Raw genomic sequence first — 57671 nt, 5'->3', positions numbered from 1 at the left:
GCCGCCGCCGTCATCGGTGGTGACCGACACGGAGGCCGACGCGGGGGAGGTGTTCCCGGCGGCGTCGGTGGCCCTGACGGTGAACGTGTAAGCGGTCTTGGCGGACAGCCCGTTGACGGTCGCGCTCGTACCGGTCGTGGAGACGGCCTTGCTGGAGCCGTTGTAGACGTCGTAGCCCTTCACGCCGACGTTGTCGGTCGAAGCGTTCCAGGACAGCGTCACGCTGGTGGCGGTCTTGCCGGTGGCGGTGAGGCCGGACGGGGCGCTCGGGGCCTCGGTGTCGTCGCCGGGGCCGCCCGTCCCATCGCAGGATGCGCCGTTGACCGTGCAGTTGGCGAACCACCCGGAGCCGCTGCCGCCGAACCCGAAGCTCGTGCTCGCGCCGGCCGCGATCGTGCCGTTCCAGCCCGCGTTGGCGAAGGTGTAGTGGTTCCCGGAGACGGTCTTCGTCGCGTTCCACACGTTGCCGATGGACGTCCCGGAGGGCAGGTCCGCCTCCAGCCTCCAGCCGTTGACGGCCGCGCCGGTGCCGTTGGTGATGGTGCAGGTCCCGTCGAAGCCGGTGCCCCAGTCGGAACCCTTCGTGCAGGTGGCGGTGACGGTCCCCGCCGACGACGCCGGGGGCGCCGTGAGCAGGGCGGTGGCCACCGCGAGTGTCGCTGCGCCGGCGAGCGCGATCGCCCGCCGTCCGCCCGGTCGTGACATGATTCTCCGTTCGGTCCGGCCCCCGAATCAAACAGGAATCCCCGCTCACTCTTAGGAAACTTTCCTAAGAATTGGGAGGATGTTAACCGGGCGGAAGGGTGCGTTCAAGGGCCTGCGGCGACCCCCTCCGCCCCGCCGCGGGTGGTCTAAGCGACTGCCTGGACACGTACGGTCCGCACGCGGAGAAAAGTTCAGGACGCCCCGAACCAGCCGGGCATGTCCAGCCGCCAGAGGTCGGCGGGCGTCATCCGGCGCAGGTCGTGCTCCAGGGCCCGGACGCGGTCCGCGCCGAGCGTCCGCACCCACTCGGCCCGGATCCGCGCGAAGGCCAGTGCGGAGCGGTCGAGCGAGTCGATGCCGCGCGCGGTCAGCCGGACGATCTTGCGCCGGGCGTCCCGGGGGTCGGTGCCGCGCTCCAGGTATCCGGCGCGTTCCAGGGACGTGACCATCTTGCCCGCGGCCTGCTTGGACACCCCGAGCCGGTGGCCGAGCTCCACGGCCGTCGTGCCGTCCGGGCCGATGGCCTGGAAGACGAAGCCGTGCATCGGGCGCAGTTCGGGATGGCCCGCGCGCGCCAGTTCGGCGTGCACCTCGTCGACGATCACGCGGAAGGCCAGGAAGAGCCGCAGCGGAAGCTCGAAGCCGGGCCCGTCCAAGGGCTCGCCGCCTGGAGCGGGGGCGTCGGAGGGGGTGCCGTCGCTTGACATGAAAGACAACCTCGTTGACTATATGGACAACCGTGTTGTCTAAACCTAGGGGATCGGGACCCATGACGCTCATCAGCACCGCCGACGGACGCCGCACCGAGACGCCGAACGGCACCATGACCACGTTCGCGACGCCCACCCAGGGCGGTACCGAGGGCCTTGCCGTCTGGCGCGTCGACATGCTGCCCGGGAGGACCGGCCCGCGGCACGCCTTCGACACCGAGCAGGTGTGGACGTTCCTGGACGGCGCCGCGACCATCGACCTCGACGGCCGCACGCTGGTGGCCGGGCCGGGCGACACCGTCGTCCTCCCGCCGCGCGCGCCCCGCCAGATGACGACCGGCGACACCGGGTTCACCGCGGTCGTCGCCGCGCACGCCGGCTGCCTCGCCTACGACCCCGACGAGCTGGTCGACGACACCCGCTGCGCGATCGCCCCCCAGGGCACCGAGCGGCTCGTCCCGCCGTGGGCCCGGTAGCCCCCAACGGCCAGGGGCGTCGGTTCAGGCGCCCAGGTAGGCGAGGACGGCCAGCACCCGCCGGTTGTCGTCCTCCGACTGCGGCAGCCCGAGCTTGCCGAAGATGCTGTTGGTGTGCTTGCTGATCGCCTTCTCGGTGACGAACAGCTTCGCGGCGATGGCGGCGTTCGACCGCCCCTCCGCCATCAGCCCGAGCACCTCGCGCTCGCGGGGGGTCAGCCGCTGGAGCGGCTCCTCGCGGGCGTGCCGGGTGAGCAGCTGGGCCACCACGTCCGGGTCGAGCGCGGTGCCGCCCTCCGCGACCCGGCGCACCGCCTCCACGAACACCTTCACGTCCGACACGCGGTCCTTCAGCAGGTAGCCGATGCCGCCGCTGCTGTCGGACAGCAGCTCCCGCGCGTACAGCTGCTCCACGTGCTGGGACAGCACCAGCACCGGCAGGCCGGGGATCTCCTTGCGGGCCTCCAGCGCCGCCCGCAGCCCCTCGTCGGTGAACGTCGGCGGGAGCCGGACGTCCACCACCGCGACGTCCGGCCGGTGCGCGGTGAGCGCCCGCAGCAGCGAGGGCCCGTTGTCGACCGCCTCGACGACCTCGCATCCGAACGCCTCGAGGATGCGGATCAGTCCGTCCCGGAGGAGGGCGAGATCTTCGGCGATGACAACGCGCACGGCAGCTCCATGGTGACGATGGTCGGCCCACCGGACGGGCTCGTCACGGCCATCGTGCCATCGAAGGCCGCGAGCCTGCGCTCGATCCCGCGCATCCCGCTGCCGGCGGCCGGGTCCGCGCCGCCCGTCCCGTCGTCCCCGACGATCATCAGCAGCCGGCCGCCGGAGTGCTCGACCTGCACCCAGGCCCGCCGCGCCCCGCTGTGCTTGACGACGTTGGCGAGCATCTCCGCGACCGCGAAGTACGCCGCCGACTCGACCGGCGCCTCGGCCCGCCCCGGCAGGTCGACGTGCACGTCCACGGGCAGCGGCAGGCTCAGCGCCAGCGCGCGCACCGCGCCGTCCAGCCCGCGCTCGGCCAGCACCGGCGGGTGGATGCCGCGCACCAGGTCGCGCAGCTCCGTCAGCGCCGTCCCGCTCGCCTCCCGCGCCTCGGCGAGGAGCTGCTGCGCGGTCTCCGGGTCGTGCTTCATCATCTCCTCGGCGAGCCCGATGTTCATGCTCAGCGCGACGAGCCGGGCCTGCGCGCCGTCGTGCAGGTCACGTTCGATGCGGCGCAGCTCCGCGGCGGAGGAGTCGACGGTCTGCGCGCGCGTCTCGGTCAGCCGGTGCACGCGCTCGGCCAGCGCGCTCCGCGTCGGCGCCAGCAGCAACCGGTTGAACAGCGCGTGCCCTTTCAGGATCGCCCCGGCGGCCGGAACAGAGATCAGCAGCAGCAGGGCGCCGCCCACGATCGTGCCCACGTAGCCGACGGCGCCGAAGTCGTCGATCATCCAGAACGGGCCCCAGCCGTAGCCGGACAGCAGCGCGACCCACCACGCCACGAACAGGCCCTCCAGCCCGTACACGATCATGCCGCCGGCCAGCACCCCGAGGACGAGCGCGACCGGCACGTTCAGCAGCGACCACAGCAGGTCGCGCCAGGACGCCGGGTCGCCGAGCACCCACTTCAGGCGTCCGATCGGGCCGGACGCCCCGGCCGGTTCCGGCCGGTACGGCTCCGGGATCGACACCCCGTGCCAGTTCGCCGCCAGGCTCCGCTGCAGGTTCGCCACCGCCCGGATGGCCAGCAGGACCGAGGGCGCCAGCACGATCCCGACGCCCAGCGGGATGAAGGCGATCGACAGCACGGCGAGGATGAACAGCGGAAGGTTCACCGCGTAGGCCAGGACGATCTGCGCCACCGAGCGGAGGACGTTGAGGAGGCTCTCGCGGGCGAGCGCGCCCAGCCGGTCGATGAGGCGATTCCTGCCGTCCACCCGTCCTCCAGGAGATCCGATGTTCCAGGGGGAGCACGCCGCGGCGGCTCCCGGTCCCACCATTGTGTCGCCGGACGCCCGGCCGCCCAGTGGGGCTAAGCCCCCGAACAGGGGCGGATCATGGGGGAGTTAGACCTACCCTCGGGGCGGGGCGAGCGGGACGGCCGGCCGCTCATTCGGGCGGCGACAAGACAACCGGCCCCGTTCCCTGGACAATGCACAGGCGACACCCAGGGGAGAAAGCGAATCCAAGCTGTGACAGCGACCATCAGCCAGACGTCCACCGGCCCGACCACGCCGTCCATCACCCAGCGCATCGCCGAGGAGATCGGCGTCCGCGAGGGGCAGGTGCGGGTCGCGGTGGACCTGCTCGACGGCGGGGCGACCGTCCCGTTCATCGCCCGGTACCGCAAGGAGGCCACCGGAACGCTCGACGACGCGCAGCTCCGCGCCGTGGAGGAACGGCTGCGCTACCTGCGCGAGCTGGACGAGCGGCGCGCCGCCATCCTCGAGTCGGTCGAGTCGCAGGGCAAGCTCACCGACGAGCTCCGCGCCCAGATCATGGCCGCCGAGTCCAAGGCGCGCCTGGAGGACATCTACCTCCCGTACAAGCCCAAGCGGCGCACCAAGGCGCAGATCGCCCGCGAGGCCGGGCTCGAACCGCTCGCCGAACTGCTGCTGGGCGACCCGTCCCGCGACCCGCGCGCCGAGGCCGCCGCCTACGTCGACGCCGAGAAGGGCGTCGCGGACGAGGCCGCCGCGCTGGAGGGCGCCCGCGCCATCCTCGTCGAGCGCTTCGCTGAGGACGCCGACCTCATCGGCGCGCTGCGCGAGCGCATGTGGAACCAGGGCCGGATGGTCTCCCGCGTCCGGGAGGGCAAGGAGGAGAGCGGCGCCAAGTTCTCCGACTACTTCGACTTCGCCGAGCCGTTCGCCAAGCTGCCCTCGCACCGCGTCCTCGCGCTGTTCCGCGGCGAGAAGGAGGAGGTCCTCGACCTCGACCTGGAGCCCGAGGAGGCCGACGACTCCGCGGCGCGCAGCTCCTACGAGGCGGAGATCGCGCGCCGGTTCGAGATCTCCGACCGGGGCCGCCCGGGGGACGCGTGGCTGGCCGACGCCGTCCGCTGGGCCTGGCGCACCCGGATCCTCGTCCACCTCGGCATCGACCTGCGCACCCGGCTGCGGCAGGAGGCCGAGGACGAGGCGGTCCGGGTGTTCGCCGCGAACCTGCGCGACCTGCTCCTCGCCGCGCCCGCCGGCACCCGCACCACCATGGGCCTGGACCCGGGCCTGCGCACCGGCGTGAAGGTCGCCGTCGTGGACGCCACCGGCAAGGTCGTCGCGACCGACACGATCTACCCGCACGAGCCGCGCCGCAAGTGGGACGAGTCGATCGAGACGCTCGCCGGGCTGGCCCGCGAGCACAGGGTCGACCTCGTCTCGATCGGCAACGGCACCGCGTCGCGGGAGACCGACAAGCTCGCCGCCGAGCTGATCGCCCGGCACCCCGACCTCAAGCTCACCAAGATCATGGTGTCGGAGGCGGGCGCGTCGGTGTACTCGGCGTCGGAGTACGCGGGCCGCGAGCTGCCCGGCATGGACGTCTCGCTGCGCGGCGCGGTGTCCATCGCCCGCCGCTTGCAGGACCCGCTCGCCGAGCTGGTCAAGATCGACCCCAAGTCGATCGGCGTCGGCCAGTACCAGCACGACGTCTCCGAGGTGAAGCTGTCCCGCTCGCTGGACGCCGTCGTCGAGGACTGCGTGAACGCCGTCGGCGTGGACGTCAACACCGCGTCCGCGCCGCTGCTCACCCGCGTGTCCGGCATCGGCGAGGGCCTCGCGGAGAACATCGTCGCGCACCGCGACGCGCACGGCCCGTTCCGCAGCCGCGCCGGGCTGAAGGAGGTGCCGCGCCTCGGGCCGAAGGCGTTCGAGCAGTGCGCCGGGTTCCTGCGCATCCCGGGCGGCGACGACCCGCTGGACGCCTCCAGCGTGCACCCGGAGGCGTACCCGGTCGTCCGCCGGATCCTGGACGCCGCCGGCGGCGACATCAAGGGCCTCATCGGCAACACCGCCGTGCTGCGCTCGCTGCGGCCCGCCGACTTCGTCGACGGCGCCTTCGGGCTGCCGACCGTCACCGACATCCTCGCCGAGCTGGAGAAGCCGGGACGCGACCCGCGCCCGGCGTTCAAGACGGCCGCGTTCAAGGAGGGCGTCGACAAGATCTCCGACCTCGAGCCCGGGATGCTGCTGGAGGGCGTCGTCACCAACGTCGCCGCCTTCGGCGCGTTCGTCGACGTCGGCGTCCACCAGGACGGGCTCGTCCACATCTCCGCGATGTCCGACAAGTTCGTGGAGGACCCGCGCGACGTCGCCAAGCCCGGCGACATCGTCCGCGTGAAGGTCCTGGACGTCGACCTGCAGCGCAAGCGCATCTCGCTCACCCTGCGCCTGGACGACGAGCCCGGTGGTGGCAAGCAGGGCGGCGGTAAGCAGGGCGGTGGCAGGCAGGGCGGCGCCAAGCAGGCCGGCGGCGGGCAGGGCGGCGGGCAGGCCGGCGGCGGGCAGGGCGGCGGACGTCCCGGGAAGCAGGGCGGCGGTCGGCAGAACCGCGGCGGCCAGAACCAGCGCGGCGGCGACCGGCCTCGCGGGGGCCAGGGCCGGGGCGGCCAGCAGGGCCGCGGCGGTCAGGGAGGCGGCGGCGCCATGGCCGACGCGCTCCGCCGGGCCGGTCTCGACAAGGGCCTCCCGGGCGGCGACTCCAAGCGCCGCTGAGACGTACCGGTCCCCGGCCTCAGGCGGAGGCCGGGGACTGCGACGTCCGGCGATTCACTCGCTGAAGCCGCGCCAGCGCCCGTCCGACCCGCTCTCGGTCGGCGTCTGCGGACGGATCGGGCGGCGCGGCGGGCCCGGCTCCCGCGACGCCCCCTCGTGCGGGGCCTCGTGCGGGGCCTGCCCGCCTCCGTCGTGCTGGGCGTGCGGGTGCTCGTATCCCTCCGGCCGGTTGTAGGGGCCCTGGCCGAGCGGGTCCTGCGCGTAGGGGGAGCGCGGCGGCGGCACCGGAGCGCCGTACACCTCGCCGAGCCGGGGCCCGCCCAGCACCGGGCCGCCGACCGAGGACCCGCCGAACGGGTCGCGCGCGGCGGCGGCGTCCGCCCGGGCCCCGGCCTCGCCGGAGGCGTCCCCCGGCCCCTCCTCGACCGGCCGGTGCCGCGGGAACTGCAGGACGGCGATCGCGCCGAGCGCCAGCGCGCCGAGCCGCATCGCCGAGCGGGGGGCGTCCTGCGGCCACGGCTCGGCGTACAGGAACGAGCCCATCGCGAGCAGGTAGGACTTCGCGGCCACCGTCATGACCGTCGCGACGATCGAGACCCGGCAGCGCTGGAACGCCGTCACCATGATCCCGAACCCGATGGCGGCCGCCACCACGGTCAGGTACGGCCACGGCGTCGCGAGGATGCCGGCGTCGGCGGCGTGCGGGTCGTCGCTCCACCCCTTGATCGCCAGCTCGGCGGTGCCGACCGGGAAGCCGGCGCTGAGCCCGTAGGCGATGCCGGTGACCGGGCGCGCGTGCCGGCCGTCCGGCCGGTGGTCGCCGAGCACGAGGATGAGCACCGGGACCAGCACCGCCGGCGCCACCACGATGGCGATCTTCCACAGCGGGGCGTCCGCCGAGCCGATCGGCTCGTCCCCGTTGAGGGACGCGGTCAGCAGCAGGATCGCCGCGCCCGTCAGCAGCAGGCTCAGCCACTCGCGCGCGGTGAGCCGCTCGCCGAAGAACGCGAGCGCGATCAGCAGCAGCGGCACGATGCCGGACATGAAGATCGGCACGGCGGTGGACAGCGGCAGGTTCCGCAGCGCCATGATCTGCAGGGTGAGCCCGCCGAGCACGATCGCCAGCGCGATCAGGAAGATCCAGTTGCGCACGATCGTCCAGATCATGTGCGCGATGCGGTTGCCCCGCAGAGCGGGCATCCGGTCCGCCGCCAGCTTGAACACGGCGAACCCGAGGTAGTAGAGACCGGTCGCACTGAAGGCCGCGGCTATCCCGTTCATCCCGGACGAGTATGGGGGTTCACGGCACTTATGTCACTGCCTGTACGGCATCGTTGACAGTGTTCGCCGGTGTTGCCGGCGTCCGGTGTCCGCAGCCGGCGCCGCGACCCCATACACTTGAGCGCGCGAAGGCGCGGAGCCGGCTCTCGGCGTGCCCGCGCCCCTCGAGTTGAGCACGCGTCGAACGCCGCGGCCGAGACAGCGCCCGATCAAGGAGACCAACCCCAGTGAAGACCGATGTCGAGGAGCTGACCCCCACCCGGGTCAAGCTCACCGTCGAGGTTCCGTTCGACGAGCTCAAGCCGAACCTCGACAAGGCGTACAAGGAGATCTCGCAGCAGGTGCGGATCAAGGGCTTCCGGCCCGGCAAGGTCCCCGCCCCGCTGATCGACAAGTACGTCGGCCGGGGTGCGGTCCTCCAGGAGGCCGTCAACGACGCCCTGCCGGAGCTGTACGGCCGCGCCGTCGAGGAGTCCGAGATCTTCGTGCTCGGGCAGCCCGACGTCGAGGTGACCGAGCTGGACGACGGCACCCAGTTCGCGTTCACCGCCGAGGTCGACATCCGGCCGAAGTTCGAGGTGCCCGACTACGACGGCCTCGAGGTCGTGGTGGACGACGCCGAGGTCACCGAGGAGCAGGTCGAGGAGACCCTCGGCAACCTGCGCGAGCGGTTCGCCTCCCTCACCAACGCCGAGCGCGCCGCCGAGGAGGGCGACTTCGTCTCCATCGACCTGGTCGCCCGGATCGACGGCGAGGAGGTGGAGGACGCCTCCACCACCGGCTACTCCTACGAGGTCGGCAGCAAGTCGGCCATCGAGGGGCTGGACGAGGCGCTGACCGGCCTGGCCGCCGGCGAGGAGGCCACGTTCACCGGCACCCTGACCGGCGGCGAGCACGCCGGCGAGGAGGCCGAGATCACCGTCACGGTGCAGAGCGTCAAGGTCAAGAACCTGCCCGACCTGGACGACGAGTTCGCCCAGCTCGCCAGCGAGTTCGACACCATCGACGAGCTGCGCGAGGACGTCCGGACCCGGCTCGGCCGGCAGGTGAAGCTGCAGCAGCTGTCCGAGGCGCGCGACAAGGCCCTCGAGGCGCTGCTGGAGAAGGTCGACATCCCGCTTCCGGAGAAGGTCGTGGAAGAGGAGATCGGCCGCCGCAACCAGCAGCTGGAGCAGCAGCTCCAGATGGCCGGCATGTCCAAGGAGGACTACCTCAAGGAGGAGGAGAAGACGGCCGAGGAGTTCGACACCGAGGTCGCCGACGCCGCCCGCCTCGCGGTCAAGGGCGGGTTCGTCCTCGACCAGCTCGCCGTCCAGGAGGAGCTGGGCGTCGAGAACGAGGAGCTGAGCGAGTACGTCGTCTCGCAGGCGATGCAGATGGGCGTGCAGCCCCAGCAGCTCGCCGAGTACCTGACGCAGAACAACCAGCTCCCGGCGATCGTCTCGGAGGTGCTGCGCAGCAAGGCGCTGAACCTCGTCGTCGAGCACGTCACCGTCAAGGACGAGTCGGGCAACGAGATCGACGTCGAGGCCGTCCAGCGCGAGCTGAACGGCGAGACCGGCGAGACCGTCCGGGCGGAGGAGGGCGAGGACGCCGAGGAGGCGCCCGCCGAGCCCGCCGAGGCCGCTGAGGCCGCCGCTGAGGAGGCCCCGGCCGCCGAGGCGAAGGACGAGAAGGACGCCAAGGACAAGGACGCCTGAGGCCGCTGAGGCCTCGCCCCGCCGCAGGGGGGAGGCCGCGCGCCTCCGGGACGTCCCCGGCGCATCGCGGACACGCCCCGCACCCGGCCACCGGGTGCGGGGCGTGTCCCATTCCGGCCGGACCGCCCCGGCGGGCCCCGCGGCGCGCCGAGTCGTCCAGGGCCGTCCCGCGGTGTGCCGGATCGTCCCGCGGCGCGCCGGGGGCGTCCCGGGCCATGTCGGGGCCGTGCCGGGCCGCTCCGCGGGCCGCCGCGTCGGCGAAGATCGTCCGGAACGCGCGGGACATCCGCCCGCACGCGGGTACGCCCCTGGCGAAAAGGCGGCCCCCCGGGCTTAACCGGGCCCGGGAGCGCGTTAATGTCCAAGCATCCGAACCGATTAAAAGGACCGGAGGAACACCCGGTGAGCATGCCTCCGACTTTCGACGAGTCGTCGCGGATCCAGGCGCGGGTCGCCGAGGCGCCCCTGTTGCCTCTGGGCGACCAGCTGTTCCAGCGGCTGCTGCGCGAGCGCATCGTCTTCCTCGGCCAGCAGGTCGACGACGACATCGCCAACCGCATCTGCGCCGAGCTCCTGCTGCTGTCGGCCGAGGACGGCCGCCGCGACATCACGCTCTACATCAACTCGCCAGGTGGCTCCGTCACCGCCGGCATGGCGATCTACGACATCATGCAGTACGTCCCGAACGACATCGTGACGGTGGGCATGGGCCTCGCCGCGTCGATGGGCCAGTTCCTGCTCTGCGCGGGCACCCACGGCAAGCGCTACGCGCTGCCGCACGCCCGGATCATGATGCACCAGCCGTCCGGCGGGATCGGCGGCACGGCCTCCGACATCAAGATCCAGGCCGAGCAGATGCTCTATGTGAAGAAGACGCTCGCCGAGAAGATCTCCGAGCACACCGGCCAGGCGCTCGAGCAGATCGAGCGCGACTCCGACCGGGACCGCTGGTTCACCGCCGACGAGGCCAAGGACTACGGGTTCGTCGACCACGTGGTGCTCAGCGCCAACCAGGTGCCCTCCGAGGGCCCCGTCTCCTGACGACCTGACCACTGATCGGAGGCCCACCATGAGCGACCTGTACCGTCCCGGTTTCGCCGACATCGTCCGGCCGGGCGCCGGCCCGATGCCGGTCGACAACCGCTACATCATTCCGTCGTTCGTCGAGCGCACCACGTACGGGGTCAAGGAGATGAACCCGTACAACAAGCTGTTCGAGGAGCGCATCATCTTCCTCGGCGTGCAGATCGACGACGCGTCCGCGAACGACGTGATGGCCCAGCTGATCACGCTGGAGTCCATCGACCCCGACCGGGACATCAGCATCTACATCAACTCCCCGGGCGGGTCGTTCACCGCCATGACGGCGATCTACGACACGATGCAGTTCGTCAAGCCGGACATCCAGACGGTCTGCATCGGCCAGGCCGCCTCCGCCGCCGCGGTGCTGCTCGCGGCCGGCACGCCCGGCAAGCGGGCCGCCCTGCCCAACTCGCGGATCCTGATCCACCAGCCCGCGACCGAGGGCACCTACGGGCAGTCCAGCGACATCGAGATCCAGGCGCGCGAGATCATGCGGATCCGCGAGCTCCTGGAGAGCATCCTGGCCGAGCACAGCGGCCGGAGCATCGACCAGGTCCAGCGCGACATCGAGCGCGACAAGATCCTGACGGCGGACGAGGCCAAGGACTACGGCCTCATCGACGACGTCTTCGCCAGCAGGAAGCGGAAAGCCGAGGTAGTGTCGTCCTGAGACGGCACAAGGACGGGAGAGTCCCCGAGCCCGGGCGCCACACTTCCGGGCGAGGGGCTTTCCAAGTCCGTCGGAGGCGGTAACGTCGAGTCCAACGTCGAGAGCCTTCGGGACGCAACCGAGCTGCGCCGCATCTCTCAAGGCGCGCGGCCCCACGAAAAGGAGACAGTTGGGTGGCACGCATCGGCGACGGTGGTGACCTGCTCAAGTGCTCGTTCTGCGGGAAGAGCCAGAAGCAGGTCAAGAAGCTCATCGCGGGTCCGGGCGTGTACATCTGCGACGAGTGCATCGATCTCTGCAACGAGATCATCGAGGAGGAGCTCTCCGAGACCTCCGACCTCAAGTGGGACAACCTGCCCAAGCCGCGGGAGATCTACGAGTTCCTCGACTCCTACGTGATCGGGCAGGAGACGGCGAAGAAGGCGCTCTCCGTCGCCGTCTACAACCACTACAAGCGGATCCAGTCGGGCGACACCGGCAGGGACGACCCGGTCGAGATCGGCAAGTCCAACATCCTGCTGCTCGGCCCGACCGGATCCGGCAAGACGCTGCTCGCGCAGACGCTCGCCAAACTCCTCAACGTCCCGTTCGCGATCGCGGACGCCACGGCGCTGACGGAGGCCGGATACGTCGGGGAGGACGTCGAGAACATCCTCCTCAAACTGATCCAGGCGGCCGACTACGACGTGAAGAAGGCCGAGACCGGGATCATCTACATCGACGAGGTCGACAAGGTCGCCCGCAAGAGCGAGAACCCGTCGATCACCCGGGACGTCTCGGGTGAGGGCGTCCAGCAGGCGCTGCTGAAGATCCTGGAGGGCACGACCGCGAGCGTCCCGCCGCAGGGCGGCCGCAAGCACCCGCACCAGGAGTTCATCCAGATCGACACCACGAACGTGCTGTTCATCTGCGGTGGCGCCTTCGCCGGGCTGGAGAAGATCGTCGAGTCCCGGGTCGGCAAGCAGGGCATGGGGTTCGGCGCGCAGATCCGCTCCAAGTCCGACTTCGAGGAGTCGTCGGCGGTGCTCGGCGACGTCATGCCGGAGGACCTGCTGAAGTTCGGGATGATCCCCGAGTTCATCGGCCGGCTCCCGGTGATCACCTCGGTGCACAACCTGGACCGCGAGGCCCTGATCAACATCCTCACCGAGCCGAAGAACGCGCTGGTCCGCCAGTACCACCGGCTCTTCGAGCTCGACGGGGTCGACCTGGAGTTCACCGACGACGCCCTGGAGGCGATCGCCGACCAGGCCATCCTGCGCGGCACCGGCGCCCGCGGCCTGCGGGCCATCATGGAGGAGGTCCTCCTCTCGGTGATGTACGAGGTGCCGAGCCGCCAGGACGTCGCCCGCGTGGTGATCACCCGCGAGGCCGTCCTGGAGCACGTGAACCCGACCCTCGTCCCGCGCGACCGCCCCAAGCGGGAACCGCGCGAGAAGAGCGCGTAGGGCGGAGCGAGAACCGCCCAGGGACGCCCCCGGCCACCCGGCCGGGGGCGTTCCGGCGTCTCAGGGAGGCGGAGGCCGCGGAACAGGATGAAGGCCGCCGCCGGGACGGCCCCGGCCGTCCTGGCGGGTACACGGGCGCCTCGGCCCGGCGGCGCGCGGGGTCAGCGCGGGGCGGACTCGCCGAGGCCGGCCTCGCGGGCGAGGACGATGGCCTGCGCGCGGTCGGCGACGTGCAGCTTCATGAAGATGTTCGAGACGTGGTTGCGGACGGTCTTCTGGCTGAGGAAGAGCGTCGCGGCGATCTCGGCGTTGCTGCGGCCCTGCGCGATCAGTTCGAGGACCTCCCGCTCCCGCTCGGTCAGCTCCGGGAACGCGGCCTGCCGCGGGTCGGGCATGTCGGTGAAGTAGGTGAGCACGCGGCGCGCGATCTCCGGGCCGTAGATGGCCTCGCCCGCCGCGACCGCGCGGACGGCGCGCGCGATCTCCTCGGCGCCCGACTCCTTCAGCAGGTAGCCGCGGGCGCCGGCGCGCATCGCCGCGAACACCGAGTCGTCGTCGCGGAACATGGTGAGCACGAGCACGCCGATGCGCGGGCTCGTGCGGGTGATGGTGCGGGTCGCCTCGATGCCGTTGCCGCCGGGCATGTGCAGGTCCATCACGACGACGTCCGGTTGCAGCTCGGCCGCCATCCGCACGGCCTGCGGCCCGTTCTCGGCCTCGCCGACGACCTCGACGCCCAGCGCCTGCAGGAGGCCCTTCAGGCCCTGCCGGAACACCGGGTGGTCGTCGGTGATGAGGACCCGGATGGTCTCCGACATCTACGCCCGCCTTCTCCCGACCGAGGGACGTCGATGATACCCGGCGGCGGTCTCCGCGGCGCCGAGCGGCAGCCGGACCGCGACGCGGGTGCCGCCGCCGCTGCGGGTGGTGATCTCGCAGCTGCCGCCGACCTCGGCGGCCCACTCGCGCATCGCGGCGAGCCCCCGGGCGGGCCGGGGCCCGGCGCCGCGCACGGCGTCGGGCAGGCCGGGGCCGCTGTCGGCCACCACCAGGTGCAGGTCGGCGTCGCGCTTGAGCCGGACGGACGCGCAGCTCGCCGGCGCGTGCAGCCGGACGTTCGTCAGCGCCTCCTGCGCGATCCGGTACGCGGCGACCTCCACCGCGGCGGGCAGGCCGGAGGGCTCGCCGTCGAACCGGACGTCGACGCGCTCGCAGCAGCCGTCGGCGAACGACTCGATCGCGGCGACGAGGCCGAGGTCGTCCAGCGCGGGCGGCCGCAGCCCGTGCGCGAGGTCGCGGATCTCGCCGACGGCGCTGGCCAGCCGGTCCCGGACGTCGGCGAGGAGCGGGTCGGCCCGCTCCGGTTCGCAGGCGAGCGTGATGCGGGCGGCGTCCAGCGACATGGCGAGGCTGGCGAGCGTGGGCCCGAGCCCGTCGTGCAGGTCGTGCCGCAGCCGCCGCCGCTCCTCCTCCCGGCTGGCGAGGATGCGCTCCCGGGAACGCTGCAGGTCCGCGGTCAGCCGGCGGAGGTGAGGGATGGTCGCGGCACGTGCCGCCACGGCCCCCGCTGTGAACGCGCCGGCCAGCACGGCGGCGCGTGCCAGTACCGCTCGCATCCCGTCCCTCTCTCTCCGCTCCGGTGTCGCGGACCTCAGGGCACCACCTTTTCGGGCGAGGCGACCCGGTGTCAGGTGACCTGTGTCCCGATCGCGGCGGGAAACGCTCTCAGCCGGGCGGGGGCCGGGTCTCAGTCCTCCACGTCCGCGCGGATGCGGCGCATGACGCTCGGGACGTCGATGCTCCCGGACGGCTCGCCGATCGGCATGACGATGCCCATGGTGGTCCGCGTGGACCAGGCCGCCATGTAGCCGGTGGTGTTCCGCGTCCCCGCGGACGTGATGATCTGGACCTGGATGGTCGTGAACAGGCCGACGCCGTCGCCGCCCGCGTCCGACAACTTGATCGTGCTCGGCGAGTAGACGGTCTTCTCGATGCCGGTGAACGCGCCCATGACGGCCCTGTTGAAGTCCTGCTCGGGGTACTTCAGCCGGTGGTCGCCGGTGCCCCCGATGAACAGGTACTTCTCCTTGCCGAGGCCGTACACCGCGCTGACGGTCCGGTGGACCTTGTAGCCGCTCGCCTCGCTGAGGATCCGGCCCAGCCGGTTCACGGCGTCGTCGATCTTGGCCTCGGCTGCGGTGTCGCGGCTCATCCCGCCGGCCGACGACGGCGCGCTCAGCGTGTGGGACGTCCGCTGCAGGTAGATGCCGTATCCGCCCGCGCACAGCAGGACGAACACGACGAAACCCACGACCAGGCAGCCGAGGACCTTGCCGCCGCCCCCGCGGCGCCGCGGCGGCCCGTAGGGAGCCCCTGGGACCGGGCCGCCGGGTGGGACCGCCCCGCCGGGCGCGTACGGCCCGCCGGGAGGCACCGCGCCACCGGGTGGGACCGCGCCACCGGGAGGGAAGGCGCCGCCGGGCGGGACGGGGCCGCCTGAGGGCGGGGGAGGGGGGTTCCAACCGCTCAACTTGCTTCCCTTTCGCGTGGGGGGAACGGCGAGGCGGCTCGGCGGGGTGCTCGCCGGTGCCGATTGTCGCGCACCCGCGCACGTCCCCGGGGCACCCCACCCCTCGCGTCCCCGTAGAATCGTCAGCCGTGACACAGCCCAGCAGTGAGCGCGGCCAGGGGGCCGCCGCGGACGTCGACCTGCCCACCCAGTACCGACCGGCCGATGTCGAGGGCCGGCTCTACGAGCGGTGGGTATCGGCGGGGCTGTTCACCGCCGACCCCGAGCGCGCGCCGGAGCGTCCCGCGTACTCGATCGTGATCCCGCCGCCGAACGTCACCGGTTCGCTGCACATGGGGCACGCCCTCGACCACTCCATCCAGGACACCCTCGTCCGGCGGCGCCGCATGCAGGGCCACGAGACCGTGTGGCTGCCGGGGATGGACCACGCCGGCATCGCCACCCAGAACGTGGTGGAGCGCGAGCTGGCCAAGGAGGGCCTGTCGCGGCACGACCTCGGCCGCGAGGCGTTCGTCGAGCGGGTCTGGCAGTGGAAGGCCGAGTCCGGCGGCCGCATCCTCGGCCAGATGCGCCGGCTCGGCGACAGCGTCGACTGGACGCGCGAGGCGTTCACGATGGACGACGACCGCGCCCGCGCCGTCCGCACGATCTTCAAGCGGCTGTTCGACGACGGCCTGATCTACCGCGCCGAGCGCATCATCAACTGGTGCCCGCGCTGCCTGACGGCCCTGTCCGACATCGAGGTCGAGCACGAGGAGGTCGACGGCGAGCTGGTCTCGATCCGGTACGGCTCCGACGAGGATGACCTGGTCGTCGCGACCACCCGGGCGGAGACGATGCTCGGCGACACCGCCGTGGCCGTCCACCCGGACGACGAGCGCTACGCGCACCTGGTCGGCCGCGAGATCGAGCTCCCGCTGACCGGCCGCCGCATCCCGGTCGTCGCCGACGAGCACGTCGACCCCGAGTTCGGGACGGGCGCGGTCAAGGTGACCCCGGCGCACGACCCGAACGACTTCGAGATCGGCCGCCGCCACGACCTGCCGTCGATGTCGGTGATGGACGAGCGCGGCGTCGTCACCGCGCCCGGCCCGTTCGAGGGCCTCGACCGGTTCGAGGCGCGCCCGGCGGTCGTCGCGGCGCTGCGCGAGCAGGGCCTGATCGTCCAGGAGATCCGCCCCTACAAGCACTCGGTCGGGCACTGCCAGCGGTGCGCGACGGTCGTCGAGCCGCGCGTGTCGCTCCAGTGGTTCGTGAAGGTCGAGTCGCTGGCGCGGGCCGCCGGCGACGCCGTCCGCGACGGCCGTGTGGCGATCCACCCGCCGGAGATGGCGTCCCGCTACTTCGAGTGGGTCGACAACATGCACGACTGGTGCATCAGCCGCCAGCTGTGGTGGGGGCACCGCATCCCCGTCTGGTACGGGCCGGACGGCGAGGTCGCGTGCCCCGGTCCGGACGAGGAGCCGCCCGCGGGCTGGACGCAGGACGGCGACGTCCTCGACACCTGGTTCTCCTCGGCGCTGTGGCCGTTCTCCACGCTCGGCTGGCCGGACAAGACGCCCGAGCTGCAGCGCTTCTACCCGACGTCCGTGCTGGTGACGGGCTACGACATCCTGTTCTTCTGGGTCGCCCGCATGATGATGTTCGGGCTGTACGCGATGGACGGCGTCCAGCCGTTCCACACCATCGCCCTGCACGGGATGGTCCGCGACCAGTACGGCAAGAAGATGTCCAAGTCGTTCGGGAACGTCATCGACCCGCTCGACTGGGTGGACGCCTACGGCGCGGACGCGACCCGCTTCACGCTGCTGCGCGGCGCGAACCCGGGCGGCGACGTCCCAGTGGCCGAGCAGTGGGCGCAGGGCTCGCGCAACTTCTGCAACAAGCTGTGGAATGCGACGCGGTTCGCGCTCATCAACGGCGCGCACGTCCGCGGCGACATGCCCGCCGAGGTGACGACCGTCGACGCGTGGATCCTCTCGCGCCTCCAGACCGTCGTCGCCGAGGTCGACGAGCACCTGGAGTCCTACGACTTCGCGAAGGCGTGCGAGGCGCTCTACCACTTCGCGTGGGACGAGGTCTGCGACTGGTACGTGGAGCTGGCCAAGGTCCAGCTCGCCGACGAGCGGGCCGAGGCGACGCGACGCGTCCTCGGCGAGGTCCTCGACAAGCTGCTGCGGCTGCTGCACCCGGTCATCCCGTTCGTGACCGAGGAGCTCTGGACGTCCCTGACCGGCGGCGACACGATCGTCACCGCGCCGTGGCCGGCCGCCGAGCCCGCCCGCGCCGACCGGGCCGCCGAGGCCGAGATCGAGTCGCTGCAGCGGCTCGTGACGGAGGTCCGCCGGTTCCGCGCCGACCAGGGCCTGAAGCCGGGCCAGCGGGTCGCGGCGGCGCTGGAGTGGGACGGGTCGCCGCTGGCCGCGCACGAGGAGGGCGTCCGCGCGCTGCTGCGCCTCACCGCGCCCGGCGACGGGTTCGCCGCGACCGCGTCGCTGCCCGTCGAGGGCGTCACGGTACGGCTCGACACCGCCGGCGCGATCGACGTCGCCGCCGAGCGCAAGCGCCTGGAGAAGGACCTCGCCGCCGCGCGCAAGGAGGTCGACCAGGCCCGGCGCAAGCTCGGCAACGAGGCGTTCATGGCGAAGGCGCCCGAGGCCGTCGTGGCGAAGAACCGGGCCCGGCTCGCCCAGGCGGAGGCCGACATCACCCGGCTGGAGTCGCAGCTGGCGGCGCTGCCCGCGGGCTGACCCGCGGGCCGCGGAGGCGAACGGGCGCGGGCCCCGCGAACCGTCGGCGCGGCGGGCCCGTCGCCGTTACGATCCGGGTGGGCCTGTGGGCTTTCGGCGCTACATGAACCTCAGGAGTGCAATGGCGGAATCGCTCCGCTGGTCCGGATCGCGTAGGGAGCCGGACCAGCCGGATGAGGCGGACGCGCCCGGGACCGGCGCGGACGGGGCCGAGCAGGGTGGTGCCGGGCTGGGCGGCGTCGGGCAGGGCGGCGCCGAGCAGGGCGGTGCCGCTCCGGCGCCCTGGGGCGGGAAGCGCCCGTGGTGGTCGGCCGAGTCCGGCGGGACGGGGCCGCTCCCGTCGCTGGGCACGGGCGGGCATCCGATGGTGGGCGGCTCAGGTGCCTTCCCGCAGGTCGGCGGCACCGGCGGCCATCCCGCGGTGGGCACCGGCGGCCACCCGGCGGTGGGCACCGGCGGGCATCCCGCGGTCGGTACGGGCGGGCATCCCGCCGTCGGCACCGGCGGCCATCCGGTGGTCGTGGACGGGACCGGCCCGCTGCCGCCCGTCCCGCCGGCACCGGCGCCCGTGCGGCGGCGGCGCGTTCCCCGGCTGCTGCTCGTCTCCGGCGCCGCCGTGGTCGCGGCGGTCGCGCTGATGGCCGGGGCACTGGCGTTCCGGACGGGCACCGGCGTCGCCAGGGACACCCCGACGGCGGAGCTCCCCGCGCCCAAGAAGGTGATCACGGCGGGCGCGGTGGCCGGTGGGCTGCGCAAGGACGCGCTCACCCCGCCGCGGGAGAGCGCGGCGTACCCGTTCATCGCGGGCGCCGTCGAGGCGGGCGGCGTCCCGGCCGGCGAGCACGGCACGGCCGTCTACGGCGGGGAGCAGGCGCGCAAGCTGAACGTCCTGTTCATGGGCGGGACGGGCGCGGTCGGCGACCCGGCGGCCTACCTGCGCAAGGCTCGCCCCACCACGTTCATCGCGGGCCAGGAGGCCGTGGCGGGCGGCAAGGGCGCGAAGGCGTTCTGCGGCACGTTCGCCGTGCTGGCCGAGACCCACGCGTACTGCGCGTGGGCCACCCGCGACTCCTACGGCTTCGTCGCGACGAACCGCGCGACGCCGCACCCGCAGTTCCCGCTGCTGGCCGACGTGATGCGGCGGATCAGGCGGGACGTCGAGCGGCCGAAGTGACGAAGAGCCGCTCGGTGTCGGCGCCGAGCACGTCCAGGACGTGCCCGGTGAAGTAGCCGGTGCCGAGGACGGCGACGCGGTGCCCGAGCGTCGCCAGCGACTCCGGCGTGATCGCGTCCGCGCCGACGGCGTCCCAGGCGTCCGGCAGCGGCCGGGTGAAGCGCAGGTGCGGCAGCGCCAGCCGGACGAACGTCACGGGCAGGTCGCCCAGCGCGGCGACGGCGCCGTCCAGGTCCTTGTGGTCGGGGAGGCAGACGACGGCGTGGTCGACCGCCCCCCAGGCGTCCCGCGCGGCGGCCAGCGCGGCGGCGATCCCGGCGCCGTCGACGGCGGCGTCGACGAGGACCTCCGTCGCGGACCCGGGCACCGCGTGCCGGGACGCCCGTCCGGGGAGGACGATCGACGCGAGCACCTCGCGCAGCGTCGCGGCGGGGGGCTCGACGGCGCCCGGAAGGCGGCGGGCGGCGGCGACGCCCAGTTCGGCGGCGGCGCGCCCGAGGCCGGCGGGCAGGAGTTCGCCCGGCAGCCCCGCGCCGCCGGGGCCGACGACCTCCGCGTCCCGCAGCACGGCGGCGACGGGTGCGGTCTGCGGCGCCGAAAGGACGACCGTGCCCGGCGCCGCCACGCCGAGCTTCTCCCTGGCGATCTCGGTTTCGGTGTCCCCGAGGACGCCGGCGTGCTCCAGGAAGACCGGCGTGATCGCGGCGACGTCCGGCGGGAACAGGGCGACCTCGTCCGACCGCCCGCCCATGCCGGCCTCCAGGACGAGCGCGTCCGCACCCACCCGGCGGGCGTGCAGGACACCGGCGATAAGGAAGAGCCCGGACGGGGAAAGGTAGCCGTCCGAGGGCGGCGGGAGCGTGCCCATGGCCGCATCCAGCGCGTCCGAGAGAATGGCCAGTTCCTCGCTGGAAACGGCGCGTCCGTTAATCCTGATCCGGTCGCGATCGATGCGGAGACCGGGGCTTGTGACGGTGCACACGCGAAAACCGGCGGCGGCGAGAAAGGCCGACGCATAAGTCGCCGCCGTGCCCTTCCCCTTGGAACCGACGACCGCCAGGACGGGCGCGGACGGGCCGAGGACGCCCAGGGCGCCGGCGAGGGCGCGGGCCCGCCCGACGTCGCGGGTCTCGCCCGGAGCGCGGCGCTCCCACTCCCGGTAGAACACCTTCACACCTCCAGTGTGGGCCCGGACGGAGCGCGGCGCGCCGCCGAGTAGGCTCTGGAACCGTGAGTCAGCGAACCGAACCGGCCGGCTACCGGGCGACCGTCGCCGCGATCATGGCACGGGGGGTCGAGTGGGAGATCGATCCCACCCTCGACCGCGTCCGCGACCTGGTGGACGTCCTGGGGGAGCCGCAGCGCGCGTACCCGGTGATCCACATCGCCGGAACGAACGGCAAGACCAGCACCGCCCGGCTCATCGAGTCGCTGCTCCGCGAGCGCGGCCTGCGCACCGGCCTCTACACGAGCCCCGAGCTGACGACGCTGCGCGAGCGCATCGCGATCGACGGTGAGCCGATCGGCGAGGAGCGGTTCGTCGCGGCGTACGAGGACGTCCTGCCCTATGTCGAGCTGGTCGACGGCAAGCACGCGGCGCGGCTGTCGTTCTTCGAGGTGCTGACCGCGATGGCGTTCGCCGCGTTCGCCGACGCCCCGGTCGACGTCGCCGTGGTCGAGACCGGCATGGGCGGCACCTGGGACGCCACGAACGTCGCGGACGGCGTGGTCGCCGTGATCACCCCGATCGGGCTCGACCACACCCGCTACCTCGGCGACACGCTGGAGGAGATCGCGGGCGAGAAGGCCGGGATCATCAAGCCGGGCGCGGTCGCGGTGCTGGCGCAGCAGCCGGTCGAGGCGGCCGAGGTGCTGCTGCGCCGGGTGGCGGAGACCGGCGCGGCGGCCGCGCGCGAGGGCATCGAGTACGGGGTGCTCGGCCGCGATGTCGCGGTCGGCGGCCAGCAGCTCCGGCTCCAGGGGCTGCACGGCGTCTACGACGAGATCTTCCTTCCGCTGTTCGGCGAGCACCAGGCGGCCAACGCCGCGACGGCGCTGGCCGCCGTGGAGGCGTTCGCGGGCGGCGCGCCGACCCGCGGGGAGGCCAACCTGGAGGCCGCGACCCGCATCGCGGCCGGCGACACCTACCTCGGCGGCGAGGAGGGGCAGCTCGATCCGGCGCTGGTGCGCAGCGGCTTCGCGCAGTCGGCCTCGCCGGGGCGGCTGGAGGTCGCGCGGACGGGCCCGACCGTCCTGCTGGACGCCGCGCACAACCCGGCGGGGATGGCGGCGACCGTGCAGACCGTCACCGAGTCGTTCGGCTTCACCCGGCTCGCCGGGGTGCTCGCCATCTCCGCCGACAAGGACGTCGCGGGCGTCCTGGACCAGCTCGAACCCGTGCTGACCGAGCTGGTGGTGACCCGCAACTCCTCGCCCCGCTCGATGCCGCCCGAGGAGCTGGCCGAGATCGCCGAGGGGATCTTCGGGCCCGAGCGCGTCCATGTCGCCGAGCGGCTGGACGACGCGATCGACCGGGCGATCGGCATCGCCGAGGAGACCGGCGAGTACCGGGGCGCCGGAGTGCTGATCACCGGTTCGGTGGTCACCGCGGGGGACGCCCGCACGCTGCTGCGCGTGGCGGAGGGCCGGTCATGAGCACCCGGGCCGCGGACAACCCGGCGCGCAGGCTGTTCGCCACCGTGCTGGCGTGCGAGGCGATCGTGATCGCGCTGGCGATCCCGGTGGCCGTGGCGGTGCTGGACGTGGACGGCGCGGTCGCCGGCGGCGTGTGCGGGAGCCTCGCGCTCGCCTGCCTGGTGATGGCCGGGCTGCTGCGCCGCCCGTGGGCGGTCCCGGCGGGCACGGTGCTGCAGGTGCTGCTCATCGCGACCGGGTTCATGGTGCCGGTCATGTTCTTCCTCGGTGTCGTTTTCGGAGCGCTCTGGGGAACGGCCATTTGGCTGGGACGCAAGGCGGCGAGCGCGCAGCCGCGCTAGGTTCTGCGGGGACGGCAGCCACTCATCCCGCCCAATACCGCGAATTTCATTTATTGCCCAATTTGGACATCCTTCCTTTTCTGGGAAATGCGCGCCGCGGCGGATGACGACCTCCGAAGGAGCAGGCCGTGTCCGGCAGCCCAGTGCCCGGCGACGCAGCGTCCGCCGACGCGCACTCGCCTCCCGCCCCGCCCCCGGAGGGCGGAGGCCACCCCACCGCCCCCGGTGAACGCGCGGGTCGCCGCCGCCTCGCGGGCCTCGGCGCGCTGCTGGTGACCCTCACCGCGCTCCCCGCCGCCGTCCTGGCCGTCCCCGACGCCACCGCCGACGTCCTGCCCGCCGCGCTCGCCGGCCTCGGCCTCGGCGAAGCCCGCGTCCCCACGCTGCTGCACGTCACCGGCCTGTCGCTGCCCGCGCTGGTGTTCGCGGTGCCGCCCGCCGGCCTGGCCGCCCGCAGGTTCCCCGCCTGGACGGTCCTCGCGACCGGCCTGGCCGTGCTGCTGGCCGGTCTCGGCACCGCCCGCCTCGCCCCGTCGCTGCCGCTGGTCGGGCTGGCCCGGCTGGTCCAGGGCGCGGGCGCCGGCATCGTCCTGCCCGCCTCGCTCATGCTCGCCTGGGAGCGGGACGACCGGCGCCTCACCGCCGCCTGGGCGGGCGTGCTCGCGGGCATGCTCGTGCTGGCGATGCCGCTGGCGCTGGCGGCCGTCCCGGGGTCCGCAGCCGGAGCGGCGGAGGACGGCGCCTGGCGCGCCGTCCTCGGGCCGTTCCCCTGGGTCGCGGTCACCGCCGCGGGCGCGGCCCTGCTGCGCCCCCTCCTGCGCGGCCGCGTCCCGTGGCGGCTGCCCCCGGGCGGGTACGGCGAGCGCAGCCTGCTCCTGCTGCCGCTGGCCCCGGCCGGCGGCTTCGGGTTCCTCGCCGTCGCCGCCGCCCACGAATGGTCACCGGGCGCGCGGGTCGTTCTCGCGGGCCTCGCCGCGACCGCCCTGCTCGGCCTCGCGGCCGCCGCCGGGCGGCGCGAACCGGCGGGCAGCCCGCACGGCTGCGCGATCGTCATGATCGCGGTCGGCCTGCTGGCCTACCCGGTCGCCGCACCGCTGGCCGGCATCGCCGCCGCCGCGGACGGGGACGGCGCCGCCGCGCGGCTCCTGCCGTTCGCCGCCGCGGCCGCCGCCGCTCCGGCCGGGGCGCTCGCCGCGACGCGCCTGCCCGCGCGCGCCGCGCTGCGAGCGGGGTTCCCGCTGCTCGTCCTGGCGCTGCCGCTCGGCCTCGCCGCCGGTGCCGGTCCGGGGCCCGGCGGGCGGTGGGCGCTGCTGGCCCCGCTCGTCCCGCTCGGGGCCGGTGCCGGGCTGGCCCTGGCCGCCTCGCTGCGCGGCGCGGCGCCCGGCGCGGCGCTGTTCGGCCTGTCGCTGTGCTTCCCCGCCGTGCTCGCGGGACAGCTCCTCGTCCTGTCCCTGCAGGCGGCGCGGCTCGACCGGGCGCGCCCGGCGACCGGCGCCGAGCAGGTCGAGGCGCTGCTGGCGGGCTACCACGACTGGCTCATCGCCGCCGGAATGGCGGCCGTGCTGCTCGCCGCCGCCACCGCCGCGCTGACGGCGCGCCGCCGTAATGCCGCTTCCGGCGCGCGGGCCGGGTAGTATTCGCGCGCTTACCGAAACCGAAAATTCCGCAAGGAGAACCACTCGTGTCCGAGCGCACTCTCGTCCTGGTCAAGCCCGACGGCGTCAGCCGCGGTGTCATCGGCGAGGTCATCTCCCGGATCGAGCGCAAGGGCCTGAAGCTCGTCGCGCTGGAACTGCGCACCCTCGCCCGCGAGACCGCCGAGTCCCACTATGAGGAGCACGCGAGCAAGCCGTTCTTCGGCGAGCTGGTCGAGTTCATCACCAGCGGCCCGCTCGTCGCCATGGTCGTCGAGGGGCACCGCGCCGTCGAGGCGTTCCGCTCGCTGGCCGGCGCGACCGACCCGGTCAGCGCCGCGCCCGGCACGATCCGCGGCGACTTCGCCCTGGAGATCGGTGCGAACATCGTGCACGGCTCCGACTCCACCTACTCCGCCGAGCGGGAGATCAAGCTGTTCTTCCCCGAACTGGGCTGACGGGCGCCCGCGAGGGCGCCGTTCGAGCGCGGGCCGGATCATCCGGCCCGCGTCTTCTTTAGCGAAAACCGAGCTGGTCAGGACGCGTTTTTTCCGCGACGCGCGGCTGCGGGGTGACTGCCCGCGGACGGGGGCGCACGTTACGATGGACGCGCCGCTATACACGCCCGTCAATCATGAAGGGCTCCCTTTCTTCATGGGTAACAAGCTGTCGTTTCTTGGCCGGGACATGGCCGTCGATCTTGGTACCGCCAACACACTGGTGTACGTGCGCGGGCGTGGCATCGTCCTGAACGAACCCTCCGTGGTGGCGATCAACACCAACACCGGGAAGATCGTCGCGGTGGGCATCGAGGCGAAGCGGATGATCGGCCGCACGCCCGGCAACATCGTGGCCGTCCGTCCGCTGAAGGACGGCGTCATCGCCGACTTCGACGTCACCGAGCGCATGCTGCGCTACTTCATCCAGAAGGTCCACAAGCGCCGGCACTTCGCCAAGCCGCGGATCGTGGTGGCCGTGCCGAGCGGGATCACCGGGGTGGAGCAGCGCGCGGTGAAGGAGGCCGGCTACCAGGCCGGCGCGCGCCGCGTGTACATCATCGAGGAGCCGATGGCCGCCGCGATCGGCGCCGGCCTGCCCGTCTACGAGCCGACCGGCAACATGGTCGTCGACATCGGCGGCGGCACCACCGAGGTCGCGATCATCTCGCTCGGCGGCATCGTCACCAGCCAGTCGGTCCGGGTCGGCGGCGACGAGCTCGACCAGGCGGTGATCTCCTTCTCCAAGAAGGAATACTCGCTGATGCTCGGGGAACGGACCGCCGAGGAGATCAAGATGGCCATCGGTTCGGCCTATCCCGGCGGCGACGAGGAGCCGCACGCCGAGATCCGGGGCCGCGACCTGGTCAGCGGGCTGCCGAAGACCGTCGTGATCTCCGCCGAGGAGGTGCGGCGGGCGATCGAGGAACCGGTCAACGCCGTGGTGGACGCGGTGAAGACCACGCTGGACAAGTGCCCGCCCGAGCTGTCGGGCGACATCATGGACCGCGGGATCGCGCTCACCGGCGGCGGCGCGCTGCTGAAGAACCTCGACGAGCGGCTCCGCGAGGAGACCGGGATGCCCATCCACCTGGTGGACAACCCGCTCGACTCGGTGGTGCTCGGCACCGGCAAGTGCGTCGAGGACTTCGAGTCGCTCCGCCAGGTCCTCGTGCCGGAGCCGCGGCATTGATCGGACGGGTCCGCCCGCCGTAGGACGGGTCCGCCCGCCAGGGGCAGTGCACCCGGGGGACTGAGGAAACCGGAGGTCGGTGCGTGAAGGACACCCGGCGCACCCGCATGGTGCTGGGCGGGCTGCTCGTCGTGGCGCTCACGATGATCACCGTGGACTACCGCGGTGGCGCGCATTCGCCGCTGCGCGGCCTGCGCGACCTGGGCGCGACCGTGTTCGGCCCGGTCGAGCGCGCGTCCGCGGCCGTCGTCCGCCCGGTGGGCGACACCTTCGACACGATCACCGACGCGCCCGGCCAGCGGCACCGCGCGAACGAGCTCGCGCGGCAGAATCAGCGGCTGCGCGAGCAGCTGCGCTCCGCCCAGCTCGACAAGGAGCGGTCCGCGCAGCTGCGGAAGCTGCTCGGCACCGCCGGGATGGGCGGCTACACGATCCACGCCGCGCAGGTCATCTCCGCCGGCCAGGGCTTCGAGGACACCGTCACGATCGATGTCGGCAGCCGCAGCGGCATCAAGCCCGACATGACCGTGATCAGCGCCGCCGGGCTGGTCGGCCGGGTCACCCGGGTCGGGCCCGCGACCTCGACCGTGCTGCTCGCCACCGACCAGACGTCCTCCATCGGCTCCCGGCTGGAGGCGTCCAAGGAGATCGGCATCACCCAGGGCCGGGGCCGCCGCGGCCTCGGCGGGGGCGGCGCCACCCCGCTGCGGTTCCAGCTGCTGGACGCCTCCGCGCCCATCCACGTCGGCCAGCGCATCGTGACGCTCGGGTCGCAGGGCCAGCGCCCGTACGTGCCCGGGGTCCCGATCGGGGAGGTCGCCCGCATCGAGAAGTCCACCAGCGGACTGACCCGCACCGCCTACGTCCGGCCGTTCGTGAAGTTCACCAGCCTGGACGTCGTCGCGGTCGTGGTCGCCCCGCCGAAGACCGACCCGCGGGACGCGGTCCTCCCGCCCAAGCCGAAACCGCCCGCCACTCCCCCGACCCCCAGCAAGAGCCCGAAGGCGACCAAGAGCCCGAAGGCGCGCGAGAGCGGCGACGCGCGGCCGAACGGCTCCGCGAGCCCGTCCACAGAACCGACCGCGGGGGACTGAACGTTGCTGAACCCACCCGAGGCGTCGCCGGCCGGCCGCACCGCGGTGGCCGCGCTGGTGATCGCCGTGACGCTGATCCTGCAGGTGTCGGTGGCCAACCGGCTGCCGCTGCCCGGCGGCGTGCAGCCCGACCTGGTGCTGCTGGCCGTCGTGGCGCTGGCGCTCGTCGCCGGGTCGATGACCGGCATGGTCACCGGGTTCCTCGCCGGCCTCGCCGCCGACATCATCCCGCCCGCCGACCACACCATCGGCCGGTACGCGCTCGTCTACTGCCTCATCGGCTACCTGTGCGGCGTCGCGTCCGCCGAGATGGACCGCCAGTCCGTCGTCCCGTTCTTCGCCGTCGCCGCCGGCGCCCTCGCCGGGACCGTGCTGTACGCGGCGACCGGGATGATCCTCGGCGACCCCCGCGCCGAGTGGGGGACCGTGTCGCGGATGGTCCCGCTTCAGGTCCTCTACGACATCATCGCCAGCCCGTTCGTGGTGTGGGCGGTGCTGCGCGCCACCCGGCGCTACGAGAGCGGCGAGCGCTCGCGCGGCGACCGCCTCGCCGTGCCCGCCGCCCGCTACCGCGCGATGTCCGGGCGGGGCGGCGCCCTGTGAACCCCAGGACCCACTTCCGCCTCGTCGTCCTGTACGTGCTCGTCGGTGCGCTGCTGCTGGTCCTGGTCGGCCGCATGTGGACCCTGCAGGTGCTGGAGAGCGAGCACTACCGGGGCATCGCCGCGCAGAACCGCACCCGCGACATCGTCGTCCCCGCCGTCCGCGGCATGATCATGGACGTCCGCGGCAAGCCGCTCGTCCGCAACCGCAGCGCGCTGGTCGTGTCGGTCGACCGCACCACGCTGTCGCGGCAGAAGGACGGCGGCGAGGCCGTGCTGAAGCGCCTCGCGGCCGTCCTCGGGACGAGCAAGGACGAGATGTCCAAGCGGATCCGGCTGTGCTCGCCGACCGTCAAGCGGCCCTGCTGGCCCGGCTCGCCGTACCAGCCGATCCCCGTCGAGGACCACGTCGACCCGAAGCGCGCCCTGCAGATCATGGAGCGGCAGGAGGAGTTCCCCGGCGTCACCGCGCAGATCCAGGCCGTCCGCGACTACCCGGAGCCGGACGGGGCGGGCGCCGCGCAGGTCCTCGGCTACCTGCAGCCCGTCACGCAGGAGGAGCTCGACAAGCGCAAGGGCCTGAAGGTCACCGGGTACAGCGGCGTCGACCTCGTCGGCCGCGCCGGGCTGGAGGCGCAGTACGACGCGGCGCTGCGCGGCGAGCCCGGGTACCGCCGGGTCCTCGTCGACAGCCAGGGCCGCGTCACCGGCACCGCGGAGGAGCGGCAGGCGGTCCCCGGCGACAACCTCGTCACCAGCATCGACGCCGGGGTGCAGGGCGCGGCGGAGAAGGCGCTCAAGCACGCGATCGACGCCGCGCGCAAGGGCGGCCACCCGGCCGACGCCGGCGCCGCGGTCGTGATGGACGTCCGCACCGGCCGCCTGGTCGCGATGGCCAGCTACCCGACCTACGACCCGTCGATCTGGACCGGCGGCATCTCGCAGGAGAAGTACGACGCGCTGCTCGGCAAGAAGAACGGCGAGCCGCTGACCTCCCGGGTCACCCAGGGCCAGTTCGCGCCCGGCTCCACCTTCAAGATCTCCTCGGTGTCCGCCGCCGTGAAGGAGGGGGCCAGCCTGAAGGGCATCTACCCGTGCCCCGGCTCCTACAACGTCGGGAACCGGCCGTTCAGCAACGCCGGAGGCACCGGGTACGGGCCGATGACGCTGCACACCGCGCTGGTGAAGTCGTGCGACACGGTGTTCTACCGGTTCGCCTACCTGGAGTGGCAGCGCGACGGCGGGATGCACCCCAAGCCCAACGTCAGGGACTCCATGGTGGACATGGCCCGCGAGTACGGGTTCGGAACCAAGACCGGTGTCGACCTGCCCGAGGAGAGCGCCGGCCGCATCCCCGACCGCAAGTGGAAGAAGGACTACTGGGAGGCCACCAAGGCCGCCAACTGCAAGGGCGCCAAGGAGGGCTACCCGCAGGTCGCCAAGACCGACCCGGCGCGCGCCGCCTACCTGAAGGCCGTCGCGACCGAGAACTGCACCGAGGGCTACGTCTGGCGCCCCGGTGACGCGGCGAACTTCTCCGTCGGGCAGGGCAACGTCCTGGTGACGCCGCTGCAGCTCGTCCGCGCCTACGCGGCCGTCGCCAACGGCGGCAAGCTGGTCGTGCCGCGGGTCGGCGTCGCCGTCGTGCGGCCGGACGGCACGGTCGTCCGCCGGATCGAGCCCCCGAAGCCGAAGAAGCTGCCGGTCGACCCCAAGGTGCTGAAGTACATCCGCAACGCCCTCGCCGACGTGACCAAGGACGGCACCGCGGCGGGCGCGTTCAACGGGTTCGACTTCAAGCGCGTCGACGTGGGCGGCAAGACCGGTACCGCGGAGGTCTACGGCAAGCAGGACTCCTCCTGGTTCGCCTCGTTCGGCCCGGTGAAGGACCCGCGCTTCGCGGTCGTCGCGATGGTCTCGCAGGGCGGTTTCGGTGCCTCCACCTCCGCCCCGGCCGTCCGGGAGATCTGGGAGGCCATGTACGGCACCAAGGACCGCAAGCCGCTGCTCAAGGACGGCAAGCTGCCGTCCGAGCTGCCGAAGGCGCCGGTTCTGTCCGAGCCGGCGAAGGCGCCGGCGTCGGGGGCCGCCCCGTGATCACCGGTTCGGGCGTGGGGAGCGTCGAGGCGTACGCGGCGCGGCGGACCTGGCAGACCCGCCTGGCCGGGCTGCGCCGCCTCGACTGGCCGCTGTTCCTCGCCGTGCTGGCGCTGTCGCTGGTCGGCGCGCTGCTGGTGCGCTCGGCGACGTTCCACCTGCTCACCGAGCAGGGCAAGGACCCGGAGAGCTTCGTCAAGCGGCACATTCTCAACCTGATCATCGGGTTCGTGCTCGGCGGCGTCGTCACCGTCCTGGACTACCGGCTCCTGCGCGCCTACGTCCCGATCCTGTACGGGGTGGCGTGCGTCGGGCTGCTCGCCGTGCTGACCCCGCTCGGCTCGACGATCAACGGGTCGCACTCGTGGATCGTGCTCGGCGGCGGGTTCCAGGTGCAGCCGTCGGAGTTCGCGAAGGTCGGGCTCGTCGTGCTGCTCGCGATGATCCTCGGGGAGCCGCGGGACGGCGAGATCGGGCCGGGCCGCCGGGACGTGCTGCTCGCGCTCGTCCTGGCCGGGGTGCCCGGGGTGCTGATCATGCTCCAGCCCGACCTCGGCACCACGCTGGTGTTCATCGCGGTCGTGCTCGGCATGCTGGCCATCTCCGGGGCGCAGAAGCGCTGGCTGTTCGGGCTGGTCGGCGGCGGGGTCGCCGCGGCCGCCGCCGTCTACTTCTTCGGGCTGCTGGAGGACTACCAGATCGCCCGGTTCACCGCGTTCCTGAACCCCGAGGCCGACCCGCGCGGCGCCGGCTACAACGCCCAGCAGGCCCGGATCGCGATCGGGTCGGGCGGCGCGTTCGGCAAGGGGCTGTTCCAGGGCGAGCAGACCGGCGGCCACTTCGTCCCCGAGCAGCAGACCGACTTCATCTTCACGGTCGCGGGGGAGGAGCTCGGCTTCGTCGGCGCCGCGATCATCGTCGTGCTGCTCGGCGTGGTGCTGTGGCGCGGGCTGCGCATCGCCACCCAGGCCGCCGACCTGTTCGGCACGCTCGTCGCGACCGGCGTCGTGTGCTGGCTCGGGTTCCAGACGTTCGAGAACGTCGGGATGACGATCGGGATCATGCCGATCACCGGGCTGCCGCTGCCGTTCGTGTCCTACGGCGGCTCCGCGACCTTCGCGAACATGATCGCGTTCGGGCTGCTGCAGGCCGTCCACGTGCGCCGCCGGGCGTTCGACTGAGCACCGGCGGGTTCGAACAGGGCGCCGCCACCGCGTAGGCTGGACGCTTCATCCCCACGTCCCCAGCACGGAGGGTTCCGTCATGCCGGTCGAGTCGCTCTTCCCGCGCCTGGAGCCGCTGCTCCCGAGCGTGCAGAAGCCGATTCAGTACGTTGGCGGCGAGCTGAACTCCCAGCTCAAGGACTGGGACGGGGCGGACGTCCGGTGGGCGCTGATGTACCCCGACGCCTACGAGGTCGGGCAGCCGAACCAGGGCGTCCAGATCCTCTACGAGATCCTGAACGAGCGCGACGGCGTCCTCGCGGAGCGGACCTACTCGGTCTGGCCCGACATGGAGGCCGTCATGCGCGAGCACGGCATCCCGCAGTTCACCGTGGACGCGCACCGCCCGGTCGCCGCGTTCGACGTGCTGGGAGTGTCGTTCTCCACCGAGCTCGGCTACACCAACCTGCTCACCGCGCTCGACCTCGCGGGCATCCCGCTGGAGGCCGCCGAGCGCACGGACGCCCACCCGATCGTGATCGCGGGCGGGCACGCGGCGTTCAACCCCGAGCCGATCGCCGACTTCATCGACGCCGCCGTGCTCGGCGACGGCGAGGAGATCGCGCTCGGCATCACCGAGATCATCCGCGAGTGGAAGGCCGAGGGTGCGCCGGGCGGCCGCGACGAGCTGCTCATGCGGCTCGCCGCCACCGGGGGCGTGTACGTGCCGCGCTTCTACGACGTGACGTACCTGCCCGACGGCCGCATCCAGCGGGTCGCGCCGAACCGCCCGGGGGTTCCGTGGCGGATCGAGAAGCACACCGTCATGGACCTCGACCAGTGGCCCTACCCGAAGAAGCCGCTCGTCCCGCTCGCCGAGACCGTGCACGAGCGGTTCAGCGTGGAGATCTTCCGCGGCTGCACCCGCGGCTGCCGGTTCTGCCAGGCCGGGATGATCACCCGCCCGGTGCGGGAGCGGTCGATCACCACGATCGGGAACATGGTCGAGCAGGGCCTGAAGGAGTCCGGCTTCCAGGAGGTCGGCCTGCTCAGCCTGTCCAGCGCCGACCACAGCGAGATCGGCGACGTCGCCAAGGGCCTCGCCGACCGCTACGAGGGCACCAACACCTCGCTGTCGCTGCCGTCCACCCGGGTGGACGCCTTCAACATCACGCTCGCCAACGAGTTCTCCCGCGGCGGCCGGCGCTCCGGCCTGACGTTCGCGCCGGAGGGCGGCTCCGAGCGGATGCGCAAGGTGATCAACAAGATGGTCACCGAGGACGACCTGATCCGCACCGTCAGCACCGCCTACGAGAACGGCTGGCGGCAGGTCAAGCTCTACTTCATGTGCGGGCTGCCCACCGAGGAGGACGAGGACGTCCTCGCCATCGCCGGCATGGCCAAGCGGGTCATCCAGGCGGGGCGGGAGGCCACCGGCCGCAAGGACATCCGCTGCACCGTGTCCATCGGCGGGTTCGTGCCCAAGCCGCACACCCCGTTCCAGTGGGCCGCGCAGTGCGACCACGAGACCGTCGACCGGCGCCTGCGCGCCCTCAGGGACGCCCTGCGCGGCGACAAGGAGTACGGCCGCGCCATCGGCCTGCGCTACCACGACGGGCAGCCGTCCATCATCGAGGGCCTGCTGTCGCGCGGCGACCGGCGGGTGGGCAAGGTCATCCGCGCGGTCTGGGAGGACGGCGGCCGGTTCGACGGCTGGAGCGAGCACTTCTCCTTCGAGCGCTGGACGTCCTGCGCCGAGCGGGCGCTCGCCGGCGAGCCCGTCGACCTCGCCTGGTACACCGTCCGCGAGCGCGACGAGGTCGAGGTCCTGCCCTGGGACCACCTCGACGCCGGGCTCGACCGCGAGTGGCTCTGGCAGGACTGGCAGGACGCGATCGACGAGACCGAGGTCGAGGACTGCCGCTGGACGCCCTGCTACGACTGCGGCGTGTGCCCCACGATGGGCACCGAGATCCAGATCGGCCCCACCGGAAAGAAGCTGCTGCCGCTCTCCGTGGTCTGAGGCTCCGTGGTCTGAGGCTCCGCCCGTCCGAGCTTCACGCCGGTCCGAGGCTCCCGCTGGTCCGGGGCCCGGACGCGGGCGACCCGCGCGGCTTTCCGGGTGTCCGGAAGCGGTTGCGGGACCGCCCTGAGCAGCGGCGGTCCGGGAGTTGCGGCACCCGTGCTTGGCCGAACGATGCTCGGGGACCCGTACTCTATAGGGAGACCTAGTTTTTCGACTCGACACGAGTAGGAAGGACCAGAACCCTGGCACCCATGCCGGAGGGTCCGGCGCCGGCCCCCGTGACCCAGCGACTGCGCGTCCGCTACGCCAAGCGGGGCAGGCTGCGGTTCACGAGCCACCGCGACATTTCCCGGGCCGTGGAACGCGCCGTCAGGCGCGCCGGGATCCCTGTCGCGTTCAGCGGCGGATTCACCCCCCACCCGAAGATCTCGTACGCGGGTGCGGCGGCGACAGGGGTGGCCAGTGAGGCGGAATACCTCGAGATCGGGCTCACCGAGACCCGCGACCCTGCGCGGATCCGGGCCGATCTGGACGCGGCCCTGCCCCCCGGGCTCGACATCCTCGATGTCGTGCCGGTCCGGGCGGGCCGCGGCGACGCACCGGTGAAGCCGGGCGCGTTCGCCGATCGGCTCCAGGCGTCCGAATGGCGGATCAGGCTGGACGGCGTGCCCGAGGGCGACGCCGCCGCCGCCGTGGCCGCCTTCATGGCCGCCCCGGTCATCGAGGTGGAACGCCTCACGAAGAAGGGACGGCGCCGTTTCGACGTGCGCGCCGCCGTGTCCGCGTGTGAGCTGGACCGGCGCGCCGCTGAGGCGGCGGATGCCCCTTGTGCGATACTTCGAATGGTTGTTCGGCATTCCACACCGGCCGTACGACCCGACGACATCCTCACCGGACTGCGCCAGGTCGCCGACCTCGCGCCGCCGTCACCACCGCTGGTGATCAGGCTGGCGCAGGGGCCCCTCGACGCGGACACCGGTGGCCTCGCGGATCCCCTGGATCCCGACCGGGAGATCGGCCTGCCGTCCGGCGACGACGCCGAGACGGCCCGCGGCCCTGTGCGGCCGCAGCCCGGGGACGCCGCGAGCGCGGATGCCGTCAGCGCCTGACCGGGGGACCGAAGCCGTGGGAGCACGGAACCGGTCCCGCAGGGTACGTCTGGCGCGCCCCCGACGACTTCGTCGTCGTGTCCGGACCTCCGTCCGGCCGTGACGACGCCGATGACTGACGAGGTGCTCCCGCGCGGCGCACCGCCCCGATCCGCCCCCGGGCGGGACGGGCGGACGCGCCCGGGAGCCTGACGGGAGATTGCCCGCATGCTTGAGAACGAAGTCGATTCGGCCGCGGCCGACGGCACCGATGACGAGACGACCCAGAACGGGAGCGCCGCGAACGGGAGCGCGGTGGAGCAGGGCGCCGGGGTGAGCTCGCGCCCCCGCCGGGCGAGCCGGCCCGCCGGTCCGCCGCCCGAGGTGGACGAGACCCCCGCGCGGCCCCCCGCGGCCGAGGCCGAGGAGCCCGCGAGCGAGGAGCCGGAGCCCGCCGAGGCCGTGGAAGCCGAGGCCGCTGAGGTCGAGGCCGAAGAGGAAGAGCCCGAGGCCGCGGTCGCGGAGACCGAGGAGCCCGCCCCCCGGGCCGAGCCCGCTCCCGAGCCTGCCCCGGCGGCCGAGGCCGCCCCCGAGCCCGAGTCCGCCCCGGAGGCCGCGTCCGAGGCCGCGTCCGAGACCGAGCCTGAGTCCGAGACCGCGTCCGAGCCCGCGGAGCCGGTCGCCGAGGAGGCTCCCGAGCCGCCGAAGCGCACCCGGACCCGCACCCGCGCCCGCGGCGCGAAGGCCGCCGCCGAGACGCCCGCGCCCGTCCCCCTGACCGGCGCCGAGACCTCCCCGGAGGCCACCCCCGAGCCCGAGGCGGACGCCGAGGAGCCCCCCGCGCCCCGCACGCGCACCCGCACCCGCCGCCGCGCGGCGGCCGCCGCCGAGCCGCCCGCCGTCCCGCCGGTGCCGGAGATCCCCGCCGTGCCGGTCGCGGGCGCCGAGGTGCCGCCCGAGCAGGTGTCCGACACCGAGCCCGCGAGCGGCGTCGGCATCCCCGGCGTGACGTTCCAGCCCCCGATGGTCGTCTTCCAGCCGCCGCAGCCGAAGGCCGAGGCGCCCGCCCGTCCCAAGGACGAGCCGGAGCAGCAGCCCGCCGCCGAGCGCGACACCGGCGACGACGACCACGACCACGGCCCCGAAGCCGAGGACGACTCCGAGGACCGCCCGTCCCGGCGGCGCCGCCGCCGCGGCGGCCGGGGCCGCGGCCGGGGCCGCGAGGGCGCCGACGACGAGGCGCAGGCCGAGGAGCCCGAGGCCGAGGAGCCGGCCAAGGAAGAGCAGCCCAAGGCCGGCAAGGGCGCCAAGAGCACCCGGTCCGCCAAGGCCGCCAAGAAGGACAAGGACAAGGACAAGGAGCCCAAGGCGGAGGAGGCCGAGCAGGAGGCCGCCGACGACGAGGACGACGGCGAGGCCCAGTCCGGCACCAGCCGCCGCCGGCGCCGCCGCAGGCGCCGCTCCGGCGGCGACGGCGAGAACGGCGCCGACGCCGACGACCCGCCGAACACCGTCGTGCACGTCCGCACGGCCCGCGAGGAGCGCGCCGCCGCCGAGGACGAGGTGCGCTCGGTGCGCGGCTCGACCCGGCTGGAGGCCAAGAAGCAGCGCCGCCGCGAGGGCCGCGAGCAGGGCCGCCGCCGCCCGCCGGTGATCACCGAGGCGGAGTTCCTGGCCCGCCGCGAGTCGGTCGAGCGGGTCATGGTCGTCCGGCAGGAGGGCGAGCGCACCCAGATCGCCGTCCTGGAGGACGACGTCCTCGTCGAGCACTACGTCAACCGCGCCACGCACCAGTCGTACGTGGGCAACGTCTACCTGGGCAAGGTCCAGAACGTCCTGCCGTCGATGGAGGCGGCGTTCGTCGACATCGGCAAGGGCCGCAACGCCGTCCTGTACGCGGGCGAGGTCAACTGGGACGCCTCCGGGCTGGAGGGCCAGCCGCGCCGCATCGAGTCGGCGCTGAAGTCCGGCCAGTCGGTGCTCGTCCAGGTCACCAAGGACCCGCTCGGCCACAAGGGCGCCCGCCTCACCAGCCAGGTCTCGCTGCCCGGCCGCTACCTCGTGTACGTGCCGGACGGCTCGATGACCGGCATCAGCCGCAAGCTCCCCGACAAGGAGCGCAGCCGCCTCAAGTCGATCCTGAAGAAGGTCATGCCGGACAACGCCGGCGTGATCGTCCGGACCGCCGCCGAGGGCGCCACGGAGGAGGAGCTCTCCCGCGACGTGTCGCGCCTGGCGGCGCAGTGGGACAACATCCAGAAGAAGGTCAAGACGGCCTCGGCTCCGTCGCTGCTGTACGGCGAGCCCGACCTGACGATCCGCGTCATCCGCGACATCTTCAACGAGGACTTCTCCAAGCTGGTGGTGTCCGGCGCCGAGGCCTGGGACACCGTCTCCGAGTACGTCGAGTACGTGGCGCCGCACCTCGCCGACCGCGTCGAGCGCTGGACGGGCGACCAGGACGCCCTGTCGGCGTTCCGCATCGACGAGCAGATCGCCAAGGCCCTCGACCGCAAGGTGTGGCTGCCGTCCGGCGGCTCGCTGGTGATCGACAAGACCGAGGCCATGACGGTCATCGACGTCAACACCGGCAAGTTCACCGGCCAGGGCGGCAACCTGGAGGAGACCGTCACCCGCAACAACCTGGAGGCGGCCGAGGAGATCGTCCGCCAGCTCCGGCTCCGCGACATCGGCGGCATCGTCGTGATCGACTTCATCGACATGGTGCTGGAGAGCAACCGCGACCTGGTGCTCCGCCGCCTCGTCGAGTGCCTGTCGCGGGACCGTACCAAGCACCAGGTCGCCGAGGTCACCTCGCTGGGCCTGGTCCAGATGACCCGCAAGCGGGTCGGGCAGGGCCTGCTGGAGGCGTTCTCGGAGACCTGCGAGTGCTGCAACGGCCGCGGCATCCACGTCCAGCTGACGCCGGTCGAGCCCAAGCCAGACAAGGCGGCCGGCAAGGAGAGCGGCCGCCGCCGCAAGCGCAAGGGCGAGGTCGAGAAGGCCGTCGAGGAGAAGCTCTCCCAGCAGGAGGCCAAGCCGAAGGAGCGGGAGCCCGAGCCGAAGCCGGAACCCGCGCCCGCCGCTGAGGCCAAGGCCAAGGCCGAGCCGTCCCGGTCCCGGGCGAAGAAGTCGGGCCCGGCCAAGCGTCCGGCGGGCCCGCCGCCCGAGATCGACGAGTCCCCGGTCCAGGCCGCCGTGGAGGCCGCCGAGGCCGCCGCGGAGGCGGCCGACGCGGGCCCCGGCAGCCTGGACGCCGCCGAGCCCGTCTCGGTGACCAGGAACGGCGCCGAGCCGTCCGGCGGCGAGCTGAACGGCTCCGCGCCGGCCGCGCCGGAGGAAGCGGTGGACGCCCCGGCGGACGGTGCGGCGGCCGAGGCCAACGGCTCCGCGCCCGCCGAGACCGGCTCCACCGAGACCGGCTCCACCGAGACCGGCGGCGAGCCCGAGCCCGAGCCGGCCGCCCGGCGGCGGCGCACCCGGCGCACCCGCGCCACCGCCGACGTCGGCGAGTCCTCGGACGACTGACGGGTCGGCGAGGCACGACTGACGGGGCCGGACGCCCTGGCCGCGCGCGTTCGCGTTGCGGTCAGGGCATCCGGTACCCTTGTACTTCGGCGCGTCGTAGGCGCGTCACTCCAACTCGCACCGCGAACCCCGTCCGGGGTCCGTTCGGTGCTCACCTCGCCGATCCGGTGAGGGCAAGCAGAGAGCGCCAGGTTCTCCTGGCGTGCCGCCCTCGGCCCGGTGCCGGGGGTAGGCCCCCATCCGGGGGCTGGTAAGCCACGCGTGGGACCGGTTCAGTCCGGAAGCGCGCGCAGACGAGAGGTTTCCGCGGTGTACGCGATTGTCCGCGCAGGCGGCAGGCAGGAGAAGGTCGCCGTCGACGACGTGCTGACCGTCGACAAGCTGGCCGGTGAGGTCGGCTCGACCGTCACGTTCCCGGCGGTGCTCGTCGTGGACGGCGACAACGTCGTCAGCGGCTCGGCCGACCTCGCACGCTACGAGGTGACCGCCGAGATCCTCGGCGCGGTCAAGGGCCCGAAGATCAACATCATGCACTACCGGAACAAGACCGGGTACAAGCGGCGGATGGGCCACCGCCAGCCGTACACCGAGGTCAAGATCACCGGTATCAAGGCCGGGAAGTAAGGGAGAGCGGTCTCATGGCACACAAGAAGGGCGCATCGTCCAGCCGCAACGGTCGCGACTCCAACGCCAAGCGCCTCGGCGTGAAGCGCTTCGGCGGCCAGGTCGTCAACGCGGGCGAGATCATCGTCCGGCAGCGCGGCACCCACTTCCACCCCGGCCCGGGCGTCGGCCGCGGCGGCGACGACACGCTGTTCGCGCTGGTCGCGGGTGCGGTGCAGTTCCGCCGCTACCGCGGGCGCAACGCGGTGAGCATCGTCCCGCCGGCGGAATAGTCCGCCTGGGTTCCAGACGTTTCGAAGGGGCGGACCGTTCGACGGTCCGTCCCTTCGCCTTTTTCAGCAGGTTTCACCGAGGAGAGTCACCGTGGCCGCAGGAGCGGGATCGGGCGCGCAGTTCGTCGACCGGGTGGTGGTGCACGTCGCGGCGGGCAACGGCGGCAACGGCTGCGCCTCGATCCACCGGGAGAAGTTCAAGCCGCTCGGCGGGCCGGACGGCGCGAACGGCGGGCGCGGCGGCGACGTCGTCCTGGTCGTCGACTCCAACGCCGCGAGCCTGCTGGAGTACCACCGGCGCCCGCACCGCAAGGCCGGGAACGGCAGGCAGGGGCAGGGCAGCATGCGGACCGGCGCGGACGGCGCCGACGTCGTGCTGCCCGTCCCGGACGGCACGGTCGTGAAGGAGGGCGACCGGGTGCTGGCCGACCTGGTCGGCGAGGGCACCCGGTACGTGGTCGCGAAGGGCGGCAACGGCGGGCTCGGGAACGCGGCGCTGGCGTCCGCCAAGCGCAAGGCGCCCGGATTCGCGCTGCTCGGCGAGCCGGGCGAGGCCCGGGACGTGGTCCTGGAGTTGAAGAGCGTCGCCGACGTCGCGCTCGTCGGGTTCCCGAGCGCGGGCAAGTCGTCGCTGATCGCCGCGCTGTCGGCCGCGAAGCCGAAGATCGCCGACTACCCGTTCACCACGCTGATCCCGAACCTGGGCGTGGTCAGCGCCGGCGACACGACGTTCACGGTCGCGGACGTCCCGGGCCTGATCGAGGGCGCCAGCGAGGGCCGCGGCCTCGGCCTGGACTTCCTGCGCCACATCGAGCGCTCGTCCACCCTCGCGCACGTGCTCGACTGCGCGACGATGGAGCCGAACCGCGACCCGCTCAGCGACTTCGAGGTCATCGAGCGCGAGCTGCGGGCCTACGACCGGGTGCTCGGCGACCGGCCGCTGTCGGACCGGCCCCGCATCGTGGTGCTGAACAAGGTCGACGTCCCGGACGGCCGCGACCTCGCCGAGATGGTCCGGCCCGAGTTCGAGGCGCGCGGGCTGCGGGTGTTCGAGGTGTCGGCGGCGACGCACGAGGGCCTGCGGGAGCTGTCGTTCGCGATGGCCGCGATGGTCGCGGAGTTCCGCGCGTCGCTGCCGCCCGCTGAGCCGACCCGCATCGTGATCCGGCCGGAGCCGGTCGGCGGCGACACCGACTTCGAGGTCAAGGACCTCGGCGACAACACCTACCTGATCACCGGGACCAAGCCCGTCCGGTGGCTGCGGCAGACCGACTTCGCCAACGAGGAGGCCGTCGGCTACCTCGCGGACCGGCTCGCCCGGCTCGGCGTGGAGGAGGCCCTCGCGGAGGCGGGCGCCGACGCGGGCGCCACGGTGCTGATCGGCACCGCCGACGACTCGATCGTGTTCGACTGGGAGCCGGACGTCCCCGCCGGCGAGGCCGCGATGGGACCGCGCGGCACCGACCGCCGCCTCGACGGCCGGCTGTGAGGCGGGAGGTCCGGGAATCGTGAGCGAGCGCGAGGAGATCGCCAAGGCCCGCCGGATCGTGGTGAAGGCGGGCTCGTCGTCGCTGACGACGCCGGGCGGCACGATCGACGCGAACCGCATCGACGCGCTGGTGGACGTCCTCGCCGCGCGCCGCGCCGACGGCACCGAGATCGTGTTCGTGTCGTCCGGCGCGATCGCGGCGGGGCTCGGCCCGCTCGGGCTGACCCGCCGCCCCGGCGACCTCGCTACCCAGCAGGCGGCGGCGAGCGTCGGGCAGGGCCTGCTGTTCGCCCGGTACACCTCGTCCTTCGCCCGGTACGGGCTGACGGTCGGGCAGGTGCTGCTCACCGCCGACGACATGATGCGCCGCTCGCACCACCGCAACGCGCAGCGCACGCTGGGGCAGCTCCTCGCGCTGGGGATCCTGCCGATCGTGAACGAGAACGACACCGTCGCCACCGACGAGATCCGGTTCGGCGACAACGACCGGCTCGCGGCGCTGGTCGCCCACCTGATCCGCGCGGACGCGCTGGTCCTGCTCTCGGACGTCGACGCCCTCTACACCGGCGACCCGCGCCGGCCCGGCGCCCGCCGCGTCGACGACGTCCGCGGCCCCGACGACCTGAAGGGCGTCGAGCTCGGCCGGTCCGGGCGCGTCGGGACGGGCGGCATGGTCACCAAGGTGGAGGCGGCCCGCATCGCTGGCATCCCGGTGGTGCTGACGAACGCCGCGTCCGCCGCGCACGCGCTCGCCGGGGACCGGGTCGGCACGCTGTTCCACCCGGCCGAGGGGCGCCGCATGTCGACGCGGAACCTGTGGCTCGCGCACGCCACCACCGGCCAGGGCCGCGTCACGCTGGACGCCGGCGCCGTCGAGGCGGTGGTGCGGCGCCGCAAGTCGCTGCTCCCGGCCGGGGTGACGGGCGTGGACGGCGACTTCGCCGCCGGCGACCCGGTCGACCTGTGCGACCCGGACGGCCGCGTCGTCGCGCGCGGCCTGGTGAACTACGACGCGTCGGAGATCCCGGAGCTGATGGGGCGCTCGACGCGCTGGCTGGCCCGGGAGCTGGGCGCGGAGTACGAACGCGAGATAATCCACCGCGATCATCTGGTGGTTCTCAAATGAGCGAGGAGCGTGCGATGGGCGACGGTGAGCGCGAGGAGTTCCTGCGGGTGGCGCGGCGCGCCAGGGAGGCGGCGGCCGGGCTGGCGCCGCTGCCGCGGGCGGCGAAGGACGCGGCCCTGCACCGGATCGCGGACGCGCTGGTCGCCGCCGCCCCGGAGATCGTCAAGGCGAACGGGTCCGATGTCGCGCGGGCCCGCGAGAACGGCACCTCCGAGTACATGATCGACCGGCTGAGCCTGTCGGAGGAGCGGATCGCCGCGATCGCCGAGGCGGTCCGCAAGGTCGCCGCGCTGCCCGACCCGGTGGGGGAGACGGTGCGCGGGAGCGTGCTGCCGAACGGGCTGGAGCTGCGGCAGGTGCGGGTGCCGCTCGGCGTCGTCGGGATGATCTACGAGGGCCGCCCGAACGTGACCGTGGACGCCGCGGCGCTGTGCCTGAAGAGCGGGAACGTGGCGATGCTGCGCGGCTCGTCGTCCGCGCACGACTCGAACACGATGCTGGTCCAGGTGATGCAGGGCGCGCTCGCCGACACCGAGGTCCCCTCGGACGCGGTGCAGCTCGTGCCGGGGACGTCCCGCGAGTCGGTGAAGCACCTGATGCGGGCACGCGGCCTGGTGGACGTGCTGATCCCGCGCGGCGGCGCCTCGCTGATCAACTCGGTGGTCGAGGAGTCGACCGTCCCCGTCATCGAGACGGGCGTCGGGAACTGCGCCGTGTACGTGGACGCCGCCGCCGACGTGGACATGGCCGTCGAGATCCTGCTGAACGCCAAGACGCAGCGCCCGTCGGTGTGCAACGCGGCGGAGACGTTCCTGGTGCACGCCGACATCGCCGACGCGTTCGTCCCGCGCGCGCTTGAGGCGCTCAGGGCCGCCGGGGTCACCGTCCACGGCGACGACCGGATCCGCTCCTACGGCGACGACGTCGTGGAGGCGGGGGAGGACGACTGGTACGCCGAGTACCTGTCGCTCGACATCGCCGCCCGCGTGGTCGACTCCCTGGAGGACGCCGTCGCGCACATCCGCACGTACGGGTCCGGGCACACCGAGGCGATCGTGACGGCGTCGCAGCCGGCCGCGAAGCGCTTCGTGTCGCTGGTCGACTCGGCCGCCGTGATGGTGAACGCCTCGACCCGCTTCACCGACGGCGAGGAGTTCGGCTTCGGCGCGGAGATCGGCATCTCGACGCAGAAGCTGCACGCGCGCGGCCCGATGGGGCTGCCGGAGCTGACGTCCACCAAGTACGTCGTGACCGGTGAGGGCCACACCCGCGGCTGACCCCGTCCAAGTTGTGACAATTTTGCCATTGATGTCACGTTGAGGCTGTGGTCTGATTCACGACTGTGACCCGTGAGTACAGCCGCCGCCGCGTGCTGAAGGGCGCCGCCCTCGGCGCGGGCATCGCCTCGACCGGGCTGGCCGCGTTCCCCGCGCGTCCCGCCGCCGCTGCCGCACCCGCCCTCGCCGGGCCCGTCGCCGGCACCACCCTCGACCGGACGTACGTGCTCGGCGCGGCGGGCGCGGGCGGCTACCGGCCGGTGATCACCGGGCCGGGGGAGCCGCACCTGCTGCGCCGCGACCTCGGCGGCACCGCCGGCGCCCGCCGGGCCGCCACCCGCCGCGGCGTCCTCGCGTTCGGTCACCTCACCGACGTGCACATCATCGACGCGCAGTCCCCGGCCCGGGTCGAGTTCATCGACCGGATCCGGGACCTGATCGGCGGCTTCCCCGAGGGCGGCTGGCGGCCGCAGGAGATCCTGACCACGCAGGTCGCCGAGGCGATGGTGCAGGCGATGAACGCCGTCGGCCGCGGCCCCGCGACCGGCCTCGGGCTGGCGTTCACCATCAACACCGGCGACGCCTCCGACAACGTCCAGTACAACGAGATCCGCTGGATCATCGACCTGCTCGACGGCCGCCGCGTCCGCCCCGACTCCGGCGACCCGAACCGGTACGAGGGCGTCATGGACTGGACGTCCTACGACCGGGCGTACTGGCATCCGGAGGGCGCGCCGCCCGGCGCGCAGCCCGACGTCGCGTACGCCAAGTACGGCTTCCCGCGCGTCCAGGGCCTGATCGACGCCGCCCGCCGCCCGTTCCAGGCGACCGGCCTCACGATGCCGTGGCTCGCCGCGTTCGGCAACCACGACGGCCTCATCCAGGGCAACCTGCCGGTGAACCCGCTGGTCTCCGGCCTCGCCACCGGCGGCATCAAGATCGGCGCGCCGGCCGACGACGGCCAGGCCGAGCGCCTCGCCCGCATGATCAAGAACGGCGACGCCGCGGAACTCGTCCGGCTCAGCCGCGAGCAGGGCGGCGCGGGCGGCCTGTTCCGCCCCGTCACGCCCGACTGGAACCGGCGGATGCTGTCGCGCCGCGAGGTCGTCGCCGAGCACTTCAACACGTCCGCGTCCCTGCGCGGCCACGGCTTCACCGCCGCCAACCTCCGCGACGGGACGGCCTACTACGCGTTCGACCAGGGCGTGGTGCGCGGCCTCGTCCTCGACACCGTCAACCCGAACGGCTACTCCGAGGGCTCCCTCGACAAGAAGCAGTTCGCGTGGCTGGAGGCGCAGCTCAGGGCGGGCAGCAGCCGCTACTACGCGGCGGACGGCACCGTCGTCCGCAACAGCGTGAAGGACCGGCTGTTCGTGCTGTTCAGCCACCACCCGATCGGCTCGCTGGAGAACCCGCTCGGCGGAGACCGCGTCCTCGGCGACGAGGTGCGGGACCTCCTCCTGCGCTACCCGAACGTCATCCTGTGGGTGAACGGCCACACCCACCGCAACCAGGTCATCCCGCACGCCCGCCAGGGCTCGGGAGGGTTCTGGGAGGTGAACACGGCCGCGCACGTCGACTTCCCGCAGCAGAGCCGCATCGTCGAACTCGCCGACAACGGCGACGGCACCCTGTCGATCTTCGCGACGATCCTCGACTCCGCCGGGCCCGCGTCCTACGGCGGCCGGCTCAGCGACCCGGTCCGGCTCGCGTCGCTGTCACGCGAGCTGGCGGGCAACGACTGGCAGGACCGCGACACCGACCGCCGCGGCGAGGCCGCCGACCGCAACGTCGAACTCCTCGTCCCGGCCCCGTTCTGAGCCGGCGGGCCGCCGCGTCCGTGTCGCGGCGGCCCGGGTCGCTACCGGCTCGTCGGCCCGTTGTCGCGGCGGGTGAGCCGGTCGAACAGCCCGCCGGCGGCGCCCGCCGCCGCGTCCGCCATGTCGCGGACCTTGCCCACGAACGGGTCGGCGGTCCGCTCCCACGACTCCCGGTAGGAGCGCGCCGCGTCCTTGATCTCCTCCCGGACGGACGCGCTCTCGTCCTCGTCCCGCCGCGGGTAGTCCCCGGCGAGGATCCGCTCGTACTCGCCGCCGCGCGCCCACCGGTCGATCTCGGCGAACCGGATCACCGCGAACGGGTGCGACTGCCCGAGCAGGTTGAGGAACTTCAGGATCCCGTCCCGCACATCGCCGGCCGCGTCGTACTCGCGGGCCTGCTGCAGGAACGCCTCCGCGCTCATCTCGCCGAGCCGGACCCCGCCGGCGAGCTTCATGTTGACCCGCTTGGCCGCGTCCACGTCCTGCCCGGCGAGCAGCCCCGCCCGGTCCGACGACAGTTCCGCCTTCCGGAACCACTCCCGCAGCCCGATGATGATCGCCGCGATGCCGACGTTGCCGAGCGGCAGCCACGCCAGCCGCGACCCGAGCTGCAGCAGGATCTGCATCATCGTCTGGTACACCGCGTGCCCGGACAGGATGTGCCCGACCTCGTGCCCGATGACGAACCGCAGCTCCTCGTCGTCCAGCAGGTCGATCAGCCCGGTGTTCAGCACGATGAACGGGTGGTCGGAGCCGAGCGCCATCGCGTTGGGCGTCGGGTCCTGCCGGACGAACAGCTCCGGCACCTCCGGCATGTCAAGGATGTAGCAGGCGTCGCGCACCATGTCGTGGATGTGGCGGAACTGGTCCTCGCCGACCCGCACCGTCCCGCCGAGGAACATCAGCCGCAGCGACCGCTCGTTGATCAGCCCCGACATCTTGCGGAGGACGACGTCGAACCCGGAGAGCGAACGCAGCGCCACCAGCGCCGATCGGTCCGCCGGGTGCTCGTAGGCCCGGGAACTGATCCCCGGGAACCGCGTCCGCGCTCGATCCGGTGTGTTCTCCGTCATGTCTGGCATGGTAGTTCCGACGAACGGTCGGGCGGCAGGGTTCCACGCCGGGGACGGGCTGCCGGGTCCGGCCGCGCCAGGGAGGCTGCCATGTTCGACCCCAGGGCCGAGGCGATGTCGGTGGACGAGCGCGCCGCGCTGCAGCGGCACCGGCTGTGGGGGCTGGTCGACCGGCTCCTCGCCGCCAGCGGTGTGCAGGGCCGTCGGCTGAAGGACGCCGGCGTCACCGGCGGCTCCGACATCACCCTCGCCGCCCTCCGCGACCTCCCCTTCACCACCAAGCAGGACCTCTGGGACGGCTACCCGTTCGGGATGCTCGCCGTCCCGCAGGACCAGGTCGCCGCCGTGCACGGCTCCAGCGGGACGCGCGGGCGCCCGACGCTCGTCGCCTACACCAAGGCCGACCTCGACCTGTGGGCGGCGATGTGCGCGCGTTCCCTGTCGTGCGCCGGGGCGTCGCCGGGGAGCATCGTCCACAACGCCTACGGGTACGGGCTGTTCACCGGCGGCATCGGCATCCACCAGGGCGCCGTCGCGCTCGGCGCGACCGTGGTGCCGATGTCGGGCGGCATGACCGACCGGCAGGTGCGGATGCTCGCCGACCTACGCGCCGACATCCTCACCTGCACCCCGGCGTACGCGCTGCGGCTCGGCGAGGCCATCGCCGAGGCCGGCGTCGAGATCCCCGCGCTCAAGGCCGGGCTGTTCGGCGCCGAGCCCTGGTCGGAGGAGCTGCGCAGCGCCATCGAGGCCGTGCTGCCGATCAAGGCGATGGACGTCTACGGCCTGTCCGAGGTCATCGGGCCCGGCGTCGCGACCGAATGCCTCGAACAGGACGGCCTGCACGTCAACGAGGACCACTTCATCGTCGAGGCCGTCGACCCGTCCACCGGCGAACCCGTCCCGGACGGCACGCCCGGCGAACTCGTCTTCACCACCCCGACCAAGCAGGCGCTGCCGCTGCTGCGGTACCGGACCGGCGACATCGCGTCCCTGACCCGCGCCGAATGCCCCTGCGGCCGGACCCTCGTCCGGATGAGCAAGGTCATCGGCCGGGTCGACGACATGATCGTCGTGCGGGGCGTCAACGTGTACCCGAGCGAGGTCGAGCGGGTCCTGCTCGGCTCCGGGCTCGTCCGGCCGCACTACCAGCTCGTCGTCGACCGGCGCAGCCCGTCCGTGCGGCTCCTCGTCGCGTGCGAGGCGCTCTCCGGCGACCCGCGGGCCGACCTCGCGCACGCGCTCCGCGAGACGCTGGGCCTCGCCGCGGAGGTGTTCGTGCTGCCCGACGGCACCGTGCCGCGAACCGAGGTCGGCAAGGCCGTCCGCGTCGTGACCTGGGAGGACGGCCACCCGCCCATCACCGGCCTGAGCTGACCCCGGGGCCCCGGGCGTTCCGGGCCCCGGACCGGCTGGCTATTCTCGTCGCCATGACGCAAAAGCGGCGGCTCGGGGTCATGGGCGGCACCTTCGACCCCATCCACCACGGGCACCTCGTGGCCGCGAGCGAGGTCGCGCACTTCTTCTCGCTCGACGAGGTCGTGTTCGTCCCGACGGGCCTCTCGTCCCACAAGGAGGGCCGCGACGTCACCGCCGCCGAGGACCGCTACCTCATGGCCGTCATCGCCACCGCGTCCAACCCGCGCTTCTCCGTCAGCCGCATCGACATCGACCGGCCGGGCCCCACCTACACCGTCGACACCCTCCGCGAGATGCGCGACATCCAGGGGCCCGACACCGACCTGTTCTTCATCACCGGCGCCGACGCGCTGGAGAAGATGCTCACCTGGCACGACACCGACGAGCTGTTCGAACTCGCCCACTTCATCGGCGTCACCCGCCCCGGCCACCGCCTGGCCGACCCGGGCCTCCCCAACGGACGCGTCTCCCTCATGGAGGTGCCCGCCCTGTCGATCTCCTCCACCGAATGCCGCGAACGCGTCCACGCCGGAGAACCGATCTGGTACCTGGTCCCAGACGGGATAGTCCAGTACATAAACAAACGAGGCTTGTACTAGCCGCCTTGGGTATCAACCCCAGTACCCCGAAAGCCCAGCCCCGGTACGGGTCGGGCGGCCGGAGGGCGCCCAGCGCCCGGAGGCCGCACGACCCGCCGAGCCGGTCGACCGCAGCGACACGCCGCAAACCCGCACGGTCACAAGAAACCCGCACCGTGGCGTGAGGATCGACCGGCTCGCAACGGGGGTTCCAGGGGGTCGCCCCCTGGGCCAACACACCACGGGTCGGGCGGCCGGAGGGCGCCCAGCGCCCGGAGGCCGCACGACCCGCCGAGCCGGGCGACCGCAGCGACACGCCGCAAACCCGCACGGTCACAAGAAACCCGCACCGTGGCGTGAGGATCGACCGGCTCGCAACGGGGGTTCCAGGGGGTCGCCCCCTGGGCCAACACACCACGGGTCGGGCGGCCGGAGGGCGCCCAGCGCCCGGAGGCCGCACGACCCGCCGAGCCGGGCGACCGCAGCGACACGCCGCAAACCCGCACGGTCACAAGAAACCCGCACCGTGGCGTGAGGATCGACCGGCTCGTGACGGGGGTTCCAGGGGGTCGCTCCCCTGGGTAGACAGGAAAGGGCCGCATGTGCATGTGCGGCCGTACATCGACACGGGGGTACCGGTGTCCGCGGGCCGTGAGAGGCTGTGAACGGAGACGACCCCTACAGGGAGGATCGCGAGCGCATCGTGACCGCATCCGAGAGGGCGGCAGAGCTCGTCCGGATCGCCGCCGAGGCGGCGGGCGACAAGCTGGCCGACGACATTCTTGCCTACGACGTGAGCGAGCAGCTCGTCATCACCGACGCGTTCGTGCTCTGCTCCGCCCCCAGCGACCGGCAGGTCCGCGCCATCGTGGACGAGGTCGAGAAGCGCCTGCGCGAGGAGGCGGACGCCAAGCCCGTCCGGCGCGAGGGCGAGCGTGAGGGCCGGTGGGTCCTGCTGGACTACGCCGACATCATCGTGCACATCCAGCACGAAGAGGACCGCATGTACTACGCCCTCGAACGCCTGTGGAAAGACTGCCCCCTCATCGACCTGCCGGAGAGCGTGACCGCCCACCAGGCTCAGCGCGCCCGTGCCGTCGGGAGCGCGAGTGAGTGACGCGCGCCCCGCCCGCGAGCCGGGCAAGCGGCGGCTCGTGCTCTGGCGGCACGGCCAGACCGCGTGGAACGTCGAGCGCCGCTTCCAGGGCAAGACCGACATCCCGCTCGACGAGACGGGCGTGCAGCAGGCTCAGCGGGCCGCGCGGCTCCTCGCCGGGCTCCGTCCGACGGCGCTGCTCGCCTCGCCGCTGCGCCGCGCCGCCGACACCGCCCAGGCGCTCGCCGACATCACCGGGCTCCCCGTCCGCTACGACAAGGACCTGATCGAGCGCGACGGGGGCGCCTGGGAGGGCCTCACGTCCCGTGAGATCCGCGAGCGCTACCCGGCGGAGCACGCGGCCTGGCAGCCGCCGGGCGGGGAGACCAGCGCCCAGGTCGCCAAGCGCGTCGGCGCCGCCCTGGAGCGCGCCCTCGACGATCTGCCGCCGACTGGCCAGCTCGTCGTCGCCTCGCACGGCGCCGCGCTGCGCCTCGGCATGTCCCATCTCCTCGGGCTGCCCGAGGAGACCTGGGAGCGCCTGGGCGGGCTGTCGAACTGCTGCTGGTCCGTCATCACCGAGATGCGCGACGGCGGCTGGCGCCTCGCGGAGCACAACGCCGGGACGCTCCCCGAGCCCGTGCTCAGCGACGACCGTCCCGACGCGGGCACCTGACCGGCAAACGATTCGAGCGCAGCCCCGTCCGTCCTATACACTGGCGGGGCGCTGCGGGATGAACGTCCATGCAGCGGCGGGGCTATGGCGCAGTTGGTAGCGCGCCTCCATGGCATGGAGGAGGTCTGGGGTTCGAATCCCCATAGCTCCACTCGGAGTCGGGAGTGGTGTGGTCGGAGCTTTGCTCCTTCCGCGCCACTCCTTCGTCATTTTCCCGGGGGCGACCCCTGGAGCCCTGATGTGGGGGCTCCGGCTCCACGCCCCCTTGCCGGTTTCCGTTTTCCTGTTTCCTTGCGGTTGGCGGGGGCCCCTTGGCTCTCGGTTGGGGCCGTCTGGCGACTCGCGCGTGCGGGACGGCCTGAGCATGGCGGGCGCGATGGTTTCATGCGGGGTATGGGAAGACATCGCAGGGGGGCGAAGCGAGAGGTCACGGTGGCCGACCTCATCGACGAACTGCGGCGGTTCGAGCCCGGGGCGCCGGTGCGGCTGGCGGTCCAGCCGCGGCTGCCCCAGGAGCACGCCGTCGGGGGCGTCGCGGAGGCCGACGGCATGGTGTGGATCGGCGACGGCGGGCACCGCGGGTACGCGCCGGACGAGGTCGCCGAGCGGTTCGGGTGGAGCTGACGCAAAGGCTTCACCATGGCGGCGGCTACCTTTGCTCCGGCCGCGCTTCGCACTGTCGATCATGCGGGAACAGCCAGTGACGTGGCGATGCATGATCGAGAGAGTTGACCCCAATGAGAAACCCCATGCTTGGGCTGCTGCCCGCCGCGGTCGCGGCGGTGGCCGTCACGGCGGTGGCCGTGCCGGCGTCCGCGGAGGAGGCGCCGCAGCCCGCCCCGCAGACCTACACCCTGAGCGACTGCCCCGAGGCGCTGGGCTTCCTGACGTCGCTGCTCAGTTCGCTGCTGAAGAGCCCCGACGTCACCCGGGCCGTCTGCTCCACGCGGGCGGAGGAGGACGCCAAGGACGCGCAGGACGCGCAGTACGCGTGGGACGCCTGGGGCGAGGAGACCGCGCCGCTCGAGAGCACCTACACCGGCCGCGACGGGCGCACCAGCGTCGAGGAGAACGCGCTGCTGGGCCTCGTGGAAATGCCCAAGAATCTCGTCATCAAGGTGCCGACGCTCGACGAGGGCCTGTACACGTACACGTCCGGCGGCCGCTGACGCCAGCGGGCCGCGGAGGGGCGTCCTTCGCGGCCCGTGTCCCAACAGCTCCCAGCGTGCACTAAGCTTTTCCTCGACCGAGGGGCTATGGCGCAGTTGGTAGCGCGCCTCCATGGCATGGAGGAGGTCTGGGGTTCGAATCCCCATAGCTCCACGCTCGGCTTCGGAGTGGACGGCCTGCGGGCCGCCACTCCTTTGTCGTTTCAGGCGGTGGGAAGCGTCGTGTAGCGCAGGACCGCGCCCACGGGGTGCACCGGCGGCTCGTCGTTGGACGGTACGACGACGAGTTCGCTGTCGGTGGCCGCGGCGGCGCGGACCAGGGCGGCGGCGGCGCGCTCCGCCCGGGGGTCGGTGATGCCGAACTCCTCGCGGAGCTCCTCGGGGGTGGCGGCGACCTGGATCGGGTCGGGGCCGATCCACAGCCGCTCGTCGAGGTCGGCGTCGTCCGCCACCAGCAGCGTCTCGACCTGGCCGTGCCGCAGCGCCTGGGTCGTCGCTGGCAGGCCCGACACCGCGCGCTCGCCGTTGGCGAGTTCCCGGTCGAAGCGCTCGGCGACCGTCATGACGTGCTCGGTCGTCTTCAGTTTGAGGAGGCGGTCCAGCTCCTCGTCCAGGCCCGGATCGTCGATGTCGGTGTTCCGGTCCGCCTCGACGGTGTGCTCCAGGACGTTCTCCGACACCTCCTCCAGGACGGCGTTGCGGGCGCGGACGTCGCCGGCGATCACGACGGCCTCGGCGCGGCAGCGTTCGGCGGCGCGGTCGATCTCGTGGGCGACCTTCTTGGCGTTGATCTTCCAGCTGTTCTCCGAGGAGCGCTGGTACCGGGACTGGTTCCAGTCGCCCGCCTTCACCTTGCGGATGGGGTACTCCTCGTCGCCGGGCACGTCGATGCGCTCGTGCCTGCCCCCGGCGTCCACGCAGTCGATCGCGCCCCCGAGGCGGTCGACGACGGCCACCAGGTGCGGGAACCGCTCGCCGCGCTCGGCCAGGTACGGCAGGACGTCCGGGAGCGGCGCGAGCGTCGCGCGGGTGACGCGGGGCGGGTGGGGGAGCCGTTCGCTGTACACGACCTCGCCGTCGGCCGCGAAGACGACGATGCCTTCGGAGCGGCGCATCGCCAGCTCGTCCTCGATGGTCCGCGCGATCGCGCGGAGGGTGGCCTTCGGGGTGTTCTGGTCCTCCAGTTCCGCGCGCAGCGCCCGCCACCGCAGCTCCGCGGCCTTGGCCGCGTCCTCGGTCGTCCGGGTGAGGTCGGCGTAGACCGACGCGTAGGGGCCCGGACGTTCATACAGCCTCTTGAGGAATGCCAGATCCATGGGACGGCCGTACCCGATGCGGCTGGGACAAACGTGATGAAGGGGTGGTTCGTGTGGTTTTGTCGGGGTCAGCGGTCAGCCCCTCATCCCTTCTCCTTCCGGGGGTCCACGATGAGGCAGAACTCGTTGCCCTGCGGGTCGGCGAGCACCGTGGTGGGCCAGCCGTCGTCCACGAAGGGGCCGCGGACGACGGTGGCACCGAGCCCGGTGACGCGGGCGAGTTCCGCGTCCATGTCGGCGACGCGGAGGTCCGGGTGCATGCGGTTCTTGCCCGACTTCGGTTCGGGGACGCGCTGCAGCAGCATCATCGGGCCCCGCCCGGACGGGTCCGTCAGATGGACGTACGGGGGGTCGTACTCGCCGCGGTCGTAGCCGAGGGCGGCGGCCCAGAAGTCGGCGAGCGCGTCCGGGTCGGGGCAGTCCAGGACGAAGACGAGTTCCATCTAGTGGTCGCGCAGCGCCTTGACCAGCTCGGACTTGTTCATCGAGGAGCGGCCCCCGATGCCGATCTCGCGGGCGCGCTCGAGCAGCTCGTCCTTCGTCCAGTCGTCGTAGGAGGGGTTCTCGCCGCCCTTGCGGCCCACGTTCTTCCTGCCGCGGTTCGCGGAGGCGTTCGCGATCCGCGCGGCCTTCTCCTTGCTCGCGCCCTCGTCACGCAGCTTCTGGTACGTCTTCTCGTCCTTGATCTGTGCTCTAGCCATATCGGGACGACTACCCGGCACACGAAGTCCACACATCGGCGACAATGGCATCCGGAAAGGGGACTTGTGCGCATCGGCATCCTGGGCCCGCTCGACCTGCGGGACGAGGCCGGCCGGCCCGTGGAGGTCGGCGGCCCGAGGCTGCGCGCCCTGCTCGTCCGGCTGGCCGCCGAGGGCGGCCGGGCCGTGTCCGCCGACCGGCTGCTGGACGACCTGTGGGACGGCGCCCCGCCCGGCGGCAACGCCCTGCAGGCGCTCGTGTCGCGGCTGCGCGGCGTCGCGGGCCGCGACATCGTCGAGCACGGCCCGGCCGGCTACCGGCTCGGCGTCGATCCGGGGCAGGTCGACGCGGTCGCGTTCGAGCGGTGCGCCGCGGCGGCCCGCGCCGCGGACGACCCGGCGCGGCGGGCCGCCGGGCTGCGCGCCGCGCTCGCGCTGTGGCGGGGCCCCGCCCTCGCCGACGTCGCCGACGCCGAGTTCGCCCACCCGTTCGCCGCGCGGCTGGAGGAGCTGCGGGTCGCCGCCGTCGAGGACCGCGTCGAGGCGGAGCTCGCCGCCGGCCTGCCCGTCCCGCCGGTCGCCGAGCTGGAGCCGCTCGCCGCCGCCCATCCGCTCCGCGAACGGCTGCGCGGGCACCTCATGCGGGCGCTGTGCGCGGCGGGGCGGCAGGCCGAGGCGCTGGAGGTGTACGAGGAGACGCGGCGCGCGCTCGCCGACCGGCTCGGCGTCGACCCGTCCCCGGAGCTGGCCGCCGTCCACCTGTCGATCCTGCGGCGGGACGCCCCGGCGCCCGCCGCCCCCGTGGTTCCCGCCACTTCCGTGCTTTCCGCCGCCCCGGCGCCCGCCGCCGAGCCCGCCGCCACAGGGCCCGTCGCCGCGTCCGCGCCGCGCACCAACCTGCCCGCGCAGCTCACCAGCTTCGTCGGCCGGGAGGAGGAGTCGCGCCGCGTCGGCAAGCTGCTCCGCGAGACCCGGCTCGTCACGCTCACCGGTCCCGGCGGCGCCGGCAAGACCCGCCTGGCCGGCGAGAGCGCCGCGGCACTGGTCGAGGAGATGCCGGACGGCGCCTGGTTCGTCCCGCTCGCCCCGGTCAGCGAACCCGGCGACACCGTGCAGGCCGTGCTGCAGGCGCTCGGCGTGCCCGAGACCATCCGGCCGGGCGAGACGCGCATGGCGGTCCGGCCCGTCGAGCGGCTCACCGACTTCCTCGCCGCGAAGCGGATGCTCATCGTGCTCGACAACTGCGAGCACCTCATCGACACGGTCGCGGGGCTCGTCGACCACGTCCTCGCGCACGCGCCGGGCGTCCGGATCCTCGCGACGAGCCGCGAGCCCCTCGGCATCACCGGCGAGTCGCTGTGCCCCGTCCCGTCCCTGCCGCTGCCGGACGAGGACGCCGCCGACCCCGCCGCCGCGCTCGGCTACGCCTCGGTCCGGCTGTTCGCCGACCGGGCCGCGGCCGTCCGCCCCGGCTTCGCCGTCGACGCCGGCACCGTCGCCGACGTCGTCGCGATCTGCCGGGCGCTCGACGGCATCCCGCTCGCGATCGAGCTGGCCGCCGCCCGGCTGCGCTCCCTCACGCCCGGCCAGGTCGCGTCCCGGCTCGGCGACCGGTTCCGGCTGCTGGCCGGCGGCAACCGCGCCGCGCTGCCCCGGCACCGCACGCTGCGCGCCGTCGTCGACTGGAGCTGGGAGCTCCTGGACGACGCCGAGCGCACCGTCCTGCGCCGGCTGTCGGTGTTCGCCGGCGGCGCCACCCCCGAGGGCGCCGTGCGCGTGTGCGGGCTGGCCGCCCCCGACGCGCCCGACCCGCACGACGTCATCGACGTCATCGCCGCGCTGATCGACAAGTCGCTGGTGATGGCGGACGGCGACGCCGAGGTCCGCTACCGGCTGCTGGAGACCGTCCGCGTGTACGCGGGGGAGCGGCTGGAGCAGTCCGGCGAGACCCGGCGCGTCCGGGACGCGCACGCCCGCCACCTCGTCGAGCTCGCCGAACGCGCCGAGCCGGAGCTGCGCCGCCGCGACCAGCTGCGCTGGGCCGAGCGGCTCGGCGCCGAACGCGACAACTTCACCGCGGCCCTCCGGCACGTGATCGAGACCGGCGACGTCGAGACGGGCCTCCGGCTCATCGGGGCGCTGGTGTTCTTCTGGGTGCTGCGCGACATGGAGACCGAGGCGGGCGGCTGGGCGGTCGCCGTGCACGCCATGGCCGGGGACACCGTGCCACCCGGCCTGGAGGAGCAGTACGCGCTCTGCGTCGTGTCCTCCCGCGTCATCACCGAGCTGAAGGACGGGCCGGGGCCGACCAGGGAGTCGTTGAGCGCCACCCTGCGCGAGGTCGTCCCCCTCGTGCCCGAGAAGCCGGCGCATCCCCTGCTGGCCCTCGCGCGGTGCGCCTCCAGCATCTTCGGCGGCGACATCGAGGCGATGCGCCGGAGCCTGCGCGACCTGGACGACCACTCCGACCCGTGGATCCGCGCCATCGTCCGCGTCTGCCTCGGGCACATGGCGATCCACACCGGTGAGATCCGCGAGGCGTCCACGGAGGTCGGCGCCGGCTACGAGCAGTTCCGGGAGCTGGGCGACCGGTTCGGGATGATCGTCGCGCTGAGCGGGATGATGCAGGTCGCCCTGGCCCGCGGCGAGGCGGCGGAGGCGATCCGGCTCGGCGAGGAGGCGTACGGGTACGCCACCACCGGGGTCAGCCCGGAGCAGGGCGCGGGCATCCTCACCCAGCTCGCCCGTGCGCGCTTCCAGCAGGGCGACGTCGAGGGCGCCCGCGCGGACCTCGAACGCGCCATGGAGCAGAACGAGCGGGTCGGCGAGTTCGCGGAGGCGGCGGGCGCCTCCTTGCAACTGTGCGAGGTGGCCCTGCATGAGGGCGACCGGGCCGCCGCGCGCGCACACGCCGACCGCGCGCACCGGTGGGTCGTGTCACGCGGACACCGGCCCGACTTCGTACAGACCGCCCGCCGCACCTACAGCCGCCTCGGCTGCCTCGCCGAAGAGGACGGCGACCTCGACGAGGCGAAGCGGCTGCACGCCGAGGCGCTGCGCGAGATGCACGACGACGTGCTCATGGGCAACCCGACCGTGGCGTCCCTCATCGAGGGCGTGGCCGCGTACGCCGCCGCGCGCGGCGCGTTCGTCCGGGCCGCCGAACTGCTCGGCACCGCCCACACCCTGAACGGCTACCGGGACGACGTCGCCTACGAGGTCCGCAGGACGCTGCCCCTCGTGACCGCCGCACTCGGCGACGACGCCTTCACCGCCGCCTACGAGCGCGGGCGCCAGGTCACCCGCCAGGGGGTCTTCGAGCGGGGTGACGAGATCGTCACTTCCGTCTGACCACGAACGGCTGCGCGCGCCACCCATGACTCCATCGGGTGGCGCGCGCGGCAGTCGAGCGGACCGCGGTCAGGCCCGCCGCGAGTACATGCGCATGGCCAGCGGGAACGTGACCAGAACGATCCCCGCGGCCCACGCGAGCACGTACCAGGCGTGGTTGCCGATCGGGCCGCCGACGGTCAGCGCACGCACCGACGCGGCCAGGTGGGTGACCGGGTTGACGTCCGTCCACGCCTGCAGCCATCCCGGCATCGTGTCCGTGTTCGGGACGAGGATGTTGCTGCCGAACGTCAGCGGCATCACCCACAGGAAGGACAGGCCCTGGACGGTGTCGGGCGACGGCGCGATCAGGCCCACCAGCACCGAGAACCAGCACACGGCGAGGTAGAACACGTACGCCAGCGCGAACGCCGCCAGCACCGACAGCGGGTCGGTGTGGAACCGGAAGCCCAGCGCCGACCCGAAGCCCACCAGCATCGTCATCACGGTGACGAACCGCGCCGTGTCCCCGAGGACCGTGCCGATGAGCGGCGCCGAACGGGCGATCGGCAGGCTGCGGAACCGGTCGAAGACGCCCTTGTGGATGTCCTCGTTCAGCGCCGTCCCGACGCCCATCGTCGCGAACATCGTCATCATCGCGACGAGGCCCGGCAGCAGCTCCTGCAGGTAGGCGTGCGTACCGCCCGCCACCGCGCCGCCGAACACGTACAGGAACAGCACCAGGAACACGATCGGCATGAGCGTCGTGTCCAGCAGCTTCTCCGGGGAGTGCCGCAACTGGGCGAGGTTGCGCCACGCCAGGGTCATGCCGTGCCGCAGCGTCCGCCGCGGGCTGACGCGCCCGGGCGGCTCGGCCACCGGACGGGAGTCGAGGGTCATCGTGGTCATGCCACGCTCCTTTCGAGTTCGAGACCGGCCTCTTCGGCCAGGTGGCCCGTGAGTGTGAGGAACACCTCGTCGAGGCTCGGCATCCGCAGCGCCAGTTCGGCCGCCGTGATGGACGCCTCGTCCAGCCGGCGCACCAGCGCGGACAGCAGCCCCGGGTCGTTCACCGGCGCCGTGACGAGCCCCGTCGCCTCCTGCACCTCGGGGCGCTCGCCGCTCAGCTCGGCCACGATCGCGGTGAGCTGGCCGGTGCGGTACGGCTCCGCGGCCCGCACCGCGAGCGTCTGCCGCCCGATCCGCCCCTTCAGCTCGTCGGACGTGCCCTCCGCGATGACCCGGCCGTGGTCGAACACCGCGATCCGGTCGGCGAGGGCGTCGGCCTCCTCCAGGTACTGCGTCGTCAGCAGCACCGTCGCGCCGTCGGCCACCACGGTGCGGACCGTGTCCCACACCTCGTTGCGGGCGCGCGGATCGAGCCCGGTCGTCGGCTCGTCCAGGAAGATGACCTCGGGGTGGTTGATCAGGCTCGCCGCCAGGTCGAGCCGCCGGCGCATGCCGCCCGAGTAGGTCTTCACGGCGCGCGACGCGGCGTCGGTGAGCCGGAACCGGTCGAGCAGCTGCCGGGTCCGCGCCTTAGCCTCCCGCCGGCCGAAGTCCAGCAGCCGCGCGATCATCACCAGGTTCTCGGTACCGGTCAGCTCCTCGTCCACCGACGCGTACTGCCCGGTCAAACCGATCTTCGCCCGGACGCGCGCCGCGTCCCGGCCCACGTCGTAGCCGCACACCTCGGCCCGTCCGGCGTCCGGCTTCAGCAGCGTCGCCAGCACGCGGACGGCGGTGGTCTTGCCCGCGCCGTTGGGCCCGAGCACCCCGAGCACCGTGCCGCGGCGCGCCGAGACGTCCACACCGTCCAGGGCGTGCGTATCGCCGAATGTCTTGCGCAGTCCCTCCGCGCGGATCACTTCGTCCATCGGCCCCGCCTTTCGTCATGCGTCATCTGTGACGGTGACCACGGTGCGGGACGGCGCTGACGCGGCACGGACATCGGCGCCCGGACGCTGACGCGCCGCTGACAGGTGACTGATGCCGCCGCGGTGAAATGTCGAATGACCTGCGGTTTCATGGCGTAAGTGGAAGGTGGGACCCGGGCCGTCCGGGGTGAGCCGGTCAGGAGGCGCATGGTCGGGGCCGCGCAAAGCCCTTGTGGGCGGGGCGTTCAGCGCGTCGTGTCGATTTGACGGGGTGCCCGGGGCTGCCTAATCTCTGTCGTGCCCCAAGGGGATGCGGGACGCCGAGAGGCGGACGGCCCCGGGGGAAGCCCAGAAGAGGAAAACGGTTCGCGGCTCGCTTCGAACCGAGGTACTCTCGAGTGGCGAGCCCGGACGGGATGCAGGACGCCGCGAGGTGGCCGGCCCGCAGGGCATCTCCTACGGAACGATCGTCGCCAGGTTCACTGCCCGGGGGTGTGTCGTCGCCGTGGGGGACTGGGAAGCCTCCGACCGTCAAAAAGATCTTCACTGATCGGCTTGACAACGGGAGCGGATCAGGTAAGTTAGTAGGGTTGCCCCGGAGCCGGGGTCCGCGAGAGCGGGGTTCGGCGCGGTGGGTGTCCGTTTCTTGAGAACTCAACAGCGTGTTAAAAGCCAGTGCCT

General features: G+C 73.0%; 48 protein-coding genes and 2 tRNA genes (1 of these 50 running past the window's edge). 35 read left to right on the top strand and 15 right to left on the bottom strand.

The window, feature by feature from the left end:
* Positions 1-705, bottom strand: the 5' portion of a protein-coding gene (locus tag CHF16_RS28645) for a glycosyl hydrolase family 18 protein (RefSeq protein ID WP_089329252.1). The gene continues 1125 nt to the left of window position 1, outside the view; the window shows 705 of its 1830 coding nt (coding positions 1-705); the start codon lies at positions 703-705; the stop codon falls past the left edge of the window.
* Positions 706-896: 191 nt separating this feature from the next.
* Positions 897-1412, bottom strand: coding sequence for a MarR family winged helix-turn-helix transcriptional regulator (locus tag CHF16_RS28640; protein ID WP_089329251.1), 516 nt, complete (start codon positions 1410-1412; stop codon positions 897-899).
* Between the two features lie 62 nt (positions 1413-1474).
* On the opposite strand from CHF16_RS28640, the gene CHF16_RS28635 reads away from it, so the two are divergent.
* On the top strand, positions 1475-1891 hold the full coding sequence (locus tag CHF16_RS28635; protein WP_089329250.1) for a cupin domain-containing protein: 417 nt from the start codon (positions 1475-1477) through the stop codon (positions 1889-1891).
* A gap of 24 nt (positions 1892-1915) precedes the next feature.
* Here CHF16_RS28635 and CHF16_RS28630 read toward each other — a convergent pair whose 3' ends face one another.
* Both CHF16_RS28630 and CHF16_RS28625 read right to left on the bottom strand, forming a co-directional pair.
* Entirely contained in the window at positions 1916-2560 is a 645-nt protein-coding gene (locus CHF16_RS28630) for a response regulator (RefSeq protein WP_089329249.1), read from the bottom strand.
* Entirely contained in the window at positions 2512-3819 is a 1308-nt protein-coding gene (locus CHF16_RS28625; protein WP_245869409.1) for a sensor histidine kinase, read from the bottom strand. The genes CHF16_RS28630 and CHF16_RS28625 overlap by 49 nt, the downstream gene beginning before the upstream one ends.
* Positions 3820-4074: 255 nt before the next feature.
* Here CHF16_RS28625 and CHF16_RS28620 point away from each other — a divergent pair, with 255 nt between their 5' ends.
* Positions 4075-6594 (top strand): Tex family protein, encoded by a 2520-nt coding sequence (locus CHF16_RS28620; RefSeq protein WP_089329247.1) that lies wholly within the window; start codon positions 4075-4077, stop codon positions 6592-6594.
* A gap of 54 nt (positions 6595-6648) precedes the next feature.
* Here the strand turns inward: CHF16_RS28620 and CHF16_RS28615 are convergent, their stop codons facing one another.
* Positions 6649-7875 (bottom strand): hypothetical protein, encoded by a 1227-nt coding sequence (locus CHF16_RS28615; protein ID WP_179271743.1) that lies wholly within the window; start codon positions 7873-7875, stop codon positions 6649-6651.
* A gap of 227 nt (positions 7876-8102) precedes the next feature.
* Here CHF16_RS28615 and tig point away from each other — a divergent pair, with 227 nt between their 5' ends.
* The 4 genes from tig (at position 8103) to clpX (ending at position 12776) form a co-directional block, all read left to right on the top strand.
* Positions 8103-9575, top strand: coding sequence for a trigger factor (gene tig, locus CHF16_RS28610; protein WP_089329246.1), 1473 nt, complete (start codon positions 8103-8105; stop codon positions 9573-9575).
* Between the two features lie 408 nt (positions 9576-9983).
* Entirely contained in the window at positions 9984-10616 is a 633-nt protein-coding gene (locus tag CHF16_RS28605; protein WP_089329245.1) for a ClpP family protease, read from the top strand.
* 28 nt (positions 10617-10644) lie between these two features.
* Positions 10645-11328, top strand: a complete 684-nt coding sequence (locus CHF16_RS28600) for an ATP-dependent Clp protease proteolytic subunit (protein ID WP_089329244.1) — start codon at positions 10645-10647, stop codon at positions 11326-11328.
* Between the two features lie 173 nt (positions 11329-11501).
* The gene (gene clpX / locus CHF16_RS28595) at positions 11502-12776 is read left to right on the top strand and encodes an ATP-dependent Clp protease ATP-binding subunit ClpX (RefSeq protein ID WP_089329243.1); all 1275 of its coding nucleotides are present in this window, start codon (positions 11502-11504) and stop codon (positions 12774-12776) included.
* 161 nt (positions 12777-12937) lie between these two features.
* Here the strand turns inward: clpX and CHF16_RS28590 are convergent, their stop codons facing one another.
* From CHF16_RS28590 to CHF16_RS28580, 3 genes are all read right to left on the bottom strand, one after another.
* Positions 12938-13594: a response regulator transcription factor gene (locus tag CHF16_RS28590; RefSeq protein WP_089329242.1), complete on the bottom strand. Its 657-nt coding sequence runs from the start codon at positions 13592-13594 to the stop codon at positions 12938-12940.
* The gene (locus CHF16_RS28585) at positions 13595-14392 is read right to left on the bottom strand and encodes a sensor histidine kinase (protein WP_089329241.1); all 798 of its coding nucleotides are present in this window, start codon (positions 14390-14392) and stop codon (positions 13595-13597) included.
* Between the two features lie 131 nt (positions 14393-14523).
* Positions 14524-15087, bottom strand: coding sequence for a hypothetical protein (locus tag CHF16_RS28580; RefSeq protein WP_143228157.1), 564 nt, complete (start codon positions 15085-15087; stop codon positions 14524-14526).
* 347 nt (positions 15088-15434) lie between these two features.
* Here CHF16_RS28580 and CHF16_RS28575 point away from each other — a divergent pair, with 347 nt between their 5' ends.
* Entirely contained in the window at positions 15435-18056 is a 2622-nt protein-coding gene (locus CHF16_RS28575; protein WP_089329239.1) for a valine--tRNA ligase, read from the top strand.
* Between the two features lie 121 nt (positions 18057-18177).
* Positions 18178-19230, top strand: a complete 1053-nt coding sequence (locus tag CHF16_RS28570; protein ID WP_089329238.1) for a hypothetical protein — start codon at positions 18178-18180, stop codon at positions 19228-19230.
* Here the strand turns inward: CHF16_RS28570 and CHF16_RS28565 are convergent.
* On the bottom strand, positions 19202-20404 hold the full coding sequence (locus CHF16_RS28565) for a folylpolyglutamate synthase/dihydrofolate synthase family protein (RefSeq protein WP_089329237.1): 1203 nt from the start codon (positions 20402-20404) through the stop codon (positions 19202-19204). The genes CHF16_RS28570 and CHF16_RS28565 overlap by 29 nt on opposite strands.
* 107 nt (positions 20405-20511) lie before the next feature.
* Between CHF16_RS28565 and CHF16_RS28560 the strand changes: the two genes are divergently transcribed.
* From CHF16_RS28560 to CHF16_RS28475, 18 genes are all read left to right on the top strand, one after another.
* Entirely contained in the window at positions 20512-21885 is a 1374-nt protein-coding gene (locus CHF16_RS28560; protein ID WP_089329283.1) for a bifunctional folylpolyglutamate synthase/dihydrofolate synthase, read from the top strand.
* Positions 21882-22226: a DUF4233 domain-containing protein gene (locus tag CHF16_RS28555; RefSeq protein ID WP_089329236.1), complete on the top strand. Its 345-nt coding sequence runs from the start codon at positions 21882-21884 to the stop codon at positions 22224-22226. The genes CHF16_RS28560 and CHF16_RS28555 overlap by 4 nt, the downstream gene beginning before the upstream one ends.
* Positions 22227-22354: 128 nt before the next feature.
* Positions 22355-23860: an MFS transporter gene (locus CHF16_RS28550; RefSeq protein ID WP_143228156.1), complete on the top strand. Its 1506-nt coding sequence runs from the start codon at positions 22355-22357 to the stop codon at positions 23858-23860.
* 47 nt (positions 23861-23907) lie between these two features.
* A complete protein-coding gene (gene ndk, locus CHF16_RS28545) occupies positions 23908-24318 on the top strand; it encodes a nucleoside-diphosphate kinase (RefSeq protein WP_089329234.1) in 411 nt (136 codons plus the stop codon).
* 196 nt (positions 24319-24514) lie between these two features.
* A complete protein-coding gene (locus CHF16_RS28540) occupies positions 24515-25549 on the top strand; it encodes a rod shape-determining protein (RefSeq protein WP_067794123.1) in 1035 nt (344 codons plus the stop codon).
* An 83-nt stretch (positions 25550-25632) separates the two neighbouring features.
* Positions 25633-26643, top strand: a complete 1011-nt coding sequence (gene mreC, locus CHF16_RS28535; protein WP_089329233.1) for a rod shape-determining protein MreC — start codon at positions 25633-25635, stop codon at positions 26641-26643.
* 3 nt (positions 26644-26646) lie between these two features.
* On the top strand, positions 26647-27246 hold the full coding sequence (gene mreD / locus CHF16_RS28530) for a rod shape-determining protein MreD (protein ID WP_089329232.1): 600 nt from the start codon (positions 26647-26649) through the stop codon (positions 27244-27246).
* Positions 27243-29342: a penicillin-binding protein 2 gene (mrdA, locus tag CHF16_RS28525; RefSeq protein ID WP_089329231.1), complete on the top strand. Its 2100-nt coding sequence runs from the start codon at positions 27243-27245 to the stop codon at positions 29340-29342. The genes mreD and mrdA overlap by 4 nt, the downstream gene beginning before the upstream one ends.
* Positions 29339-30523, top strand: coding sequence for a rod shape-determining protein RodA (gene rodA, locus CHF16_RS28520; RefSeq protein WP_179271742.1), 1185 nt, complete (start codon positions 29339-29341; stop codon positions 30521-30523). Before mrdA ends, rodA begins: the two co-directional genes overlap by 4 nt.
* An 82-nt stretch (positions 30524-30605) precedes the next feature.
* On the top strand, positions 30606-32528 hold the full coding sequence (locus tag CHF16_RS28515; RefSeq protein WP_089329230.1) for a TIGR03960 family B12-binding radical SAM protein: 1923 nt from the start codon (positions 30606-30608) through the stop codon (positions 32526-32528).
* Between the two features lie 254 nt (positions 32529-32782).
* Positions 32783-33640, top strand: coding sequence for a TIGR03936 family radical SAM-associated protein (locus CHF16_RS28510; protein WP_089329229.1), 858 nt, complete (start codon positions 32783-32785; stop codon positions 33638-33640).
* Between the two features lie 207 nt (positions 33641-33847).
* Entirely contained in the window at positions 33848-37147 is a 3300-nt protein-coding gene (locus CHF16_RS28505) for an Rne/Rng family ribonuclease (RefSeq protein ID WP_089329228.1), read from the top strand.
* A 309-nt stretch (positions 37148-37456) separates the two neighbouring features.
* The gene (gene rplU / locus CHF16_RS28500; protein ID WP_089329227.1) at positions 37457-37771 is read left to right on the top strand and encodes a 50S ribosomal protein L21; all 315 of its coding nucleotides are present in this window, start codon (positions 37457-37459) and stop codon (positions 37769-37771) included.
* Positions 37772-37785: 14 nt separating this feature from the next.
* Positions 37786-38043, top strand: a complete 258-nt coding sequence (gene rpmA, locus CHF16_RS28495) for a 50S ribosomal protein L27 (protein WP_089329226.1) — start codon at positions 37786-37788, stop codon at positions 38041-38043.
* A 91-nt stretch (positions 38044-38134) separates the two neighbouring features.
* A complete protein-coding gene (gene obgE / locus CHF16_RS28490) occupies positions 38135-39532 on the top strand; it encodes a GTPase ObgE (RefSeq protein ID WP_089329225.1) in 1398 nt (465 codons plus the stop codon).
* Positions 39533-39551: 19 nt separating this feature from the next.
* Positions 39552-40658, top strand: a complete 1107-nt coding sequence (gene proB / locus CHF16_RS28485; RefSeq protein ID WP_089329224.1) for a glutamate 5-kinase — start codon at positions 39552-39554, stop codon at positions 40656-40658.
* A 14-nt stretch (positions 40659-40672) separates the two neighbouring features.
* The gene (locus CHF16_RS28480; protein WP_089329281.1) at positions 40673-41935 is read left to right on the top strand and encodes a glutamate-5-semialdehyde dehydrogenase; all 1263 of its coding nucleotides are present in this window, start codon (positions 40673-40675) and stop codon (positions 41933-41935) included.
* Positions 41936-42000: 65 nt separating this feature from the next.
* Entirely contained in the window at positions 42001-43755 is a 1755-nt protein-coding gene (locus CHF16_RS28475) for a TIGR03767 family metallophosphoesterase (RefSeq protein WP_089329223.1), read from the top strand.
* Positions 43756-43796: 41 nt separating this feature from the next.
* Here the strand turns inward: CHF16_RS28475 and CHF16_RS28470 are convergent, their stop codons facing one another.
* Positions 43797-44828 carry a M48 family metallopeptidase gene (locus CHF16_RS28470; protein WP_089329222.1) on the bottom strand — a complete coding sequence of 344 codons (1032 nt, stop codon included), beginning with the start codon at positions 44826-44828 and terminating at the stop codon, positions 43797-43799.
* 90 nt (positions 44829-44918) lie between these two features.
* On the opposite strand from CHF16_RS28470, the gene CHF16_RS28465 reads away from it, so the two are divergent.
* From CHF16_RS28465 to CHF16_RS28430, 8 genes are all read left to right on the top strand, one after another.
* Positions 44919-46205: a phenylacetate--CoA ligase family protein gene (locus tag CHF16_RS28465; protein ID WP_218826882.1), complete on the top strand. Its 1287-nt coding sequence runs from the start codon at positions 44919-44921 to the stop codon at positions 46203-46205.
* A gap of 53 nt (positions 46206-46258) precedes the next feature.
* Positions 46259-46846 (top strand): nicotinate-nucleotide adenylyltransferase, encoded by a 588-nt coding sequence (gene nadD / locus CHF16_RS28460; RefSeq protein ID WP_089329221.1) that lies wholly within the window; start codon positions 46259-46261, stop codon positions 46844-46846.
* 682 nt (positions 46847-47528) lie between these two features.
* The gene (gene rsfS, locus CHF16_RS28455) at positions 47529-47942 is read left to right on the top strand and encodes a ribosome silencing factor (protein ID WP_089329279.1); all 414 of its coding nucleotides are present in this window, start codon (positions 47529-47531) and stop codon (positions 47940-47942) included.
* The gene (locus tag CHF16_RS28450) at positions 47935-48597 is read left to right on the top strand and encodes a histidine phosphatase family protein (RefSeq protein ID WP_089329220.1); all 663 of its coding nucleotides are present in this window, start codon (positions 47935-47937) and stop codon (positions 48595-48597) included. Before rsfS ends, CHF16_RS28450 begins: the two co-directional genes overlap by 8 nt.
* Before the next feature lie 78 nt (positions 48598-48675).
* Positions 48676-48748: transfer RNA gene (locus tag CHF16_RS28445), tRNA-Ala, on the top strand.
* A gap of 281 nt (positions 48749-49029) precedes the next feature.
* Complete coding sequence (locus CHF16_RS28440) at positions 49030-49221, top strand: hypothetical protein (RefSeq protein ID WP_143228155.1); 192 nt, start codon at positions 49030-49032, stop codon at positions 49219-49221.
* Positions 49222-49346: 125 nt separating this feature from the next.
* Positions 49347-49766, top strand: coding sequence for a hypothetical protein (locus CHF16_RS28435; RefSeq protein WP_089329218.1), 420 nt, complete (start codon positions 49347-49349; stop codon positions 49764-49766).
* An 81-nt stretch (positions 49767-49847) separates the two neighbouring features.
* Positions 49848-49920: transfer RNA gene (locus CHF16_RS28430), tRNA-Ala, on the top strand.
* 49 nt (positions 49921-49969) lie between these two features.
* Here CHF16_RS28430 and CHF16_RS28425 read toward each other — a convergent pair.
* The 3 genes from CHF16_RS28425 to CHF16_RS40495 form a co-directional block, all read right to left on the bottom strand.
* The gene (locus tag CHF16_RS28425) at positions 49970-51082 is read right to left on the bottom strand and encodes a baeRF2 domain-containing protein (protein ID WP_089329217.1); all 1113 of its coding nucleotides are present in this window, start codon (positions 51080-51082) and stop codon (positions 49970-49972) included.
* 83 nt (positions 51083-51165) lie between these two features.
* Positions 51166-51525 (bottom strand): VOC family protein, encoded by a 360-nt coding sequence (locus tag CHF16_RS28420; protein ID WP_089329216.1) that lies wholly within the window; start codon positions 51523-51525, stop codon positions 51166-51168.
* A complete protein-coding gene (locus CHF16_RS40495) occupies positions 51526-51783 on the bottom strand; it encodes a DUF7218 family protein (protein ID WP_179271741.1) in 258 nt (85 codons plus the stop codon).
* A 66-nt stretch (positions 51784-51849) separates the two neighbouring features.
* On the opposite strand from CHF16_RS40495, the gene CHF16_RS28415 reads away from it, so the two are divergent.
* Positions 51850-55134, top strand: coding sequence for an AfsR/SARP family transcriptional regulator (locus CHF16_RS28415; RefSeq protein WP_179271740.1), 3285 nt, complete (start codon positions 51850-51852; stop codon positions 55132-55134).
* A 69-nt stretch (positions 55135-55203) separates the two neighbouring features.
* Here the strand turns inward: CHF16_RS28415 and CHF16_RS28410 are convergent, their stop codons facing one another.
* Both CHF16_RS28410 and CHF16_RS28405 read right to left on the bottom strand, forming a co-directional pair.
* Positions 55204-56022: an ABC transporter permease gene (locus CHF16_RS28410; protein WP_089329214.1), complete on the bottom strand. Its 819-nt coding sequence runs from the start codon at positions 56020-56022 to the stop codon at positions 55204-55206.
* Positions 56019-56990, bottom strand: a complete 972-nt coding sequence (locus CHF16_RS28405; RefSeq protein ID WP_089329213.1) for an ATP-binding cassette domain-containing protein — start codon at positions 56988-56990, stop codon at positions 56019-56021. Before CHF16_RS28405 ends, CHF16_RS28410 begins: the two co-directional genes overlap by 4 nt.
* Between the last annotated feature and the right edge of the window lie 681 nt (positions 56991-57671).

It is taken from the genome of Actinomadura meyerae, from assembly GCF_900188445.1.
In the GTDB taxonomy this organism is placed as follows: Bacteria; Actinomycetota; Actinomycetes; order Streptosporangiales; family Streptosporangiaceae; genus Spirillospora; species Spirillospora meyerae.
This window is presented reverse-complemented; position numbering and strand designations above follow the sequence as displayed.

What these genes read in the sequence shown, in the direction of transcription:
- CHF16_RS28480 (WP_089329281.1), top strand. Translation starts at nt 40,673, where the DNA reads ATGGGCGACGGTGAGCGCGAGGAGTTCCTGCGGGTGGCGCGGCGCGCC.
- CHF16_RS28600 (WP_089329244.1), top strand. Translation starts at nt 10,645, where the DNA reads ATGAGCGACCTGTACCGTCCCGGTTTCGCCGACATCGTCCGGCCGGGC.
- CHF16_RS28570 (WP_089329238.1), top strand. Translation starts at nt 18,178, where the DNA reads ATGGCGGAATCGCTCCGCTGGTCCGGATCGCGTAGGGAGCCGGACCAG.
- CHF16_RS28635 (WP_089329250.1), top strand. Translation starts at nt 1,475, where the DNA reads ATGACGCTCATCAGCACCGCCGACGGACGCCGCACCGAGACGCCGAAC.
- nadD (WP_089329221.1), top strand. Translation starts at nt 46,259, where the DNA reads ATGACGCAAAAGCGGCGGCTCGGGGTCATGGGCGGCACCTTCGACCCC.
- CHF16_RS28555 (WP_089329236.1), top strand. Translation starts at nt 21,882, where the DNA reads ATGAGCACCCGGGCCGCGGACAACCCGGCGCGCAGGCTGTTCGCCACC.
- CHF16_RS28560 (WP_089329283.1), top strand. Translation starts at nt 20,512, where the DNA reads ATGGCACGGGGGGTCGAGTGGGAGATCGATCCCACCCTCGACCGCGTC.
- CHF16_RS28540 (WP_067794123.1), top strand. Translation starts at nt 24,515, where the DNA reads ATGGGTAACAAGCTGTCGTTTCTTGGCCGGGACATGGCCGTCGATCTT.
- CHF16_RS28590 (WP_089329242.1), bottom strand. Translation starts at nt 13,594, where the DNA reads ATGTCGGAGACCATCCGGGTCCTCATCACCGACGACCACCCGGTGTTC.
- CHF16_RS28585 (WP_089329241.1), bottom strand. Translation starts at nt 14,392, where the DNA reads ATGCGAGCGGTACTGGCACGCGCCGCCGTGCTGGCCGGCGCGTTCACA.
- CHF16_RS28425 (WP_089329217.1), bottom strand. Translation starts at nt 51,082, where the DNA reads ATGGATCTGGCATTCCTCAAGAGGCTGTATGAACGTCCGGGCCCCTAC.
- rpmA (WP_089329226.1), top strand. Translation starts at nt 37,786, where the DNA reads ATGGCACACAAGAAGGGCGCATCGTCCAGCCGCAACGGTCGCGACTCC.
- CHF16_RS28615 (WP_179271743.1), bottom strand. Translation starts at nt 7,875, where the DNA reads ATGAACGGGATAGCCGCGGCCTTCAGTGCGACCGGTCTCTACTACCTC.
- CHF16_RS28410 (WP_089329214.1), bottom strand. Translation starts at nt 56,022, where the DNA reads ATGACCACGATGACCCTCGACTCCCGTCCGGTGGCCGAGCCGCCCGGG.
- CHF16_RS28510 (WP_089329229.1), top strand. Translation starts at nt 32,783, where the DNA reads ATGCCGGAGGGTCCGGCGCCGGCCCCCGTGACCCAGCGACTGCGCGTC.
- CHF16_RS28515 (WP_089329230.1), top strand. Translation starts at nt 30,606, where the DNA reads ATGCCGGTCGAGTCGCTCTTCCCGCGCCTGGAGCCGCTGCTCCCGAGC.
- CHF16_RS28640 (WP_089329251.1), bottom strand. Translation starts at nt 1,412, where the DNA reads ATGTCAAGCGACGGCACCCCCTCCGACGCCCCCGCTCCAGGCGGCGAG.
- CHF16_RS28405 (WP_089329213.1), bottom strand. Translation starts at nt 56,990, where the DNA reads ATGGACGAAGTGATCCGCGCGGAGGGACTGCGCAAGACATTCGGCGAT.
- CHF16_RS28605 (WP_089329245.1), top strand. Translation starts at nt 9,984, where the DNA reads ATGCCTCCGACTTTCGACGAGTCGTCGCGGATCCAGGCGCGGGTCGCC.
- CHF16_RS28505 (WP_089329228.1), top strand. Translation starts at nt 33,848, where the DNA reads ATGCTTGAGAACGAAGTCGATTCGGCCGCGGCCGACGGCACCGATGAC.
- CHF16_RS28465 (WP_218826882.1), top strand. Translation starts at nt 44,919, where the DNA reads ATGTTCGACCCCAGGGCCGAGGCGATGTCGGTGGACGAGCGCGCCGCG.
- CHF16_RS28420 (WP_089329216.1), bottom strand. Translation starts at nt 51,525, where the DNA reads ATGGAACTCGTCTTCGTCCTGGACTGCCCCGACCCGGACGCGCTCGCC.
- CHF16_RS40495 (WP_179271741.1), bottom strand. Translation starts at nt 51,783, where the DNA reads ATGGCTAGAGCACAGATCAAGGACGAGAAGACGTACCAGAAGCTGCGT.
- CHF16_RS28435 (WP_089329218.1), top strand. Translation starts at nt 49,347, where the DNA reads ATGCTTGGGCTGCTGCCCGCCGCGGTCGCGGCGGTGGCCGTCACGGCG.
- CHF16_RS28470 (WP_089329222.1), bottom strand. Translation starts at nt 44,828, where the DNA reads ATGACGGAGAACACACCGGATCGAGCGCGGACGCGGTTCCCGGGGATC.